The sequence below is a fragment of the Vibrio sp. OPT20 genome (genome assembly GCF_963889365.1).
GTDB classification, from domain to species: Bacteria; Pseudomonadota; Gammaproteobacteria; order Enterobacterales; family Vibrionaceae; genus Vibrio; species Vibrio splendidus.
Window position 1 is genome coordinate 611610 of sequence record NZ_CAWPOA010000058.1, and the last position, 57671, is coordinate 669280.

Consider the following 57671-nt stretch of genomic DNA (forward strand, 5'->3'; position numbering starts at 1 on the left):
AGATTTACGCGCACTAGGTGCTAAAGCCGTTCTTCTCAAAGGCGGTCATTTAGAAAAGGATGAAAACAGTAACGATCTACTGATTCTCCCAACCACGTCTGCTTTGATTAGTGCTAAGCGTTTCCCGACTAAAAACACCCACGGTACGGGCTGTACGCTTTCTTCTGCTATTGCTTCTTTCTTAGCGCAAGGCTACACGCTGTCAGAGGCTGTTGACCTAGGCAAACAATACATTTCTCGCGCGATTGCTCACGCTGATGAGTTACAAGTCGGTCAAGGTCATGGCCCTGTAAATCACTTCTTTGCTGGACACGGTAATGTCCGTTAATACGGTTGGTGTTCAGCTCAGCAATGCCTCCTTACGTTATAACGACAGTGAGCACGCAACCTTATCTGGGTTGTCGCTTAGCTTAAACGCAGGTAAGTGGACGGTATTACTAGGTCGAAGTGGCTGCGGAAAAACCACGGTATTGCGTTATCTGGCAGGCTTACTGGACGATAAGGTGGAGTGGCAGGGCACATTGGCAACGTCTGATGAATTGCCTTTAACGGATCGCATCGCATACATGGCACAGCAAGATTTGTTACTGCCATGGCTATCGGTCATCGACAATGTTTGCCTGAGTCATCGTTTTCAAAGTCCAGTCTCTGATAAAGCACTGCAAACTAATCAAGCACTAGAGTTGTTAGCTGCGGTTGGTTTGGCTGATCAGGCGTCTACTATGCCGGATCAGTTGTCTGGTGGCATGCGCCAGCGTGTTGCTTTGGCTCGCACCTTAATGCAAGACAAGCCAGTCGTGCTGATGGATGAGCCGTTCTCTGCGCTGGATGCGGTAACAAGACACAAGCTGCAAAGTTTAGCGTGTGAACTGCTAAAAGGTAAAACCGTTGTGTTGATCACCCATGATCCACAAGAAGCGGTGCGCTTGGCGGATAATTTGTATGTGTTGCAAGGCACACCTGCGAATGCTCAGTCTTTATCTGTGCCTCTCACATCAACACCACGAGTGTTAGACGGTGAATGCGCTGAGTTACAACAAGCGATCTTAGACCAGTTGGAGCGTGATTATGAATGATCTAACGCGAAGTGAAGTTGGGGCTCATTCAACTAACACACAGATCACGACTAAGCGCCCGCGTCAGATGAATCCCGTTATGCGTTTGCTGATCAGCAGTGCTGTGATTCTCGGTTTATGGCAAATGGTGGTGGTTATCTTTGAGATGCCTAGCTTCATTCTGCCAGCGCCTGCAGAAGTCTTTTTAAAACTTATTGAACGTTACGATGTGCTACTCAAACACACTTGGGTGACTGCGCAGGAGATCTTACTTGGTCTATTGCTCGGTTTATCCATGGGGCTGTTTTTCGCCCTACAGATGTTGATGTTCGAGCCGCTGAAACGTTGGTTGTTGCCTATCTTGATCGCTAGCCAAGCGATTCCTGTGTTTGCGATTGCTCCAGTATTGATGTTGTGGCTTGGCTATGGCATCGCCTCAAAAGTGGTGATGGCGGCGATCATTATATTCTTCCCTGTGACGACCTGTTGCTACGACGGCCTGCGAAATACTCCGACAGGCTATCTCGATCTTGCCAAAACGATGGGCGCATCGAAATGGCAATTGCTGCGTTATATCCAACTGCCTGCTGCGCTGCCAACATTAGCGTCTGGCATTCGTGTGGCTGTGGTGATTGCCCCAATTGGCGCGGTCGTCGGGGAGTGGGTGGGTTCGAGCGAAGGGCTGGGTTATCTAATGCTACAGGCCAACGCACGAATGATCATTGATGAGATGTTTGCGGCCTTGTTTATCTTGGCGGTGCTGTCTATCTCGCTCTACTTCGTTACAGACAAATTACTCAAAAAAGCTATCCCTTGGGAGAACCAATGATGGCTTGCTCAATAACACTTGTTTAATAAGGCTTCGCTCAACATAAGAATAATATTCAAAAGGAAAGGTTAACCGTGAAAAATACAAAATTGATAGGTGTAGTGGCACTGCTTGCTTCATTGGTTTCAGGTCATGCTCTAGCGGACTCTGAACAAAAGAAACTGACATTGATGTTGGATTGGTTTGTGAACCCGAACCACGGGCCGATTGTGATTGCTAAAGAGCGTGGCTACTTCGCTGACCAAGGCTTAGAGGTTGAAATCCAAGAACCAGCAGACCCAAGCACGCCAGCGAAACTTGTCGCAGCAGGTAAGGTCGATTTAGCGGTAACTTACCAACCAAGTTTAACCATGGATGTAGCGGTAGGTTTACCTCTGGTTCGTGCATCTACTCTTATCGCAACGCCACTGAATACGTTGATGGTTTTGGATAATGGCAAGAACGATTCGTTAGCGGATCTGAAAGGCAAAAAGATCGGTATCGCGATTGCGGGTAACGAAGAAGCGACTATCGGCACCATGCTAGCACAAGAAAATGTTGCGTTTACAGACGTGCAAACCATCAATGTCGGTTGGGCACTTTCATCTTCATTGGCATCAGGCAAGGTAGATGCAATCTGGGGTGGTCTACGTAACTTCGAAACCAACCAGTTAGCCCTTGAAGGCTTTAAAGCAAAAGCGTTCTTCCCAGAAGAGCACGGTGTGCCAGCTTACGATGAGCTGATCTTTGTTGCGAACGCAAAGCAGCACGACGATGAAGCGATCAAAGCGTTCAACAAAGCATTGGAGCAAGCAACAACTTACATCGTGAACCACCCGCAAGAGTCATGGAGTGAGTTTGTTGCGTATTCACCAGATACGTTAAACAACGAACTTAACCAGCGCGCATGGAACGACACACTGACTCGTTTTGCACTTCGCCCTTCAGCAGTTGACCTAAAACGTTACGATAACTATGCGCAGTTCATGTTCGACAAAGGCATCATCAAATCACTACCAAAAGCCGCTGACTACGTGCCGACTTTTGACTAAGGAATCTCATGAAATACCAAGACTTAATCCAAGCCTGTCAACAAGATTGGCAAGACTACACAGAGCACACTTTTGTTAAAACGCTGGCAAACGGCACTCTTGCTCAGCCGTGTTTTCTGCATTATTTGAAACAAGATTTTCTGTTCTTGAAGCAATATGCTCGCGCTTATGCGTTGGCGATTTACAAGGCGAAAACCTTGGCTGATATGCGTCGTGCACTGCCAAGTGTTCATGCTCTGCTAGATTCTGAAATCTCTCACCACGTGACTTACTGTGGTCAGTGGGGTTTAACCGAATCTGACCTAGAAAACGAACCGGAAGATTTCGGTACAGTTGCTTACACGTGCTACGTTCTGGATGCAGGCATGACGGGTGATCTTGTCGATCTTTATGCGGCACTGGCTCCGTGTTCCATTGGTTACGCTGTGATCGGTAAAGCGTTGTTAGAAAGCAGCGATACTGTTTTAGAAGGCAACCCATACGCGAGCTGGCTTCAGCTTTACGGCGGAGAAGAGTTCCAATCTGGCGTGGCAACGGGCGCAGAATACTTCAATCAGCTGCTTGCTGAAATTGATATCAACAGCGAGCGCGGTCAGAACATCGTTCATATCTTCAAAACCGCAACGCGTATGGAAGTGGCTTTCTGGCAGCAAGGGCTGAATGCACTTAATGACTCAACCTCGGCTTAAAAGCGACTTTTACGAATAAGGATTTATCCATGCTAACTGAACAAATCATCCAATCGTTGCGCGCAGTACGAGAGCAAAAGCCATTGGTTGTGAACATCACTAACTACGTCGTGATGAACAACACGGCCAATGCGTTATTAGCGATTGGCGCTTCGCCTATCATGGCGCACTCGCAGCAAGAACTGGCTGAGATGATGTCTTTCTCTGGCGCTTTGGTGATTAACATTGGCACGCTCGACAGTGTTTGGACGCCAAGAATGCGTTTCGCGGTTGAACAAGCGAATGCAAACAGCAAGGTTGTGGTGCTTGACCCTGTAGGTTGTGGCGCAAGCACGCTGCGTACCGAGACTTCTCGAGAAATCGCACGCTTAGCGGATAAGCTAATCATTCGTGGCAACGCGTCTGAGATCATTGCGCTAGCGGGTGAGCAAGCACAGAGCAAAGGCGTTGATGCGCTAGATAGCAGTGATGCTGCATTAGGCGCAGCGCAATGCTTAGTCGCTGAATACGGTGCGAATGTGGTGATTTCTGGTGAGACGGATTACGTTGTCACGAAAGACAGTGTTGTGACGTTAAACAACGGTCATCCAATGATGCCTTATGTGACAGGCATGGGTTGTACCTTAACGGCATTGACGGGCGCTTTCGCTGCAGTCGGTGATGACAGTGGCTTGGCTGCCGCAGCGGTGTTGGGTGTGGTTGGTGAAATCGCAGCTGAGAACTCACGCGGCCCGGGTAGCTTGCAGATGAACTTACTCGATGAGCTGTATCAATTAGATGAAGAGACACTGATTCAACGTTTAAAGATTCAGTAGCCTCAATCTGGCTATAAGTATTTAGCTCACTAAAAAGCCCCCAACACGAATGTGCTGGGGGCTTTCTTATTATATAAACCGTGTTCGCCATATTTTCAATAAACGAGGCTCGAAATAACAGAGACTTAAAGTCAGCTAGGTTCTAAATCGATTTACTTGGCTCTCTAGATGATGAGCAACCTCGGTTAAGTCACTCGCGGCACCAGAAATGCTGCTGACCGACTCTTGGTTGCTTTGTGCGATGGTGTTTGCACCTTGCGCGTTTTCACCCAACGACTTGGTTAAGCAATCTTGTTCGTCAACAGATACTGCGATCTGGCTGTTGGCCTGATTCAAATCTTGGATGTGTTGGTTAATCACATGCAGGTTCTGAGAGGCTTGTTGTGCCTGAGTCGAAGCATCTGAAACCGTGCTGTGACTCTCTTTGATCGACTCTAACGCATCTTTAGCGCCACGCTGTAACGAGGTGATGAGTTCGTCAATCTGGCTCGCAGAATCTTGAGTACGCTTAGCGAGCGTTCTCACTTCATCGGCTACCACGGCAAACCCACGGCCTTGCTCACCAGCACGTGCGGCTTCAATGGCAGCGTTCAATGCCAGTAGGTTGGTTTGTTCAGAAACGCCTTTAATTACTTCAAGAATGGCACCAATGTTCATCGACTCTTTGTGTAGGTCAGTCACTTTTTGGCTGCTGACCTGCATGCTTTCATCGGCGCTGCCAATTTCATGCAGTGTTTTGTCTACTTCTTTGAGTCCCATTGCCACATTCTCGGTTGCTTGGTTAGCAACTTGAGACGCGTGGTTAGCACTTGCAGCAATTTCTGAAGTGCTGGAAGCCAATTGATCAACGGCAGAAGAGATATTGATCATTTCACTGTTCAATTGTGTTGCGTTGGTCGAGCTGTTGTTTGTCACTTGATTGAGTGACTCCGACATCTCACCAATACGCACGCTAGAGCGGTTCACTTGGCCAACAATATCGCGCAGAGATTCAATCGTAATCTCCATGTTGGTCAGCAGTTCGCCAATCTCGTTTTTGCTCTCAATGTTCACTTCAACATTCAGGTTGCCCTGAGAAAGCTCATTGGTGATCTGTTTAACCTGTGCGATGCCTTTGGTAATAGAACGAGTCACCAACACAGCGCTCGTCATGCCAATCACCAAAGCCACACCCGTTAGCAAGAAGATGATTTGAACTGAACGTTTTTCACTGGCTTGCAGTTCTGGCGTTAATGCTTGTTTCTGTTGCTCTAGAATACTTTGAGCATCGGCTACCGCGATAGCCAAGCTGTCACCAATCGAGGCAAGAGTCGCAGTTCTTTGCGTGTTCTCGATCATTTGTTGATGAACTTGCTCAAAGCCTTTTGCATACGCTTCGCGCTGGTTAGAGAAATCTTCAATCAGTTCACTTTGGTAAGGGGATGATTTAAGAGATTCAATGTCGCCTTCAATACCTGGTAGCGCATATTCAAAGATATCTTTACCCGCCTCATAGGTTTTGAGGTCGTTGTTGTTTGAGTAACTCAGTACAGTGATCTTGGCTGCGAGGAAATTCTCCATCAACATGCCCGCGTATAAGCTCGCGTTTGGATCATTGTTATTGTAAGACTCATACAACAAGCTCTGAGCAGCTTTCAGTGCGTTGGTTTCTCGTTGGACCATCTTAACGTTGACCAGTTGGTCTATCAGAAGCTCACTCTGTTTCATTGAACCATAAGCCACATCAAACGCCGCCACACTGTCTTGCACTAATTGCAGGCTAGCTAGGCTATCGGTTTTGGTGTTGGATTGGATTAAGTTGTTGAGCAGTTCATCAATCGCAAGTTTGCTTGATTGATAATTCGTTTCGTACTGTTCATCCAATGACTCTAAGTAACGTTCAGAAGCTAAACGCATCTGAAGAAATTGCACTTGAATGTTGCTAGATAATGTCGCTTTTTGGCTGAGCTCACTGTATTGGCTAAAGCCGTTCGACAAGGTTTGGATACCTTTGTAACTCACAAAGCCTGAAATGACGAAAAAGAGCAAGCAGATGGCATAACCCAGCTTGATCTTGAGCGCTATAGAAAGGTGGCGCATAACTATCCCTATATTTACCTGATTCCTTCACAGCGGAGTATTTCATAAAACAGCGTTCTGGGCATGCTTGAAGTGAATACTTTGTGTAATAAGTAACGCTTTAGTTAAAAAGTTCAGGTTTTTCGGCATGCTTTCAACGAGTTGCGTATTTGATGGTTCGTGTGTAATTGAGCTAATTTAGTATTAACTTCCATGCACATGATGCGATTTGTCGGTAAAATAGTACAACGCCAATTTTAGACATCGACTCCAAAGGTACGAAATGAACCCTTATAAGCTCTATTTAGTAACGGATGACCAACAAGATTTAGAAACGCTTAAGTTTGTGGTTGAACAAGCGGTTGCGGGTGGCGTCACTATGGTTCAAGTGAGAGAAAAGCACGGAGATGTAAGAGCCTTCATTGAACGAGCACAAGCCGTAAAGTCGATTTTGGCAGGTTCTGGTGTACCGCTGATCATTAACGATCGGGTAGACGTTGCATTGGCTGTCGACGCCGATGGTTTGCACTTAGGGCAATCGGATATGCCTGCAGAGTTAGCACGCCAGTTGATAGGTCCAGATAAGATTCTTGGGTTATCAATTGAAACTGAACAGCAGTTACAAGAAGCCGATAGCTTACCGATCGATTACATTGGCCTCAGTGCGCTTTTTGCCACACCGACCAAGACGAATCTAAAGAAACATTGGGGCTATGATGGAATTAAAATGGCGTTGGAGACAACGAAGCTACCGATTGTCGGTATTGGTGGAATTAACGAATCGAACATCCCGCAGTTAGTTGAGAGCGGTATTCATGGGTTAGCACTGGTATCTGCGATATGTCACGCTGAAGATCCAAAACAAGCGACGCGGGATCTGTTGTCTCTGATGGGAGAGTGAAGGCTTTTAGACTAGAAAATAAATGAGTTTAACTGTTTGTTTTCTAGCTAAAACATAAGCACAGATATGTGCTTATGTTTATCGCTTGAGCTTTTAAGGCAATTTATTTAATACACAGTTTGGTTTACTGAGCGCATAAAGCAACAGTACCGATGATCATAAGAACGATCGCGGCATACCAGCCGTATTGTGCGGTCTTATCAGCAACAAACACCTTAATGTAGTTGAGTTCTTCATGCGCCATTGCAATGAAGTCTGTGTAGTTTATCGATAACTCGCGGCTGGCTTCTTTCAAGTCTTGCTGAAGTTTGTTGAAAGCCTCATCGATGAAGCCTTTTGTTTCTGAAACAGACGGAGTAGCAACCAAAGTTAAGCTATTCCAAACTGCCATACGCGATTCATACTCGCTTTCACTGACACAATTAAGTACGCGTAAATCATACTCTCGTTTGTTACGCTCTTTGCCCATTTTCTCAGGGCAAATATTTCTTAAAACGTTCACGACAAATTTTCCAAAAGGTTCATTTAGATATAAAAAAGCACTCGAAGAGGGCTCATAAACTGGGTGCGAATCAATATTCAAAAGTGATCTATTTGAAGCTTTCACAAGTGGTTGCAGGGCAGGGGCACTTATGTGGGAGATTTGAAGTTGGGTCAGTGGTGTTAAAGAGCGATTTGGGTTTGTCGATATCAGTTTGATAAGACAAACCCTTTGGGATCGCATACTAGTTATGTCACTTTGGGATATCAACTAGGGTGTTTTATCCACACGACAAAGAAAATTATCGGCACGAAAAGCGGAAATGAGGTAGTGCTGGAGAAAACACAACCGTCATTGACTTAGGATTCAGTTGCTGAAATAGGCTGAACTCAAGAATTGGGGGGAGATTAGTTGGCTTGCCATTGATTGTTCTCTAATGAGTGGCCTTTTAGTTTTTCAAGTAAACTTGTTAACACTGGGCCATTGATATGGCTGCGAGACACCAAACAACCCACTGGAGTAATCCAACCACCATGCTCGTGTGCCACTGGCAGTGCTGCAAGTTCGCCTTTTTGAATGCCTTCCATCACCATCATTTCAGGCACATTTGCCCAGCCAACGTTCTGTTCAACGAGATCGATGATCGTTTTGTGGTTGTTGGCATACCAAAGCATCGAGCTAATACCGTAGGTGAACCACAGTTCGCGCTGCTTTGAACTGCGATGCACACATTGGCGGTAACGCTTTAGATCTGAGTCTTGTACTACCGACATTTGGCTGAGTTCGTGGGTGGCGGAGCTAACCGTAAGAAAGCGGGCTTGGCCCAGTAAGAAGAAGTCCATATCCACTTTAAGTTCACCATCCGCATAGATGATGCCAATCTGCGCTTCGCCACGTCTCACCAGGTCTTCAACATCGAAGGTTGAGGTCGTAATAATATCGAAGTGTGTGATTGGGAACTGATCGGCCAGTGAGCTGATTATCTTAATGAAATTCTTATCTATGATGCTTTCATCAACCGCAATGATCAGTTCGTGCTCATCTTCTTGTGTGAGCGATTCTACTTTTTGGTCGAAGTACTTTTGTTGGTCGAGAATCGACTTAGCGACAGGTAATAATGCTTTACCTGTGTTGGTCAAAACGGGGATGTTTTTATCTCGGCTAAACAGCTCTTGGTCGATGGCAATTTCTAGGTTGGCGATCGACTGGCTGACTCCAGACTGAGCGCGTTTCAGTTTGCGAGCGGCGGCAGAGAAAGAGCCACTTTCACACACAGTGACGAAGACTTTTAATTGCTCAAAACTGTACATGTTATCTCTCGCTCAATACCAAAGGGGGTAATAACTCCTAGGCTATCACTATTCGTGATGGCTGTTAACTTTCTCTTATTATTTCAGGTGACATAATCTCGACCAATCCAACACGTAATAGATTATTTAGAGGAATGTATGAGTACGTTAGAAAGAGTGTTCCACTCTGTGTTATTTGAAGTATTGGCCGTCACACTATCAATTATAGGCTTAGCGATATTTACCGATCATGATGTGAATGCCTTATCAGGAACCATGATAGTTGTTGCGACCATCGCGATGATTTGGAACTACTGTTTCAACCGCATTTTTGATCGCTACTTCACGGGTGAAAAATCAAAGCGTTCACTCAAGTTACGTGTTTTTCATGTTGTGCTATTTGAGGCAGGCTTGCTGGTGGCGACGATCCCAGTGATGGCTTACTTACTTGATGTGGGGATTTGGCAGGCATTTTTAATGGATATCGGCGTGACCATTTTTATTACCATTTACGCGTTTGTGTTTAATCTGATTTATGATCATATACGAGCATTCTGGGTACGCAGAGCGGACTTAGCCGTTCAGTAATCTACCAAGTCAGTAAACACGAGTTTGGCTACTAACCGTTTGTTTATTCGTTATTTTGACGGAGACATCCGGTTAGTAGGTCTAGGTAACGCGGCGTTTGTTCTGCTATCTTAAAAAAGGTGATAATTTGAGTTCGTGAACGAATAGATAAGGGAAAGGATGCCAAATACCCCTCAGATAATGACAGTTGTCGATAAGAAAGAAGTCGAATTGTTCGCGGAACTGTTCAAACATATTGATGGTGAAATCTACACCTTACTACGCAGTGCCCAAATCCCTAATGATATTCTCACCAGTAATGACCATTACGATTATCTCCCTGAGACAACGGTTAAGAACGTGGTCAAGATTATGGGGGAATCTGCGTCGAGAGAAGAGTTTTCGCTGTTTATGTGGAGTTTTTGCAAGCAAACCTATGTGCCAAGGTTCGTCGCTAAACTGAGTCAGCAAGACTCGCTGAAAAGTGCGCTAGACCAATTTGGTGAGCAGTTGAAGCTCGTATCCAATGGTGCGAATGTCTATACCAAGCAATCCGGAGGCAAGTGGTGGTTGGTTCGCGAGAAGCCATTTACTAACGCACCTTGGTTTAAGTTCGCTGAACTGTTCTCTGTTATTTTCATCAACGAGTTACTTTCAGTATTAACGCAAGGTCGTTGGAAGCCGTCTGAGGTTGGCATTCAGAATGGCGATCTCGAATGCTTTCAATCTCTACCACAAATGGGCAGTGCTCAGTTTTATACGTATAGACCGGTCACAGCCTTTGAGATCCCTGAAGACATCATGCTTGCACCCATTGTTTTACCCAAAATTGCTCAAGTATCAGATCTCACTAAGCCTTTACCTAGCTCATTCCTGAGCGCTTTTAAGCTTGTTATTAAACCTTATCTCACGATGGGGAAACTCCCAATTAGCTTAGCTTCTGAGATTCTGAATATTCATGTCAGAACAATCCAGCGTCGGTTGGAAAGTGAAGGGGTGGTCTACAAAACCTTGATTGAAGAGATGGTTCTTGAGCAGGTCTTGGAGTTGCTAGAGCAGTCCGATCTATCGATCACGCAAGTGGGCGCGAAGATGGGGTATTCCGATTCTTCCCACTTTACCCGTGCCTTCAAACGACAGATGAACATGACGCCAAGACAGTACCGAAAAGAGCACAGCTAACGTCGGTAAGCAGCAATACCAAGCTACCAGTAAGAGCTTCGGCAATAACCGCTCCGCAGCGAAACTCTAGCCAGTAAGTAAAAATTCCAGCCAGTAAGCAGAAACCGTAGCCTGAACGCATAATTATTTATTGTCACCAAATGGCCATTTATCAACCTTGAACACTGGCAGTATCACTACTAAGTTATTGAATGTTGATGAGTTGTTTTTGCCTCGATTTTTTCCCGGAATTTTGATTAGATTTTTGTGATTATCGCGGCTAACAAAAACACCTTTGAAACCTCATGACACTCATTAGTAGTTACGGAATCGTTATGGGAAGTGGACTCCACTCATAAACGGAATCAAGGTGTATAAATGAAAAATGCAGGCTTAAAACTCTCTGTTGTTGCTCTTTCGTGTTCATTTGCTCTTTCTGCAAATGCCGCATCAACGCTATTTACTAACGTCGATGTATTCAATGGTACTGAAAACAAATTGTACGAAGACCATCATGTATTAGTCGAAGATAATCTTATCAAACAAATCTCTGCGAGCCCGCTAGAGGCAGGTGATGCTGTGGTGATCGACGGCGAAGGCAAAACGTTAATGCCAGGTTTAATCGAAGGCCACGGACACTTATTGCTTAACGGCGGTAACCTAAGCGACCACGAAAACAACCGAACGATCGAAGAGTTAGCCGCGCGAGCGACAGTGAACGCGAACGCCGCGTTTCAATCAGGTTTCACCACGTGGCGTGATGCTGGTGGCTTGAATACTGGCTTACGTAAAACAATCGATTTTGGCATGTTGCCGGGCCCACGACTTTACACATCAGGCGCATTTATTGGCCCGACGGGTTCGCATGCCGATTTCAGTAACCTAACCACGGCTAACCAACACTTCTTTGGTTCATCAACCAGTATGGCTCGAAATAGCGTGAGCTTTAATGCCGATGGTATTACAGAAATCAAAGCCGCTGCTCGTCAAAACTTCAAGCAAGGCAATACGCAAATTAAGATCATGTCTTCGGGTGGTGTGGCTTCAACATTTGACCCTTGGCAGCTGAATGCGATGTCTGCGGAAGAAATTGAAGCTGCCGTGGAAATTGCTGATGCGTATGGCTCTTACGTGATGTCGCACGCCTACAGTAAAAAAGCGATCATGCGTAACTTGGATGCGGGTGTTAAAACAATCGAACACGGTTTCATGTTCGATGGCGATATCGCTGACAAGATGGAAGATAAAGACGCTTACATCACAACTAACATGACCGCGTTTTCACCTTACCTGACGCAGATCGAAGCGATCAACTCGAACCCTGCCTCTAAGCGTAAAGCGGAGTCGGCAACCAAAGCATTCAAAGACTACATATCGAACGTCAACAAGTACCAACCTAAATGGGGTTTCCACACAGACTGTGTTGGTGACGTGGTTTCTTGTATCAAACAAACCGACCACACGATCTTCCTTGCGGGTAAAGAGTTAGGCAACTTCTTCACTTTGAAAGGGATGACATCGGTAAACGGTGAGATCGTTAAGTTATCTGGCGTGATGGACCCATACCCAGAGGGTAAGTTAGGCGTGATTGAAGCGGGCGCATACGCCGATATCATTATTGTTGAAGGCAACCCACTTGAAGACTTGTCAGTGATTGGGGCAAACGAAAAATGGTTTGATGCAGAGCCGCGCAGCCCTGAAATCGACACCATTAAAGTCATCATGAAAGATGGTAAAGTCTACAAAAACACGCTGTAACTCAGTTCGACAATTTAGTTAAAAATTAAGCTTTAATGGGTGATCTATTTGGGTAGGTCACCTCTATTCAAGGTGTTCCTTATGCAAAAAATGCTTTCTCTTATCCTGTCGGTGGTATCACTGACGGCCGTTGCTTTTCCTACTTTTGCTGAAACTGCGATGAATCTTGAGTGGCAAGATCTGAACTCAGAGTCTCACGAAATGAAAGTAGAAATGCCGGATCTCACCGATCAACAAATGCGTCTATTACAAGGTGTGATAGCAATGAGTGCATCAGAGGAAGAGCAAGCTCAACAACAGGTTCTATTATTCAAACAAACGCTAAAAGAGCAGGGCGTGGACGCAGACGAAATGATCGCACTGCGTGACGAATACATGCAAACCATGAAAGCAAACGCCGAAGCTATCACGACAGAGTTTGATGGCCAGAAAGTACGAGTTCCCGGTTTCATCGTTCCACTGGAGTTCTCAGAGGGAATGACAGCAACAGAGTTTCTGTTAGTGCCTGTGGCGGGTGCGTGTATCCACATGCCGCCACCACCTGCAAACCAGATTGTGCGCGTGTCTTTCCCTGAAGGCTTTCAGGTACAGAACGTTCAGTATCCAGTGTGGGTAGAAGGTGACTTTAGCTCCAACAAAGTGACTGAAGAGGTCTTCCTAGTCGATGGTAAAAGTAACCTCACCATGGGTTATGAAATGAAAGCTTCGATGATCGAAGACTATTATGAAAAAGAAAATTAATGGTTGTCATCAAATGACAATTTTCAATGTGAGTAATGAATAAAATAAAACTAACTTAAAAAGCACTGGTGACATGATGAACTCAAGATTCTCTAAAATAAGTATGGCAATTGTGATGGCGGCTAGTCCAATGAGCGGCGTTGTTTACGGCGCTAACTTTGAAGGCCCAGATTCTGTTGAAAATACAATTGCAGAGCAGAAAGCACAAAAGAAATCTTGGAGGGAGTCATTAGCTGAAGATGGTTTTACATTTGGTGCAGATTACTTTGCTTTGGGGCTGACCTCTGGGGATGGGGTTGGCGGCGATAGCGTTGATGCATCGTCGGGTGTGGCACGATTATACGGTTCATGGCATCTATTAGGTAAGGACACACAGAACTCAGGTAGCCTGGTTTGGAAGGTGGAACATAGGCATGCCTATGGTGATACTGCGCCAAAAGACTATTCATTCGGCCCGCTTGGCTATGTTGGTGCAATTGGCCCTGCATACAGTGACCAAGGGTTCCGTGTTACGGACTTAAATTGGAAGCAAAAAATCAACGATGGCAAAGGCACCATTGTCGTCGGTTGGCAGGATGTAACGAACTATGCGGATGTTTACGCTCTAGCAAGCCCGTGGTCTGGCTTTACTAACTTGGCATTCTCGACAGGCTCAGGTGCGATGGGCTTGCCGGATGACGGTGTATTGGCCCTTTCTGCCGGTCATATGTTGGGCGAGAATTTTTATGTGGTCGGTGGTATCGCGGACGCAAAGGGTAAATCAGATGATATGTTTGATGGCTTTGATACTGCCTTTGGTAGCGATGCTTCTTATTTCACAACACTGGAATTAGGTTGGACGGCTTCGCAAGAGCAGATCTACACCGATAACTTCCATGTGACGTTTTGGGATTTTGGTGACGATACTCGCCACAGTAATAGCCTTGCTGCGGAAGGTGGCTCGGGCGTTAACTTCTCATGGAGTCAGTTCATGACTGATCCAGTTATGCCGTTTGTACGTGGTGGTTTCTCTGAAGGGGATGTTGCCCTTTACGATAAATCGATTTCTGTTGGTATGGGTTACTTTGGATTAGGAAAACCAACCAACAATTTAGGCGTGGCACTTAATTGGGCAGAAGTGAATGGTGATTCTTTTGCAGCTGATGCGAAAGCAATAAGTGGTAATACAGAGCAATGGACGGCTGAAATTTACTACAACATGCAACTCAACGATTTCATCCAAGTGACACCTGATATTCAATACATTAAAGATCCTGCGTTCTCCAATGAAAGTAGCGCTTGGGTGTTTGGTGTTAGAGCGAGAGTCTTTATCTAACTTCTCTGCTTGTTAATCGCTGAAACGTAAAGAATAGATGTAAAAAGTGAGCCTTGATAGGCTCACTTTTTTGTTTTAGGTCTGTAGTCTTAGGTGTGTATGAAAAGCGGCTATGCTTTTTCTGTTTTGGGCGTGTCATCGAGTGCGAAGTAGATCTTTGAAACGATAATCTCTGCGACCAAAATAGTGAATACCACAGCGAAGAACGCCACCACACCATTCCATGGGCCTGTAAAGTCTACCTTGTCTCCAAACAAGATATTGATGGCTTCCAGCATCACAAACTTAGAGCCCACTAGAATCACGTAACTGGATAAACCGCGATAAATCTTAGGCGCAGTCCCCGCTTTAGATTTGAAGTAATCAGCCAGCTTATGTTCTAAACCGATAGACAATTTGAGCAATAGCTGGAGCAGAATCGCAGCTGCAAATGAGATGGTGAAAGACTCGATATTGACGAAGTCCCAGTATTCATCAAAAAAATTAAGAACGGTTAAATCGACGAGTACCGCAAGCGTGTATCCGACAAAGAGTCGTTGGGGCGTATTAAATCCATATACTTTTTCTATATTGCTCATCTACTACTTCCTGAGTAAAGGGTTATAAAAAACTTAGGAGTTAATCCTATAATTTTCAACCGCTTATTGTTTTATATGCGAAACAGGTCTTAAAGTCAGTTTGGCGCATTATGGTAAGTAAGGGTTTTAAGAATGATCCAAGATAAGACTCCAATTTAGACAGAGGCGCATATGATTATTCATTTTAGAATCCAAGACGTAGAAGAACTTTGGGGAGCCATCGATTTAGCAACGCTCTTGCAGTTGGAACTGAGAGCAGTATCAACCACACCGTTAACTCTCTGATTGAATTAGTTAAGTTACCAATTACACTTGAAGCATAAGTTTGAATGGAGTCAACTTAATGCTTTCACCCCTATCGCACTATCCCCGTTCTATTATTCTGCTCTTAATGGGCCTCAGTTCTTCCTCGGCCTATGCATCCAATGAATTGATTCAGAACCGCTTAGAGAAGATATTTTCTGTGTCAATTGCGCTGACTGACAGCGATGCCATTTCAATTGGCTTTGTGGATTTTGATCCTAATTCGTTTATCAATTTAAACGACAGTGGTTTTGGCTCAGATAAAACCATCGATACTCGAAGCCAAGTGAGTGTGGGCTCCATCCCTTACTCTTCCGTGATTAAAACGGATGACCCTGACTTTGACCTTATTTGGTCTGTGCGAGGGTCTTATGCGCTTTCTGAACAGGATATTGAGATTTCATCAGATGTGACTCCTGACCGTCGTGTTAACCCAAATGAAGACTCGGTATTGGGCCTGTATGGCTTTTTCGGAGGGCAAAACCATTTAAACCAGCATTGGTCTATCGCCTATGGCTTAGGCACTCACTTGCTCTATTACCGCAATAAATACGAATACAACAACAGCTACTCTCAAGCATTTCAATCTCAGCTAGACGGCTACGCGTTGAATACATCAGCATGGGCGCTTGTTGCAGAACCTTCAGTCAAACTTCAATACTTGCAACCAAAGGAGTGGGGTAGTTGGAATGTGTCTTCCAGAGTTCGTTACTTTTATGGAACAGGCTGGGGCGAAGCGAACGATGGCGATATCGGTAACCCAGAAGGGATGCGATTCATTAATGAACTCGAGTTTAGGCAAAATGTAGCGCTCGATGCTTGGTCGCTTAATAACCCTCAAATCCACTATAACTTAACAAGAATCGATGTCGCGGGTGATTTGACTGCTCCTTTAGATACGCACTATTACTATGAATTCGGGGCCGGATTAGTATTTGATGTGCCTTACGATTCTTACTTTTTTGACAACTTCGGGATTGGAATTAACTTCAATTATGGCAGCTCACTCAGTGGCGGTAGCTTGCTATTCTTACTCAATAATTAGCATAAGTTGTTGATCTTAATGGTACTCATATAATTTGAATTTGTATGTGTCGTAAAATGGTAAATATCTTAGTGGAAACTTAGCCATCATAGTCATTCGCCCATCACTAGAGCAGACTATGAATAAGTTAAGTTTTGACCGAAAAATGCCGCTATTCGTGGTGTCTACACTTGCCCTTAATATGGCAGTTAGCTTGTGGTTATTGAGTATGGCTTCTTCGGCAGTCATGGCTTTTTCTGTGTGCGCGTTGTTTTTGCTCAGCACCCTCATTACTGCACGCCTATATCGACATGAAATGGCTCAAAGCAAGAATAGCTTGTCTGAAGCGATCATTGATGGCGTCGCTGGTTTTATCATCCTCGATAGTCAATTGAGGGTAATACAAGTCAATCAACAGTTCTCTAGAGTTTCAGGTTATGCCTTTAATCAAGTCGAGTCTCGCCCGATTTCTGATCTCTGTTTTATGAATAACAGCAGTTTAATATCGACCATTACTCGCTCACTCAAGGAAAACCAGAGATGGAAGGGTGAGTTGAGTGGAGTCAGTCGACTTGGTGAACATTTTACTGTGAATGTGGTTGTCGAAAAGTTAGCTGAAATACTGTCGCACAATAATAAATATGTGGTGACCTTTACCGATATTAGTCGACGCAAAGTATTAGAACGTCGATTAAGAATGTTGGTGGACACAGATTCTCTCACAGGGTGCTGGAACCGTCGCCGTTTTGATAAAGATCTTAACCATTATTCAAACTTAGCGGAGCGCTATGGTTATACACATTCTTGTTTGGCGCTGATCGATTTAGATCATTTCAAGGCCATCAATGATAATCATGGTCATGACCAAGGTGATTCAGCGCTGAAAGAGGTCGCTGAACTGTTGAGAAATAACAGTCGAGACACCGACATCGTCGCGCGAGTCGGCGGCGAGGAGTTCGCTATCTTAATGCCCGAAACTAATTTGGCAGAAGCGTTTGAGGCGATGTATCGATTGAAAGAAGTGATTGCCAAAGGAACAACACTGAACCTGACTGTGAGCAGTGGCGTGTCTGAAATACAAGCGCAAGCTGAAACGACTTACCGCAGTGCGGATAAGGCACTTTATCGCGCCAAAGGTAATGGGCGAAATAGAGTGTGTAGCTCTAGCTCTAGCTCGGGCAGTGCAGCGCCCATTGTCCTTGGTTAGGCGTGTGTTGCAATTAACTAATCGGTGAGAGCGGTATTTAAGCCGAGATTGAGCGTTGGTAAATCTTCGGCGTAAGACCAGACACACGCTTAAATGCACGAGAAAAATGCGAGATGTTGGTGTAACCGAGCTGGCTAGAAATGTAGGTCAGCGTGTGGCCTTCTTCCATCAATTCGCAAGCTACCGAAAACATCAGATTCTCTTTGATTTTTCGATAAGTGGTGTTTTCGTTCTTGAGTTTGCGTTGGAACGTTCGCACCGAAAAGTTGAGTAGTTCAGCGGCTTCTTCGAGAGAGAGATCTTGTTCTTTCATGTACGGCTTTAGAAGCTCATAAACGCTATCGGTAAAGCTGGTATGCCATTCAATCAGTGTCGGTTTAGCACTGAGTTCTTTAGAGGTTAGGCGAATTGGGAGTTGTAATATTTCTTCAGGAATAAGTACAGCTGTCGACGATTGATCAACAAACAGTTGGCAGCTACTTGGCACCAGTGTTTTGACGACATCGATGTCATGTCCTTGCAGACGCACCTTATTAGGTAACCATGGGGATTGGGATAAAATGGTTATTAATTCAATGATATATGTAATCGCAAAAGCTTCTCCCCATTGAAACATAGGGGAATTGTCTTCGGGGGCGGTTCGGCAAAACCAGCTCTGACTGTGTTCTTGAATAAACTCGACTTTGCTGCCTGGGGAGTCGTAGGCAAAGATTGAATTGATCTGTTTTAGTGCATCACCAATGGTTTCGAATTCGGTAAATTGATGCAAGACATTTGGGATGATTCGACGTCGAAATGCGAGTCCAAGAATATCGGTGAACCGAGATACGCCGAGTTGTGCCGATGTAAGATAAATTAAACGCTTAATGGATTCCGATGGCACAAAATCACTTTCTGATTCGATAAGGTCGGGTGGTAAACCGGAATCTTTAAGCAACAGATGTAAATCAAGACCATAGTCAGAAAAAACCTGAACCAGAATTTTAGCGTAGTTCGTTTGAATTACCGGGACTTGGTAGTGACTAGTGGTCATTGGAATACAATCCTGTATATATTGTTGCATTATTAGACGTGCATATCATTTGCAACGTTTTGTTTACTAAATCTAACCCTATTTACTTGAGTTTTCCATCGCTGGGTTTATTTTTAAAGTATTAATTTTGTTGATGTTAGTTATCTAGAAGGGAGTCCCATGTCAGAAACCAAAGGGAATAAGCAAGAAGCCAATGAAGAAGTTGGCCAGCAAGAAAATGGAAAAGACAAAGTAAGAAAGGTCACAAACTACCTATTGTTGTTTGTTGCATTCATGTTGCTCTTCAGTGTCATTTCAGACCGCATCATCCCTATTACTGATAATGCTCGTGTAAAAGGTTATATCGTTCCAATCAAGCCTGAGGTGTCGGGTAAAGTGCTCGATATACTGGTTCAACCAAACCAACTGGTTAATCAAGGTGACAAGTTAGCTATTTTAGATGAGTCTGATTACAAAATTGCAGTACAACAAGCCGAGCAAAATTTAGAGATTGCAGGCCAAAATGTCGGTGCTCAAACCGCGAGTATTGCTTCAGCGCAAGCGAAACTCACTTCAGCGATTGTTGAAAGACAAAACACCAAGTTACAAGCCAAGCGTGTTTTAGAGATGGCTGATAAAGGTGTGGTTTCTAAATCAGATGCAGATAAAGCGAGAGCCGCATTAGCAACGTCTCGAGCGGCGGTTGTCAATGCAGAAGCTGACCTTGACCGTGCTAAGAAACAAATGGGTAAAGAAGGTCAGGAAAACAGCCAAGTGAAAGCGGCGTTGTTAGCACTTGAACAGGCACAGTTGAACCTAGAGCGCACCGTGATTACAGCACCGACACAAGGTGGCGTTTCTAACTTTAGCCTTTCTGAGGGTTTTTACGCATCAGCAGGTCAACCGATCATGACTTTTGTTTCGACGGAAGATATCTGGATTGAAGCTTATTATCGTGAAAATAGCCTTGGTAATGTAACGGTCGGTGATGAAGTTGAAGTGGCGTTAGACTTCGCACCGGGCAAAGTGGTAAAAGGGCGCGTAAGTAGCATCGATTGGGGTGTTGATTGGGGGCAAAATGATCAAGCAGGTAAGCTTGCGCAAGCTAGCCAACAAACGGGTTGGTTGCGCCAAACACAGATGCTTCCTATCACCATTGAATTTGATAATGAAGAAGTGACAGGCATGCTCCGAGTGGGTGGCCAAGCGGATGTGATTGTTTATAGCGGCGATAACTTTGTGTTCAACGCGATAGGCAAAGTATGGATTCGTCTGATTAGCGTATTGTCTTATGTCCGATAAGCCGATTCCTGACCAACAAACACAGCAACGTATCCTGCGATTTACTGTCGGGGTCACGTTGGCTGTTTTCTTGGCGGCGTGGATAAACTGGCCACTTGCGTTTGTGGCGCCAGTGTTCACTGCTAAGTTCTTAATTGATAAATCAAACCTCCATAAGGAAACGGTCTACGAATTGCTCTTGGCCGTTGTGGTGACGATGGGGTTAGGTTTATTGCTGTCGCGAGGAATTACCCATTACCCAATTCCATTGCTGATTTTGGTGGGGTTAATGATGCTGTGGGGTTACTACTTGTTTGTCGACCCTAAATGGAACCTTTTCGCCACCATATTGTTGATTGCTGTCTTGATGCTGCCTTTTATGGCGATTGATAACCCCGGAGTCTCTGTATTGTTGGCATCAGGTTTAGCGACTTCTGGTGTAGTGTCGGTGACTATTTTTGCGCTGGTTCATGTCTTCTTCCCTGAACCTAAATCGGAGTTCTCAGGCTTCGCTGCTGCGCCACTCGAAAAGAAACAGCGTTGGTATGCAGCCTTTAGGGCGATGATTATCTCCTATCCAGTGGTATGTTTTTTCTTTATCTTTCAAATATCTGAAGCTTTATTGACAATGATGTTCATTGCGCTGTTATCGTTGATGATTACGTCAGAGAAGTCGATAAAGTTGAGTGCTTTTCTAGTGATAAGTAACGGTATCGGGGGATTGCTCGCGATAGCGGCTTTTTCAATTCTTTCTATAGTACCCAACATTGTCTTCTATTCTTTGTTTATAGGACTTATTGCCATTCTCATGGCTACCAAGATCTACACGGTTCCCGAAAAAGCGCCGATTTTCGCCACTGCATTTAGTACGTTGTTAGTACTTGTCGGTAGCACTTTGATGAGCTCAGGCGACATCGATAGCAACACTCTTATACGCATATTCCAATTAGTGTTAATTGGTATATATATGATTTTGGCTTCTTTATTCCTAGAAACTCGGAATTGGAAGTTCCTACAAAATCAGCCTTAATTATGTCTTACAAGGACGTCTCATGAAGTTAACCGATGATTTTTCAAAACAGGCGATAGACGCTGCCATCAAGATCGCAGCAATTGCCATGCTCGTGTATTGGTGTTTCTCGATTTTGCGCCCATTCATTCTATTGGTTATTTGGGGGGCGATCATTGCGACTGCGCTCTATCCAGTTGCTGTCGCCATTTCAAATAAGACGGGAATGTCGAAAGGAAAAGCCAGCGCATTACTGAGCTTTATCGGAGTACTGTTACTGCTCATTCCTTTAGTTGCGCTCTCTTCCGGTATTTACACCAGTGCTTCGGACCTAATGACAGGGCTACAGGACGGAACCTTGTCTCTGCCGAAACCCAAAGAGTCCTTGCAAGATATCCCATTAGTTGGCGAAAGAGTTTATGCCGCCTTGGTCCATGCTTCTTCGAATATAGAGGGCGTGTTTATCACGTATGCAGACGAACTTAAGGTATTTGCTTCTAAAATGGCATCGATCTTAGGTTCATTGGGCGGTGGTTTTGTCCAATTTATTATCTCAACCATCATTGCAGGTGCGTTCATGAGTAACGCCGATAAATGTCAAACCGGTGTGACTCACTTAGTGGTTCGTTTAACGGATGGCAAAGGCGTAGAGCTCGTGCAGTTATCTAAATCGACTGTGCGCAGCGTTGTGCAAGGTGTGATTGGTGTTGCTGTGATTCAATCTATCATGTCGGCAATTGGTTTGGTTATCGCGGGTGTTCCAGCCGCGGCATTGTGGGCGCTAGCGGTGTTACTGGTCGCTATTATTCAGTTGCCGCCGATTCTTGCTTTGTTACCTGCCATTATTTACATGTTCAGTGTTGAATCGACACTGGCGGCGAGCTTGTTCTTAGTGTGGTGTATTTTGGTAAGCGGCAGTGACGCTATCTTGAAGCCAGTACTTCTGAGCCGTGGCTCTCACATTCCAATGTTGGTGATTTTGCTTGGTGCGTTGGGCGGAATGGCGATGTCAGGCATCGTTGGTCTGTTTGTTGGTGCTGTGATACTGAGTTTAAGCTATGAGCTGATGATGGCGTGGCTTGGGCTTGAAGAGAAAAACCAACAAGAAACTGAGAAAAAACCAGCAGAGGCAGAGGAACAATAGATGAAGCCAGTCTCTAAAGACGACAACTTCTACTTCTTATTCTATGCACTGTTGGTGTTGTTTTTTGGTTGCGCGGTGATGCAGCAGTTTTATCCGCAAGGCCAGAAAACAATCCTATTTCTCATCATCATTACTCTGGCGAGTTCAATTGTTGGCATCCATAAAGAGCGAGCTTTGTATCGCTCTTGGTATGGGCTGTTATTGATTACGGCGCTAGTGTCTGGTGTGTTTTCGTTTTTGGAAGGCTATAACCTGTCGATAGTGACGCTATCAGCGTTGGCTGTGTTCTTGTTTTCACACATTTACTCGGCGTTGAAACAGGTGATGAAAGCCAAAACGGTGACGCCCAATCACATTATTGGGTCAATCTGTATTTACTTGTTGTTGGGGTTCGCTTGGTCAACCATCTACTTGTTGATTTTAGAAATATTTCCCAACGCCTTTAATGGGTTAGAAGAGCAAATCTGGCTAACCAATTTGTTTAATGCGATGTACTTTAGCTTTATCACGTTGACTACGGTTGGCTATGGTGACATATCACCGGCATTACCTATTGCTCAGTTCTTCGTGTTTATGGAATCCATTATCGGGAGTTTTTACTTGGCTATAATGGTGGCAAGTTTGGTGAGTATTCGGCTTACACAGTCTCAATAGAGCATTTACAAATAATAGAGCACATACAAACAAGCCCGGCAATCGCCGGGTTTGTTCTATTCTACGCTTTTTAAAGTCAAACCTAGCTTTGAGATTGAACTCCCTATGGGCTACGAATCTTAAGCCTTAGTGTGAGCTACAAACCTTAAGCTTCAGTGCCTTGTATCTTCTCTAATTCAGCGATGGTCGTTTGTGACACAAGCTGACCATCCATGTAATAGCTAACGTTTTGACCCTCTTTGATACCTGTCAGAGTTGCCGTTTCACCAGAGGTATAGACGATGTCCATTTGAACCGTGTTTTCGTTAATCTTAATCATCTCACCCGTTTCAATCGTGCGATTGTTTGAAATTGGGCCTACAGGGGCTTCTTTCAGGCTTGGGTCTAGGTCGTCGTTCACTTCGAAGTGTGTATCTGTTTTTGTATCAAATACGTGTGGCGAGCCACTGATTGGGTTTTTACCTGTCCAAAATTCAAGTGAGTTGAATACGACATAGTCGGCTGCGGTTGTAATACCGTACACAGGCGCTAATAAGAAGTTTACACCTGCACGAGCATAGCGGTTATCGACAACTTCAACGTTAAATTTCATCACTTTCCCTGTTACGGCGTTGCTGCCGATACAACCAGTTAGCGCAGAAGCCAAAACCGTTAGTCCTACAATTTTAAGTGCAATCTTTTTCATTTTAGTACCTGTATAAGTTAGAAGTCTGTTTTGTTGGAACAGGTGTAGTATGGTTTTTATTCGATTCATAGTTTTACCATTTAACGCCACTGACGATAGAAAATTGGTTATGTACTTTAGGCATCACAAGCTAGATCTAGAAAAAACGGACATAGAAAAGCTGGCTACAAAAATCGGAGCATAAAAAAAGCGCGACCTAATAGGGCGCGCTTTTGAGTATTTGGATAAGTCGTAATGAAAACAACGACTCCAATACAGAATTACTTCATCACATAGGTATAAGCCGATACGACAAGCCAGCGGAAAAATCGAAATAAAAGGGTAGTGGCTTTAACGGTAAACTTGGCGATTGATACCGTTGCTTCTGCACCAACGCTAACGCACTTATGCAGATCGGATTCTTTGTATTCTGAATAGGTCATATGGTTTCTCATTTCTCGCTGTTGTCTTTCATATGTAAGTAATGACTCCTGTCTGGCGATATACCCTGAGCACGTAATGTACGAACTTTCGCAGAGATAGATTTACCATTTCATGCCATATGGATTAATAGATAGCCAAAAGAGAAAGGGTTGAGAGAATTTAACGGCATAGCTAGGTGTAACCTATCAAGTTACCGAAAAAACGAGGTTATATAGTGGTATGATCGCGGGCTCAGCACCATAAGTGATAAAGAATAGGAAACAGAATGACTCACCTTACCGATCAGCAAGAAGCTGCAATGGCGACGTTTAAGGAAAACTTACACCTTCCAAATGGTGGTTTTCATAAACTGATTATCGATCTAAGTAAGGAATATCAGCTGCCTTTTCAAAAGGTGCGCGCCGTTTTAAAGAAAGCTCAAAAAGACGTGGAGCGACAGATAAGAGAAGACTTTACCAGTGTTGATGACGCGGTACTGAGCCAAGCCAATTGGGTAAATATCATTAAGTCGAAACTTGTTGAGTTAGCGGAAGAAAACCAAACGGTTATGGATAAGCTGCAACAAAATCTGAAGTATCAAAAAGTGTTGTCGGCAACCAATGGTTCAATCGCAAGTGAAGACGAACGTGATGAGTTGATTGAAGAATTGATTCAAGCTTATGAAAAAGAGGTATTCAAACCTTTACTGGCGATGCTGCATACAACAAAGCTGTATTGGAAATTAATGCTGGTGGATGAGACATGTAAGATGAATGAGGAGAATCGTGAGAAATTCAGTGATTACCCTCAACACATGCAAGCTGCAGAACACTTATATACTCTTGATCAGAAGTTAAGGTCGATACCGTTAACTTATTAGTCCATGAATGCACTGATAATGACTCATTGGTGATTCAGAGTTTGATATAAGTTGGTTTCAATAGAAGTACGATAACCTAGCTAGCGTTAGCCGCGTGTGAAATGCAAAAAGGGCTAGGTTTCTGTTCTGTTTTACTTCTACTCTATTTTGTTCTGCTAGAGCGAATTGAGGGTGACATCTTTTACATCTTTGGGACTAAACGGTGTTTCTTTTTGTAGCCTATGGGAAATGCTATAGGAGTGTGAAATGTCCTAGGGTGTTTCCGTTGCCTGAAACAATAGTTCCGATGCTTTCTCGTTCATTAAATTCAAAATCGATGAGATAACTGTGATGTTGTAGCTTGGGCAATATGTGGCGGTGGAGTATATCGCTATTGAGCTGTCGAATCTCTGTGACCCATGAAATTTCTTCTTTGTGTAAGTCTATTTTAATCTTGAGCATTTATTACCTTTTAGTTTATTGACTGATTTGTCGCGTGATAGTTGGTACCAATGGGTTTGTCGTGTTGTTCTGCGTGACATAACTGTGCCTTGTGTTTATTACATTTATATTTAAGTGATCGATCTATTTTGACTTCGCTAGCAAAAGAGCGAATGACGATAGATCGGTAGTGAGGATCGAATTTAAAAGCTATTGAATGACTATCTAGGTGAAAGCTGACGCAGAGATGGTGTAACGAGGAAATCGAGAACTGTCTTTGAGGAACTTGGACTTACTTTAGCATTAACAGCTCTATAGATTAGAGCCAAGTGGCGCACTATACGCCTAGTTTTTTGAATTGCAACTCTATTTTTAATTAAATTTAAAAATATTTTTGAATGATTTGCCGTCGCTTGTTGAGAGTTAAATGAGCGAAGGACCGATAATTCACCATGATACCTGACCGATGTTTGGCTTTGCACCGCTTTGTGCTCTTTGTCATTAGTGGTTTTATTTGTTCAGCTAATTTAGTGATGATTAAGCCTCTGTTATATATAATCTTTACATTGTAAATTTCAATTCTTGACTCTGAGGTTGAGCGTTGTGATTCTGGAGTTTAGCGTTGTAATTTCAGGGTTTTCGAGCACTTTCCCCCATCAGTTTATTCTTCAGATTGATGATCATTTTCCTCTTCGCGTCTTTTTGTTATTTCTGATCCCTAGTATCTCTCCTGACTAAGCAAGATATGAATACTCACTTTTACATTTCTGAATAATAAAGTTGTTGTGTCGCCAGTTTAACGCAAATATAATTGATAATAGTTCTCACTTGCGTTACGGGTTTGTTATCAAAGCAATGACAGACTTTAAATTATCGTTATTTAGCCGTTGTGTACGCACCATACTCGCCTATGAGTAATGTGACTTTCATTGTCATGAGTGGTGGTTAGTATCAATGGCAAAGGAAGAAACATGAAGAAAACAATCAATTCAGTTCGCCAGTTGTTAAGCGGGCTTGCCATCGTTCTTGCATCATCATTATTGATGACCGTTCAAGCGAAAACCGTGACCATTGAACACGTAAAGGGCACGGCGCAGTTTACTGAAGTACCACAGCGCGTTGTGGTACTTGGCTTTGGTAGCTTGGATGTGCTTGATCAAATTGGTGTACAGCCAGTTGGTGCGCCTCATAGCTTGCTGCCCGATTACCTGGCTTCGTACAAAGAAACGACAGCAAATACAGGATCATTGAGTGAACCTGATTTTGAAGCTATCTACATGTTGAAGCCTGACATCATTATCGCGGAAAACCGCATGCTTAAGGTTTACGACAAGCTGGCACAAATCGCTCCAACGGTCATGTTCTCTATTGAAGGTGATAAATACTGGGCTGATGCTCAGCAAAACTGGCGCGCGCTAGGTGATATCTTTGGTAAGCAAGCTGAAGTAGAAGCGATCATCAAAGAGACTCAAGCGTCTATCACTGCGGTAAACGACAAAGTCGCGTCTGACGAAACTTCAGCAATGATGCTGATGAACAACGGCAACAACATTGCGATGTTCAATAAGGGCAGTCGCTTCTCGATCATTTTTGATGATTTTGGTTTCGAGGAGTCAAAGAGTGCGACAGTGGCTCCAATTAAAGGGACTCACGGCAACCTAATTTCGTTCGAATACATTGCTGACGCAAAACCTGAAGTGCTTTACGTTCTTGATCGCGAAAAAGCGATTGGCAAATCAGAAGGTCGCGCACAACAACTGTTTGATAACCCATTAGTTGCGGCGACACCTGCAGCGCAGCAAGGCAACATCGTTTACCTTGATTCAAGTGCTTGGTATTTGGCGGGTGGTGGCGTGACAGCGATTCACAGAATGTTGGGTGATATTGAACGAACGATTCAATAGTCACTAATCATCAGGTTTTCGGGCTTATAAGAGTGTTCTTATAAGCCCTTTTTCACTTTTCATACGGACTCAACGAGCCCTACCTTTAGTATTATTTCTATGTTGAAACCCATTGCAGCTGCTGTATTTCTTGTTGTGTTATGCGTTATGTCATTGATGATTGGAGTCGCTGAGATCAGTTTTAGCGACTTCTTCAATGGCAACCAACACGCCAACTCTATTTATGTTGTTAGTCGAATCCCTCGACTGTTCGCAATTGTGCTTGCCGGTGCGGGCTTGAGTGTCGCTGGCTTGATCATGCAACAGATCGTGCAGAACAAGTTTGCCGCACCTTCGACTATGGGCACCATTGACTGTGCGATGTTGGGCTACATAGTCGGCATTCTAGTGCTAGGCAATGCAGCGCAATGGAGCTACTTAGGTTTCATTTTCGCGTTTGCGGTTCTCGGAACCATGCTATTGGTCCGTTTTCTACAACACCTGAAGTTCAAGAATGCGGTGTTGGTGCCTTTGATTGGCATCATGTATGGCAACGTTGTTTCGTCTCTAACAACCTTTATTGCTTATAAGTACGACTTAGTACAAACCATGTCGGCATGGACAATGGCGAACTTTGCGAGTGTGTTGCAAGGCAGCTATGAAATTCTTTACCTCGCAGTGCCTGCTTGTGTGTTGGCTTACTACTTCGCGAGTCAGTTCAGTGCGGCGAGTATTGGCGAGAGCTTTGCGAAAAACATCGGCTTGAATTACCAGAAGATCGTCTTCATTGGTGTTGCATTGGTCGCTATCTGTGCCTCTTCTGTAGTGATGATCGTCGGTGTTATCCCATTCCTTGGCCTTATCGTGCCGAATATCGTGTCGCTGATGATGGGCGATAACATGAAGAAGATTCTGCCTTGGACAGCCTATTGGGGCGTGATCTTGGTATTGGCTTGTGACTTGTTAGCTCGAATCGTCATCTTCCCTTATGAGATTCCAATCTCGATGGTAATCAGCATCTTTGGTGGCTTGATTTTTATCTACCTAATCATGAGAGACAAGTCGAATGCGTGATTCAGTAAAAATTGCGATTCTGGCCATCGCGTCTTTGTGTATGGCGGCAGTATTTGTGGGGCAGGGACTTACGTGGGATAACTATGAGTTCTTCTTGTCTCTGCGACTACCTAAACTGCTGTCAATTGTGTTGGCGGCGGTGGCGATTTCTGCATCGTCATTGGTGTTCCAAACCATTACTAATAATCGAATTCTAACCCCATCCATCTTGGGCTTTGATAGCTTGTATATGCTGGTTCAAACGGTACTTCTGTTTGTGTTTGGCAGTGCTAGCTTCTGGGTGATTGATTCAATCGCAAACTTTTCGATGTCTGTAACTGTGATGATCTTGTTCTCGTTTGCTCTGTTCCATTTCTACTTTAAGAGCAAGCGAAATAACGTATTCACACTGCTTTTAATAGGCATCGTGTGTGGCAGCGTATTCTCGAGCTTAGCGAACTTCCTTGCGATGTTGATTGATCCCAATGAATTCGCGGTGCTGCAGAATGTGATGTTCGCAAGCTTCAATAACGTGAAAGGCGAACTGGTTTACCTTAGCCTTATTCCATTAGGTTTGAGCTTGCTTGGCCTGTGGTTGTTAGCGCCTAAGCTTGATGTGCTTTGGCTTGGTGTCGATAACGCAACAAGCTTAGGGGTGAACACCAAGCGACTGACTCAAATTACCTTGGTGATTGTGTCAGTGATGGTCGCGGTATCGACGGCTTTGGTTGGCCCTGTGCTGTTCTTTGGCTTGATCACCGTGAGCTTAGCTCGCCAGATATTCCGATCTTATCAGCATCGTGTGCTTATCATCGCAAGCAGTTTGTTAGCGGTAGTGCTCTTGGTTTCAGGCCAATGGTTTATCGAAAAAGTAATGGCGTTTGAAACCACAGTGAGTGTGATCATTAACTTGGTCGGTGGTTTGTATTTTATGTTCTTGTTGTTACGCACCAGAATTCAGTAAAGGTAGTAAGTAGTGATTAAATTAACAGGTTTAACTAAGAAGTATGGCAAGTCACTCGTGGTTGATGATGCCAGTGCTATGTTCCCGAAAGGAGAAGTGACTTCTATCATTGGCCCAAATGGTGCGGGTAAAAGTACACTGCTTTCTATGGCGAGTCGATTAACCGAAAGTGATGCGGGCGAGGTCGTTATCGGCGATAAATTACTGGCTGAATGGGATACCAAAGAGCTAGCCAAGCATCTTGCCGTGTTAAGACAATCAAACAACATCAATATGCGATTTACGATTCGTGAGTTGGTCTGTTTTGGTCGTTTCCCACATTCTCAAGGTCGCTTGAAAGACGAAGATCATAAGATCGTAGATACAGCGCTAGAGCACCTTGGCATTACCGACATTCAAAACAAATACCTTGATGAGTTGAGTGGTGGTCAGCGTCAAATGGCGTTTATCGCGATGGTTGTGGCGCAAGATACGGATTATGTGTTTTTAGATGAACCTCTGAATAACCTTGATATTAAACACTCGGTTGAAATCATGCAGACGCTGCGTCGCTTGGCGCATGAGTTTAATAAAGCGGTGGTTATCGTAATTCACGACATCAACTTCGCTTCTTGCTACTCAGATAACATTGTCGCGATGAAGAAGGGCCAAGTGGTTAAGTCGGGTAAGGTCTCTGAAGTGGTTGAAAAGTTAGTGATGGAATCGATCTACGAGATCCCATTTGAGATTCGTGAGTTCGATGGTGTTCGAATCTGTATGTATTATTCTGGTCGTTAGATTACTGAATAACTGGGTTGTTTTGTTTTCTAGCCGTTGTATAAAAGAGCTCCCATATGAGGAGCTCTTTTCGTATGGTTCATATGTCCAAGAAAGCATATTCCCTCTTGTGTTATACGCTAATCTCTGCCGTATTTTTGACATCAAACCGTTAGTTTGATGTCACTCGAAGATCGACTCTTCATTTTTAACAATCATTTGTCATTTTCATGTTGAGAGGTACGAAAACCCATCTACACTATGTTGATAACTGTTTGATTTTTATACGAGGTGTCAATGAGTCGTAAACCTATAGTGTTAGTCGTGGATGACACCCCAAGTAACTTAGATGTGTTAACGGCAATCCTCAAAGATACCTATCAAGTTAAGGTCGCGATTAACGGTACTATCGGTATCAAAATAGCGAAGATGGTGCCGCAGCCAGATCTTATTCTCCTTGATATTATGATGCCTGACATCGATGGCTACGAAGTGTGTCGTCAATTAAAAGCTCAGCCAAATACTGCGCATATCCCCATTATATTCGTTACCGCGAAGATTGGCCCTGAAGCCGAAGTAAAAGGCTTGTCCTTAGGTGCTGTTGATTATTTAACGAAGCCAATTACACCTGAAATTGCACTACAACGTGTAAAAACCCATATTGCTCTTTATGACCAGCAACGAGCGTTGTTTAGTCAGGTGAAAGAGAAAACCCAAGAGATCAATCTCGGCAAACTGGAAACGCTCAACATATTGGGTAGAGCGGCTGAATTTAAAGATAACGAGACGGGCATGCACGTTATGCGCATGAGCCATTATTGCGAGATATTAGCCAAAGCCTTGGGCATGACAGACGAAGATGCCGAGACCTTGCGTGATGCCGCGCCAATGCATGATATTGGCAAGATTGGCATTCCTGACAGTGTGTTACTGAAGCCAGGTAAATTGGATGCCGATGAATGGACTACCATGCAGAAACACGTCGAGTTCGGTGTTGAAATCCTTGGTAGGCAGGGCGATTCCAAACTGATGCGTATGGCCATTCAAGTCGCGCAGTATCACCATGAAAAGTGGGATGGCAGTGGTTACCCAAACCAGATAGCCGGCGAAGATATTCCATTGGTTGGACGAATTGCGGCCGTTGCTGACGTATTTGATGCCCTGACAGCAGAGCGTCCTTATAAGAAAGCTTGGAGTGTCGATGAGGCACTGAGCTTGTTTGAAGAACAGAAAGGCAAGCATTTTGACCCGACTATCGTCGATATGTTTTTTCTAAAGTTACCTGAGATTCTAGCAATTAAAGAGAAATTTAGAGATGAGTGATGGCTTGATGTTGTCGCTAAATCGTTTTTTATTATCTCTTGTCATTGGCTTATTGGTGTGGCCACTGACAATTCGCAGTGCAAACGCCGGCGAAGTGACCGATGCAACGTTAAATCAGTGGTTAGAAAACCAACCAACGATTACCTTTGTTACCCTTACCGACCATTACCCATACTCATTTATCGATGATGAAGGAAAGGTCTCTGGGATCATAAAAGACTGGGCATTAGATCTTGAAAATCGATTTGGTGTTCATACTCGATTTATCAGCGTGGACTCACGTGTTAAGGCCAAAGATGCTTTGTTAGATGGGCGAGGCGACGTGTTCCCATTCCAACAGTTCGACCCAAGTGAAGGTGGACGTTTTCTTGCAAGTGATCCCTATATTCCTTATCAGGTGGCTGTGATAGTCCCTGTCGACAAAAAACTCGATGTAAATCTAGATCAAAATAATAAACGCCGCATTGCTATGGTTAATGAAAACATAGACTTACAAAGAGCTGGCGTCCAGTTGAGCTCTATTGAACGAGTGGACTTTGACAACGTTATTGATGCAGTGCGTGCGTTAGGGGCTGGTGATGTTGAAGGCATGGTCGGTGAACCTATCACCACTATGGATCTTGCGAAAAAGATTGGCGTTCATGATCTAGCGGTCAACTATGTTTTGGAGCATTGGAAAAAGTTAGAGGCGTCGATGGTGATTCGAAATGACGAACCAGAGCTACTGACGCTAATCAACAAACAAATTGAAACCTTTGACGTTGCTAATAAGAACCAGATTTTATCAAAGTGGCTAGATACTTCTCCTTATCGAGTTCCACTAAAAGGCGTATTTGGCTTTGGTAACCCTCCGTATATGTATCCAGACAGCACCGCGGTCGGGCTAGAACACGACATTATTCAACGTGCTCTTAATGATATGGGGTATAAGCTGGGTGACGTTGTCACTCTCCCTCCTAGTGCCGCTAGAAAGGCCATCGATAACAATAATTCTATTGCCTTTGTTTCTGGCGTTCAGTTTGATGACCCTAATGCACATTTCCTAAGTGATAAAGTTCTTAATGTTGAGTTTGTTCCTGTTTCTCTGACTCGCCGCAAGCTCAAACTTCAATCTCAGAACGACCTATCACTAGGGGCGTTATTGTTCGACGAGACCTCACCAATTAAAAATTCAGTTGAAGTACTGAAGGGTAAGTTAGACATTGGTCGTGTCGAAGATTACGAAGGTCTTGAATCAGCATTCTCACAGTTGAGGGCTCAAAATGTTGACCTGTTAATGGTTGAACGAAGAGTTCTGGAGTGGTTTATCACCAATACTCGTTTTATTGAAATGGCAGAGCTAATGTTACATGACGAGTATAAAGTTGAGTATCCGATCTATGTTGACTTTAAGAGTGAGGAAATCAGAGACAGCTTCAATGCCGCGATTAACAAACTTAAACAGGCCGATGATGGTTTAAGTCAAATTATCGAGATGCAGGTTCAGAATGATCTAAGCCAAGTGCTTAAAAAGGCGAATATCATAGCGCAAATATCCGCGTATTTTATCGTCAATGACCGCTTTGAAGAGTTAACCGAAGTTTTTGAAATTTTCGACACGGACAGGTCGTTTCAGGTGATCACGGCACAAGCAGATAACAATAATCGCCCGATCAAATCTTGGTATATCGGTAACCTAGTTGATGAATATGGAGAGACGAAAAACACCTCTCATTTTTCGTCGGTCACCAAGGTGGCAAATTATCGAACCAAAGGAGGGAGCACCAATTCTGGTTCGATGACTTTCTACTTTGATGTTCAGACGTTAGAGCGAAACCATGTTTATTTTCCATCGGTCGAACAATTTAGTTCATTTGGAGATGCGGCGAAACGCTATATTGCGGATGTTTATCAAGCGAGTAACTTGACTGGAGAGATCTTAAATCTAAGCCAAAAAGAGAGGAAGTGGATCAAAGAAAATCCAGAGGTTCGGATAGGTATCGATCCGAACTCGTTGCCTTATGAGGCTGTATCCAATACCGGTGAATACATCGGTATGATTGACGATTATCTAACGCTCATTGAGCAGAAAACAGGGTTAAGTATCAACCATGTAGACGTTGCAAGTTGGTCAGAGACCCGTAGCTTGGTTGATCATCATGAAGTAGAACTGGTCTCCGCAGCTCAAGAGAACCGTTCGTTAGGAGACAACGTTAAAGCAGTCAAGAGCCTGTTTTCAAGCCGTTTAGCTATTGCATCGAGACGAGACATAAGTAGCTTGGTGCTTGAAGAAGCTGAAGGATGGAAAATCGGTATTTTGAAGAACGCAGCAAATACCGACGCGATTGTCGAGAAATACCCGAATATTGAATGGGTGAAAGTAGAATCCACAGAAGATGGGCTTAACCGACTGGATGATGAAACCCTAGATGGCATGATCGATACTATCGAAGTCCTAAACTATCTCATTGATTCATTTGGTCATCGTGAGGTCGGAATTATCGGACGACTTGATTTTTTCCTTTCTCCAACTTTACATGTCATTAAGTCTGAACCTTTGCTCTATTCCATTGTGAATAAGGCAATTGAGAGCATTTCTGCTGAAGAACGTCAAAAGATATCGGCGAAGTGGGCAGCACCAAAAGCGATAGAAAGAGTCGACTATGAATTGGTTTATACCATTTCAAGTTTTGCTTTGGTGATCGTTTTACTTATCGTTTTCTGGAATCGAAAACTCTCGAAGCAGATAAGCATTGCTAATGATGCAACAGAGGCGCTTAAGAAGGCTCAGGAACAGCTCTACAATATGCTCAATAGTTCTCCAATTGCCGCTAGTGTTGTGTTAGAAGAGAAGGTTCGCTATGCCAACGATACTGCGAAACGCCTGTTTGGGGTTGAAGATCTGGATCTTGACTCTATCGATGCGGCTGCTATTCATGATTCCTTAGCCGTTCGGGACGATGTACATAAGGAGCTTAAACTCAACGGAAAGGTGGTAAACAGAGAGTTGGTGCTAAGAAAATCTGACGGAACCCGTTTCGTCGCGCTCGTCAGCTATTATTTGTTTGAGCTAGATGGCGAGATAGCCACACTATTTTGGGCGTTCGATATTTCAGAAATGAAACGCCTAAACGAACAACTTGAAGAAGAGAAACAGAGAGCAGATCTGGCAAGCCAAGCTAAATCGGAATTCTTAGCCAATATGAGCCATGAAATTAGAACGCCAATGAACGCAATAATTGGTTTGTCTTATCTGGCCATTGGCGAAATATCTAATCCTGTTGCTCGAAATTATATTGAGAAAGTGCACCGTTCGGGGCATTCACTGTTAAGCATTATTAATGACATCCTCGACTTCTCTAAGATAGAGGCGGGACAGCTTGTCATTGATAGCATCCCATTTGATCCCGTGACGATATTCCAAGATGTCATTGAGTTGATGGAATCGAAAGCGGATGAGAAGCAACTTAAGTTGTCTATGTCGATAGATCCAGAGCTAGATACTCCGTTGATTGGCGACCCGTTAAGACTATTCCAAGTCATTCTTAACCTGATTGGTAACGCAATCAAATTTACATCGCATGGGAACGTGACTTTGAATGTTACTCATCTCGAATCCAATGATCGCAGCGTGAGTATAAAGGTGGTTGTTTCCGATACAGGGATTGGCATTTCTGAAGAAAATAGGCACAAGCTCTTTCAAGCATTCAGTCAGGCAGATAGTACTACCACGAGAAAGTTTGGAGGTACTGGCTTAGGGCTAAATATCAGTCAAAAGCTCGTGCAAGCCATGGGCAGTAAAATTTCAGTCGCAAGCGTTTTGGGTAAGGGCAGTGAGTTCTCTTTCGTTCTCACTTTGCCTAGGTCAGATTCAGAAGAACTGGCGCACTTTAAATCACAAGAGCTCAAGTTGGATTATCACATCGAGTTCAAAGGGCAAAAGGTATTACTGGTTGAAGATAATGAATTAAACCAAGACCTAGCCTTGGCATTTTTAAAGCGTTCGAAGTTGAATGCTGACTTGGCCGAGGACGGAAAAGAGGCGGTATCACTAGCCAAAAATAATGACTATGAAATGATTCTTATGGATCTTCAAATGCCCGTGATGGATGGCTTTGAAGCGACGCGTCAGATCCGTGAGTTTGATACTCAGGTTCCTATTATCGCGATGTCCGCCAATGTGTTTGCTGATGCGAAGCAAAGAGCAAGAGACGCAGGTGTAACGGACTTCTTAGACAAGCCGATTATCATCGATAAAGCGACTTCTTTGATCATCAAATACATCGTGCCGGAGGTGATGGTAGAAGGGAAGGCAGCGTCGTTAGATGGGCAGGAAGAACAACTCGAAGGTCTAACAAGTCAACCTAACAGCATTGATGTGATCAGTGTGTTTTCTCAGCAACGATTTGAACAGCTCACTCATCATGATTCGGAACTACAAAATAAACTGGTTGGGAAGTTCCATAGCAGTGCGCCAAGTATGATGGTTGATGCGTTTGATAATTTGGCACAAGACGATTGGATTACGCTTGAAAGAAACCTGCATACTTTGAAAAGCATGGCAGCGTCGATTGGTGGCCTTCAGTTAGCTGATTTGATGGGGGAGTTAGAAGATAAAGCTCACAATCGTTTGTGTGATGATCAAGCCCTCAGAGAAGGTGAGGCGAGGTTAGTTGAGTTTATTACAGCAACGGAAAGCCTGATTGTGAAGCCACATGCAGAGGGGATGAGTGAAGCGAGTGCGATGGGGACCGTGGTCAAAGAAGACCAAAGGGTTAAGCTGCTCTCGCTGCTGGAAGCTTATGATAACGATGCAACGCAATACGTGGCCGAGCTACTTACAGAGTATCCAAATTCTGTTGCGCTTAACGATGTGCAAAGTGCGTTAGATAATTATGACTTCGAGCGAGCGTGTGAGGTTCTCAACACCTTGGAATAAGCCGCTTTGCTTCGTCGGCATATAACAGTTGCTGTCTTATCGCTATTACTGTCTGAATAACAAGTACTTCAGTATTAAAGCCTTTAACCTTTTGGGTTAAAGGCTTTAAATTTAATCAACTAATCAACTAATCAACTAATCAACGCTTCTAACCACTCACGTTTTGTTTGATCAGATCGATAACTGTATCGTATCGGTGCGGCAGTTTTCTGTTTCGTTTTTGAACCAGATACAGTATTTCCTCAACCTCTACTTTGGGTGGCACAACGTGCAACTTGTCTCTTTCTGGGAAGTGCTCAACTGCGCCAGCCGGTAAGACGGTAAAGCCTAACCCTTTCGATACTGGCAGCAAGATCTGGTGAAGCTGATTGATGTAGCCAGATCTTGGTATTTCATTAACGTTAATGTTCGCGAGATCCTTGTCTCCACACAGGTCGAAATACAAAGACAGGTAGTGAGCAGAATCTGGATGCGCAATAAGGCCAATGTCGTGCAGTACTTGTGGTGTTATCTCTAAGTGAGCCAGACTGCTGTGAACGATGAGGCAGAGTGCTTCTTTACCAATGACTTGGCTCTGATAGTAACTGTCGTTTGGGGAGTGCCTAACAATGCCGATATCGGTTGTGCCTTGGATCAGGTCGTTCAATATCTTTTTGTTTGGAGCTGCTTCTAAGTTAATGCTCAGATCTTGGTGTTGCTGCTGAAGTTCAAGAAGCTTGGGATACAGACGTAAAGAGAGTGAACCCGAACAGGATAGATGACATTGCCCAGCATAAGGATTATCAAAACTCAGAGACTCAAAAAGATCTTCTTGGTCTTTTTCTAGCTTGAGCGCATAGCGATACATGATCCGACCTTGTTCAGTCAGCTCGAAGCTCTTATTTTCTCGAGAGAGCAGGTCACAATTGCAAGCTTGTTCAAGCTTCTTGATGTGCTGGCTCACTCCTGGTTGTGTCATGTACAACTTTTCAGCCGTTTGGGTGAAATGTCCAACTTCAACCAGAGTCTTAAATGTATTGAGCCAAAGTGGATTGATCATACTCACCTTCAAATGCTAAAGCCTATAAATAACAGAAAATTATTATTATCTTAAGTAATGATAATTTCAACTCTAGCGTCTTAAGTAACGCTAATCAAAGTCAATGTGGTGGTAACTATTTATATTGGTCGACTTGTAGAGTTGCTATGAGTAACAAAGTGTTGCGACTTTGTTGATTATTTGGTCTATTGACCAACTGTGCTCATATTTAGGAACGAAGATGAATAGAAATGTTTGGCTGCTCTCACTGTGTCAGGCCTTGTTGATGACGGGTAACATATTACTGATCTCTGTGATTGGCTTGATCGGCAAGCAGATTGCGCCCAGTGTGAGCATGATTACCTTGCCGGTTGCACTGCAGTTTTTGGGTTTAATGGCAGCCACTATTCCTGCGTCTCTAATTTCAGGTAAGTTAGGGAGAAAGCGAGGATTTAGCATTGGTAATGTGGTTGGCATTACAGGGGCTAGCCTTGCCACTTACGCACTGTCTCAGCAAAATTTCTATCTGTTTTGTTTCGCCACGTTCTTACTTGGGATAGGCATAGGTTTTGGCACGCTTTATCGCTTTGCTGCAATCGAGGTGTGTGATGAAAATGCCCGTCATCGAGCGATATCTATATCGATGGCTGGTGGCGTTTTAGCAGCAGTATTGGGGCCAAACTTGGCGATTATGTCTCAACAATGGTCAGCAGATGGCTTGTACATTGGTGCTTTTGCTTCTTTGATTGGGTTGAACATTCTTGCGTTACTCATTTTACAAACCATTCAGTTTCCTAAAGTCTCTTTTAATAGTCAGGCTCCCAAAGCCGATCCTTTAGGTGTGATCGTTAAAGCGCCGAACTTTATTGGTGCGGTCTTTGCAGCCATGGTTGCTTACGCCGTAATGAACATTTTGATGACTGCAACGCCATTGGCAATGATTGGCTGTGGTTTTGACTTTACTAAAGCTGCTGGCGTGATTGAGTGGCACGTGTTGGGGATGTTTGTACCTGCATTTTTTACCGGATCACTTATCGAGAAGTTTGGCTCAAGAATGATGATCTTGGCGGGCGGGATTCTGTTCGTCGTCTGTATCGCGATTAACATTCATGGCGAATCTATCTGGCACTTCAGAGCTGCTCTAGTTGTGCTTGGTGTGGGTTGGAACTTCATGTTTATCGCGGCAACAGGTTTGTTTAGTCAGTCCTACCAATCGCAGAATAAAGCTAAGGCACAAGCGTTTAATGAATTTATTGTCTTTGGCTGTGTGACTATTACAGCGATGCTCTCTGGCTGGCTAGAATCGACAGCAGGGTGGCAGAACCTCAATATCTACGTATTACCATTCGTGTTAGCTGTTATCTTGCTGTTCGCATTTAGTGCTCGTAAATCGCGTATTCAAAAGCAGCCTGTGTGATGGCTCATCGAATGGTGGTTCAGTAAATTCGTTACTGTGATTAGAACCCTAGTATCTCGAACTACGACAAATAAAAAGCCCTACCAAATCGGTAGGGCTTTTGCTTACGGCTTAAATAATAACGTTTCCTTAAAACTGCTGTCTTGGCTCATGCTCGAAGACAACAGTGCTTAAGCTTGCTTGTAAGTACGCGTGATAGAGCCGCGTACTTATTTTGATGGTCTATCGTTTAAGACCTAAGACCTAAGACCTAAGACCCAAGATGAGCTACAGGTCGACCAAAATTGTCTTAGTCGTAATCCCACCTTGGTCATCGATTATCTTCAGTGTCACCTCGTGCTCTCCGTATGAAGGGAAGATTGAAGTGAATGTGCGACCTCGTTTCACCTTTCCGTTTGGAAGTGTCCACTCGGTATCAACAATACGACCATCGCTGTCTGAACTTGTAGACCACATGGTTACCCAACGACCCAAGTGAATGTACTTCGCGCTCGCTTCTGGAAGGGCGTTTGGAGATTCAACACTCACCACAGAGCTAAATGAATCGGTAGCGCCTTTGTCGTCAACAACAGTCAAGTTCACCGTGTATTCACCGGCTTGCTCGTAAGACCAAGTTGGTGCCACTTCGTTACTTGTTGTGCCGTTGCCAAAGTCCCATAGATAACTGACGATCTCACCGTCTTGATCAGAACTGAAGTTACGTGCAGAAACGTTCAGGCCAGTGACATTGAGCTCGAAGTTCGCAGTAGGGGCGACATTGTGTTGGCTTACTTTAGATAAGCGAACCACGCCGTATTCGTTGTTGTCACTCTGATTCACAATATCAACGGCTAAGCCAAATTCCGTTAGGATACGTCCTGAATCAGGCGCTTGTGGAGTGGTGTAATCTTGGTCGTCAGAGAAGCTAGCATTGCCAACCAAACTGGTATCTTCAAGTACATCATCGTCGCTGTTCACAAGACGCATTGGGGTATGATCTTTGAGTGAAAACGCAGCATCACGAACTTGGTAACGAGTTTGAGCGACTTCACCGGATTTTTCCCAAGTCATGGCATTCTGGTCTGCATCGACCACGCCTAACCAACCTTCACCTGGGTGTTTGCCTACCCAGTTATCAGTCAGCGACTCGTCTACGTACCAAATGATCAAACCTGGATCGAATGAGATGAGTTGGCCCATGCGTTTGATGTTGGCTAGACCTTCATCAACGTCCATGTGGCTACGCCATTGCAGTAGGTAGTAGTGTTGCGCTTGGTGGAATCCATTACTTAGCTTGTAGCCATTTAGGGCGAAGGTTGAGTTGCTTTCTCCATCGTCTATTGAGGTTACTTCACCATCCACGACCACACTGAGGTTATCCAGATAGAAGCCTTCCATCGCCAAGCCACCATCGGTGATGTACTCAAACGAAAGCTCTACTTCTTGGCCTACCCATTGTGAAACGTCAAACTCAGCGTCAATCCACCCGCTAGATTCGCCGCCAATAGCAGGAACGAGGCCAGTATTGTATGGGTCATCCATTGAGGTGATGTTGCCAGCTATTGCTTGTCCGTTGATTAGCACGCGAGCGAAGTCGTAGTCTTTCTCAATTTCATACCACGTTTTGAACGAAAGCAATGCAGAATCACCCGCTGGAATCACCAACTTGCGAGTCATGCTATTTTTCAGATCATCGCCTTTTTGAGAGTGGAATGAATACTCTCCCTCAAAGGGTTTCAGACCTTCAATTTGCTTTTCAGGAAGATCGACCTTAATCATGTTCGGACGGCTGTTATCCGTGGTTTGGAACAGTGTATAAACTTGTGGGTTGTCTTCTAGGTCATCAATCGAGATTTGATCATCGTTAACCCAGCGGCCACCAATCGATTTTTGTAGGAAGTGTTTTGCCCAAGAGCTGAATGCCGTTGGTTGTGTGCCACCAATTTTGCCAGCCCAGCTGCCTGAAGACATGATTGACCAGTAAGATACTGGTTCACCCTTGCCTGTGTATTGCGTGTCGTACTCGTCTGGTAAGCCTAAATCATGGCCATACTCGTGAGCACAGACACCAGCTGCTGCATCAATCGGTTGAATGGTGTAATCAAATGCCGCGTATTGGCCACCAAAGCGGTCGGGAAGCGAGCTAGAGGTACCTTCAAGCACATGTGTGCGACCAAGGTTGAATCGGTGCGACCAGATAGCGTCAGGGCCCAATACACCACCACCGGCTTCTTCGCCTACCGATGCGTGGAATACCATTAGGTGATCAATCACACCATCGGGTTCACGGAAGTTTCCGTCACCGTCGTAATCGTAACGATCTTCGATGTCGTAATCGGCTAGGTTGATACTCGGATCTTGAGCCAATTGATTCAGTGCTTCACGAACCAGTTCCTGTGCGTTTAAGTCGTTGTCGGTGGTAGGGGAGTTGCCACCATAGAATGACGCAGGCTTAGAGGCGCGATACCAACCTGCCGCTTGACCTGCAACGCTGTAACTATCACCTGATTCGCTTTGGTAATATTGGCGCATCGAGATTAGGTTCTCGCCGTTGGGCCCTGTGTAGCCAGAATTTGAGAACAACAGCTCTTGATAATGCTCTGGGTTGTAGCTCTCATAGAGCATCTGCGTGTGCTCTTCGGTCAGCTTGTTATTATCCCAGTTCAAATCAGGGAAATCGACTAACAGAGCGAGTACTTTATCGGTACGCTTGGTGCCGACTTCTAAAGCAAAGACACTCGCTTTTTTAACACCGGATCCTTTTTCGATGGCTTTGAGTATTTTCGCTCGTTGCTCAAGTGCTTTTTTACCGAATTGAGCGTCGCCTTTAAAACCGGAATTGATCTTATTTTTTAAGTAACGGTCAAGTGCGTCGTGTTTTGCCACATCGGTTGCATTTTGGTCGACTAAGCCTTGTCTAACTAGCATTTCAATAAGTTTGTCTTCATTAACAACGCCTAAATCAATAGGTGTTTTTGCATAACTACTGACGCTAAATAGAGTAAGCATTGCTGAAGCCAACAATGTTTTTCTCATCATTTTCATTATATTTCCTTTTTATATTTCCATGTCGATATCAGTATCAACTGCCTTATTCGAATCAGTTGTCCGAGTCTGGCCTAATACACTCTTGTGGTGTCTTATTTAACTGACGTGTGTTTGCTGTATGTTTCGTACTTTCTATCTCTTTTATATTTTCTATTTCTTTTGTATTAGTTGTCTCTTTTCTAGTTTTTGAATCAAACTGAGTGCTCTTTACTTTTTTAGCGTTGAGATAGATACGCAAAGCTTCTTGATTGCCCTCATAGGTTAAGCCTGGACAGATAACGCCTCGTTCAATCAATGACTTCAGCAATAGTTCGTCGTTCTCAATAGTGGAAGCCTGTGACAGTGAGGAAAAAATGAGAACCATTAAAGCCATTGTTTTTCTAGGTATTTTTGTAAGAGTCTTAGTTGTATGAGTCTCAGTTGTAACAGGCGCTGCTATAAGGAACATATTCATAAGAGCCATCAGTTTTGATTATGTAACAAAATATATTTATAAAATTGACCAATCAAATGGATAATTATTACAAGTAATTGTTCGTTCCGATTTCAACATTTAAAGTTAATATCAAATAAGGGGTGTTATTTATTTTATTATCAGCTATTTAGTGGATTTTGTTGAATGAATAGTTGATAGTTTGGATTTTTAACAACATTGGTTGGGAAGTGGTTATTATCTTGAGAGCGCTTTATACAAGGTATGGAGTGATAATAATAATATATGTGTTTTATTATCTGTGTTTAGAAAAATGAATTTAATAATTGAGTGTTTAGTAAATACTCATACTGAAATTATTTTCACTCGAAATATCAATAATTGGGGTGTTGAGAATGATTTTCAGTGTTTCAAGGGCGTGAAATTTAACAATAGCGAAGGTGATAGGAGCCCCAAGTCGTAAAAAAGAGCCCGTATTTGAGCTCTTTTCCTTTTATTCTCGTTGGCGATTTACTTATGACTGAGAGACATCACGATAAAAATAACGTTCACAAGTACGTGGATTCATGCGCTTAATGACGTTTGATATTAAGGCGATAACCAGCACTGAGAATACTAACCTTCCCCAAAATATGGTGTAAAAATCAGCCCCAATTAACATGATCAAAAGTGTATCTTCAATCAAACTGTGGAGTAGATTGAGCAGCATGATTGCGGTGAAAACATCCCTCGCCGAGATATGTCCCTTTTTAGCTTCATTGATCAATAAGCCGCCGCCAAACGAAAGACCAAGCGTGATTCCGATTATCGTTAAGTTGGTTGCGTCCTTGCTAATTCCTAGCAGTCTCAAGAATGGTCTTAACAATATTGCCATGAGCTTTTCAACGCCTAGAATCTTTAAAATCTTGAGTAGCAGTAATAGTGCTGAAATCACGATGAAGATAACGGCAAAGCTCTTTAGCTGCTCAATAGCCCATCCAAGATAGCTCGAGTCTCCAGATACTTCAGGCTGCCAAAGCACGGTTGCTGGGTAGTTGAGCAAATCCCCGTATTGATAACTGAGATTGAGTAACCATGCCAGCACCAAGCTACCACCGACTCTCACTGATAGGGTAGCCAGCCAACTCACGCCTGCCTTTTTAGCTATTGCACCCTCAATCGGTAATGAATGCGCTAGTAGCATCATGCTGCCTAAAACCGAGGCTTGAGCAACTGTTAAGGGAGCATCTGAATTAATAAGAATAATCAGTCCCGCATAGATGTTAGTAAGTATCGTTGTTGCCCATACCAAGCCCATTTCTTTCGGTAATCCGACGCTTTCCATTATTGGGCTTAGCCATTCGCTAAGAATCACGACGCCGCCAAGTTCTTCAACGACCTTTATCACGATGATGATTGGAATCATGATTCGGAAAAGAGTCGAGGTGACATCGAAAATCTCTCTGAGGAGTTCTTTAAAAAATTGATAGATTGATTTCATAGTTACGACCATGGTTCGATTGTTTGGAATGAGAAGATCTTACCCTGATTATTGTGATGGTTATTTCAAAATCCACACCAATATTCGACTCAAATTTTTTATTTGTCGTAATATTTGAAATTATCAGTCACAAAAATAGAGTTTTGAGAAATTATGGAAATTGATCGTATAGATAGAAATATTCTCGTTGAACTGCAGAAGAACAACCGAATCCCAAACCTAACATTGGCTGAGATGGTTGGGTTATCACCTCCGGCTTGCCTAAAGCGAGTGAAACGGCTGAGAGAAGAGGGTGTGATAGTCGGTGATGTTTCTATCATCAACCCAGAACTGACCGGCAGTAAGATGACTTTGATTGTATCCGTGGAAATGGAGCGTGATCGAGGGGATATTTACCAAATCTTTCGCCATTCTATTTCAAAGGCAGAAGAGGTCACGCAGTGCTATCAGATATCGGGCAGTTTTGACTTCATGTTGATTGTGACGGTCAAAGACATTCAAGCCTACGAAGATTTTGTTGAACGAGTACTGCGCAAAGATTTAAACATTCGCAAGTTCCATACCTCTGTTTCAATGAGAACCGTGAAATTTACCACTGCAGTGAACTTAGATGAGTCATGACCGTGAATTTGAGAAGAGAAAAGAAAAGGAGTGAAGCTTTGAGCTTTGTGAGGTGTCAGGCGTATTTTTGTATAAATAGCAGGCATTTACATAAAATGTGACGTTCACATTTTGTCATAACTTTAATAATTGTATATATTCCTCGCCTAAAACAATAATTAACAAAAGTTAATATAAATGACTGTCAGTTCATCTTCTCAATCTCGTGAAACGCTTCTAAGCGAAAACGAACAACTTGTCTCGACTACCGACCTTAAAGGTGTGATTACTTACAGTAATGATGCTTTTTGTCGTATCGCAGAATACAGCCAACAAGAGTTGCTAGGGCAACACCACAATATCGTGAGGCATAATGATATGCCGAAAGCGGCTTTTGCCGATATGTGGGTTAACCTAAAGCAAGGTAAAGCATGGCGCGGTATCGTAAAAAATAAAACCCAATCTGGTGGTTACTACTGGGTTGATGCTTACGTTACCCCTATTTATGATGGCGGGAAGGTGAGTGGCTACCAATCGGTTCGTGTTAAGCCTAAAAACGAATGGGTACAAGTCGCGGATAAGGCTTACCAAAGCTTATTGAAGGCAGAGATATCGGGTCGTCAATGGTCGTTACAGATCAGTGACAGTGTTCGTTACGCAGTGTTACTAGGTTCTTTAGCAGCCCCTTTGATTTCAAACCTGATCGAAGTAGGGCAAGTATCGCAATGGTTGTTGAGCTTACTTCCTGTTTCCGCATTAGCATTGCTTTTCCGACAAGAGCTCATTGATACTCCATTGCAGTTAAAAAAGCTGCAATCTAAATTCGATAGTGTCAGTCGCCTTGTCTATTCAGGTAATAGTCAGTTCTCTATTGCCGATTTTCACTTAAAACTATTGTCTGCACGAATCCGCACCGTGTTAGGTCGTATGACAGACTCTGCCAAGCCACTACAGGATTTGGCGGACAACCTGAATGCCACGTCATTTGAAGTATCTGAAGCTTTAGATCAACAAACAAAAGACATTCTTCAAGTGCGAGAGGCGACTGAAGAGGTTGAAGTCACCGCGAATGAGGTCTCTTCTCGTACAGAAGAAGCGCACCAGATTGTTGATGTGACTTTGCAAACCTGTGCTGGTGCTAAAGAGAGCATTAATCAAACCCATCGAAATTTAGAAAGCTTAGCTTCACAGGCTGAAAAGGCGACCCAAACGACTTACCAATTGAGCGATCAAGCGCAGAGCGTAAGCAAGATAATGGAAGAGATTGGTGGAATCGCCGAACAAACCAATTTGTTGGCACTAAATGCAGCAATTGAAGCGGCTAGAGCGGGCGAGCAAGGACGAGGCTTTGCCGTTGTTGCCGACGAAGTACGTGCGCTATCGGGTCGTACGTCAAAGGCGACGGTTCAGATCAAAGAGAGTATCGACACCATGCTAGCGACGATTGAAGGTTGGCAAAAGGATATTCTGGCGAACCGAGAGCAAACGGACGCGTGTGGCGATGTTGCGAAGGTGAGTGCAGATCGCTTGTCTGAAGTCGAAACTTTAATGCAATCGATGAACGATTTAATGCAGTCGGTTGAAAGCTCCGCGCATAAACAGCGTCAGCTATCGAGTGATGTAAACCTACATATGCAGTCTATCGCGTCTACTGCAGAGCAAAATTTAGTGGCAACGCATTCCGTGAAAGACCACTCCACTGAGCTAAAAGAGCAAGTGAATGAGTTCTATCACTTGGCGAAGCGCTTCGAAGAGAAATAGCTGCCAAATTCAAACCCGAATGAGAAATTAAGAAACAAGAAAGAGCCTTGCGAAGCTAGCAGGGCTTTTTTGTGAGCCAAAAGAACAGATAACAGATTAACAGGCAACAGATACAAAAAAGCCCTACTCAAAAGAGTAGGGCTTTCTATTATGTGCTTAGAAATCAGCTAACGGATTAACAGACTAAGCAAGAATCTCTTTCGCTGTGTTTACTACGTTTTCAGTAGTGAAACCGAACATCTTGAATAGCTCGCCTGCTGGTGCAGATTCGCCGAACGTTGTCATGCCGATGATCTTGCCACCGAAGCCAACGTACTTGTACCAGAAGTCAGCGATGCCAGCTTCTACTGCGATACGTGCTGTAACGTCTGACGGAAGTACAGACTCACGGTATTCAGCGTCTTGCTTGTCGAATGCATCAGTTGCAGGCATAGATACTACGCGTACCGCTTTACCTTCAGCTGTTAGTTCAGCAGCAGCGCTAACCGCTAGCTCAACTTCAGAACCCGTTGCAATGATGATTAGCTCTGGCTTGCCAGCACAATCTTTCAGGATGTAACCACCCTTCGCGATGTTTGCCACTTGCTCAGCGTCACGATCTTGCTGTGCAAGGTTTTGACGAGAGAAGATAAGTGCAGAAGGACCATCTTTACGCTCGATTGCCAGTTTCCAAGCAACAGCAGACTCAACTTGGTCACATGGACGCCATGTGCTCATGTTTGGAGTCAGACGTAGAGAAGCGATCTGTTCAACCGGTTGGTGAGTAGGACCATCTTCGCCTAGGCCGATAGAATCGTGCGTGTAAACTTGGATGTTCTGAGTTTTCATCAGAGCAGCCATACGCATAGCGTTACGAGCGTATTCCATGAACATTAGGAACGTTGCGCCGTATGGTACGAAACCACCGTGCAGAGCGATACCGTTCATGATAGCCGTCATACCGAATTCACGTACACCGTAGTGGATGTAGTTACCAGAGAAGTCATTTGCTTCAAGAGACTTAGAACCAGACCACATAGTCAGGTTAGAAGGCGCAAGGTCAGCAGAACCGCCCATGAATTCAGGTAGCATAGCACCGAACGCTTCTAGTGCATTTTGAGATGCTTTACGTGATGCGATGTTTGCTGGGTTAGCTTGAAGATCAGCGATGATTGCCGATGCTTTCTCTTCCCATTCAGCAGGAAGATCACCGTTTACGCGGCGTTTGAATTCAGCTGCCAGCTCAGGGTATGCTGCTTCATAAGCTGCAAGTTTCTCGTTCCACGCTGCTTCCTTAGCTGCGCCTGCTTCTTTCGCATCCCACTCTGAGTAAACTTCCGACGGAATTTCAAAAGGACCGTGCTCCCAACCTAGTTGCTTACGAGTTGCTGCGATTTCATCAGCGCCTAATGGTGCACCGTGACAGTCGTGCGTACCTGCTTTGTTTGGAGAACCAAAGCCGATTACAGTTTTAGTACAGATTAGAGTCGGACGAGGATCCGCTTTAGCTGCTTCGATAGCCGCGTTGATAGCGTCAGCATCGTGACCATCAACTGCTGGGATTACGTGCCAGCCGTAAGCTTCAAAACGCTTAGGAGTATCGTCAGAGAACCAACCTTCCACTTCGCCATCGATAGAGATGCCGTTGTCATCCCAGAAAGCAACCAGCTTACCAAGACCTAGCGTACCTGCTAGAGAACATGCTTCGTGAGAGATACCTTCCATCAGACAGCCATCACCCATGAATGCATAAGTGTAGTGGTCTACGATGTCGTGGCCTTCTTTGTTGAACTGTGCCGCAAGAGCTTTTTCAGCCATCGCCATACCAACAGCGTTGGTGATGCCTTGACCTAGAGGACCCGTCGTTGTTTCGATACCTGGTGCGTAGCCGTACTCTGGGTGACCTGGAGTCTTAGAGTGCAGTTGACGGAAGTTCTTAAGGTCTTCAATTGAAAGCTCGTAACCTGCTAGATGAAGCAGAGAGTAAATCAGCATAGAGCCGTGGCCGTTAGACAGGATAAAACGGTCGCGGTCAGCCCACTCTGGGTTTGACGGGTTGTGGTTTAGGTGAGAGCGCCAAAGTACTTCAGCGATGTCAGCCATGCCCATAGGTGCGCCAGGGTGACCAGAGTTTGCTTGTTGTACGCCGTCCATGCTTAGAGCACGGATCGCGTTAGCTAGATGTTTGCGGTTCATAATTGCTTCCAAAATTGATTCGAAATTAAAAATTCGTGGATAGATGTAAAAGAGGAACGAAATTCGTTCCTCTTATTTATTCGGTAGTGATTACAGCTTAGCTGCGATCATGTCTTCTAGTTTGCCTTGGTCTACGGCGAAGTTGCGGATGCCTTCAGCTAGCTTCTCTACAGCCATTGGGTCTTGGTTGTGATCCCATAGGAACTCAGCGTGAGTCATTGCAGCAGGACGCTCTTTAGTACCGTTAGAGTCGATTAGCTTCTCTACTACTTCGCCTTCAGCTGCTTCTAGGTCAGCTAGAAGTTGAGGAGCGATAGTTAGACGGTCACAGCCAGCAAGTTCAAGGATCTCGCCGATGTTACGGAAGCTTGCGCCCATAACAACAGTCTTGTAACCGTGCTCTTTGTAGTAGTTGTAGATGTCTGAAACAGAGATTACGCCTGGATCTTCTGAAGCTTCGAAATCACGACCTTCTTTCGCTTTGTACCAGTCCATGATGCGACCAACGAAAGGAGAGATAAGGAATACACCCGCTTCAGCACAAGCACGAGCTTGAGCGAAAGAGAATAGAAGCGTTAGGTTACAGTTGATGCCTTCTTTCTCTAGGATTTCAGCAGCACGGATGCCTTCCCAAGTAGAAGCCAGCTTGATAAGGATGCGGTCGTTAGTGATGCCAGCGTCGTTGTACATTTTGATAAGTTGACGAGCTTTAGCAACGCTGCCTTCCATGTCGTAAGAAAGACGAGCATCTACTTCAGTAGAGATACGGCCAGGTACAACGTTAAGGATTTCTTTACCGATGTTCACGTTAAGCATGTCACAAGTGTCTTGAACTTGTTGTGCTTTATCAGCGCTTTGCGCTTTAGCGTATTCGATAGAAGCATCGATTAGAGGTGCGTACTCAGCAATTTGAGCGGCTTTAAGAATTAGAGATGGGTTAGTTGTTGCATCTTCCGGAGTGTACTTGCTGATAGCTTCGATATCGCCAGTGTCAGCTACAACAGTTGTTAGTTTACGAAGTTGCTCTAATTTATTGCTCATTTTGATCATCCTATGTATCGCAGAACACCCCTTTAATGGGAGAGGTGTGGGCATTTGCAAGCGAACTAATGAAGTTCCTCATGGTTGTACCAGTGAGCCTAACTTACATTAATTTAAATTTTTCTCCGAACGAACATTTGCACAGAACATTTGTTCGCTCGATGAGTAAATGATGTAGCCATATTTATCCGATCTAGCCCCAAAGTCAACGGTAAATAGTGCCGTATGGTGACTTCAGTCAAATATATTTCGCTCTAGTAATCATGGGGTATGCAAGCAAACGTTTAACAGACAAAGTGAGGTGAATTAATCAACAATGAAACTATGGTTATGATGCTGAGCAAATGTTCCTTGTTGTTACATATGTTCAGGGTGTAAGCTTGTGCATCACTTACTGAGCTCTCCTATATTAGGAAGTACAGCAGGTAAAATAATTGTTAAATATTGGTTGAGTGGTATATGAGTAAGAATATCCAAGATGTTTCCGAAGAAAACACTGATCTCCTCACTGAAGTCGCCGTTGCTTACTATCAAGATGGCGCTACACAAGAAGAGATCTCTAAAAAGTTCTCTATCTCTCGTGCAAAGGTTGGTCGAATGCTCAAACAAGCCCGAGACGAAGGGATTGTAGAGATTACCGTGAAATATCACCCTGTCTTCAGTGCCAAAATTGAACAACGTCTCATCGAAAGGTTTGGTGTTAAGCGTGCACTGGTTGCATTAGACCAACCGAATGAAGAGAAGCAACGACTGCAAGTGGCTGGTTTAGTCTCTAACTATCTGACTAGCACCTTGAAAAACGGTATGGTAGTCACGGTTGGCCAAGGTCGAAACGTATCGTCGGTTGCTCACCATACTGGCGTAATTACCCCACGTGATTGTAAATTCGTATGTGGTATCGGCGGCATTCACCCAAGAGGCGGTATGTTTAACGCCGACCATATATGCAGACAACTAGCGAAAAAGTACGGCGGATCTTCTGAAACCTTGTACGCGCCTGCTTATGCTGAAAACAAAGCACAAAAATCCGCGTTCATGGAAAACAGTACTGTTAAGCAAACACTCGATCTAGCTCGTAAAGCGGATGTCGCATTAGTGGGTATCGGTGATATGAGTGAAAACAGCTATATGGTCGACTTAGGCTGGTTTACCGCGGGTGAGGTCGTTCAATCTCGTTTACTACAAGGTGTCGTCGGTGACTTTGCGGGTTATGACTTTTTCGACGTTCACGGTAAAGCGGCGAATACAGTCATGAGTGACCGTGTGATTGGCTTGGCCTTGGAAGAGTTCCGCCCTATCGCTGATGTAATCGCCATCGCTGCCGAGAACAGTAAGCCATTAGCTTTATTAGGTGCGTTAAGAACTGGCGTAGTTGATGTGATTGCGACTAGTGTAAGTAATGCTTTAACGGTACTTAACTTAGATGAGCAGATGAAACAAGCATCTCAATAGTTTTTTTAAAAAGATCTATTATTTAAATAGGTGGGCGGATTAATTAAAAGTTACACGAATAAAAGATAGAGTTATCTATTACCTATCTTTTATTTTTATAATAAATTTATGTGCCTATAAGTAAAGTTTATATTCTTAAGGTTATAAAAATTACTTATAGGTTTAGTTAGAAAGTTAATTGGTTAATATAATGCCTCATTGATAAGGTCTCGTTTCATTTAATAAATGAATTATCTCTTTCTGAGAAATTCGACTAACGAGATTATCCTAATGAGGACAACATTAATTTGTACATTTATTACAGCGCTCATCGCTGTTTACTCTGTACAAGCGACTACTTTACCTGCGCCGACCTGGCACACGATGACCTTTATTGATGGCAGTACAAAAGAACTGCGATTAATGGGCTCCCAGCATATGTTTTGGTACCAAGACCATGAGGGGCACATATATGTTCAGGATACTGATAATCAATGGTATTTTGCCAAGTATGAAACAACTAATGACGGGGCTGGCAGAGTTATTTCTACTGGGGTTTTGGCTTCGAGTGAAGCTGAAGTGCCAATAGAATCAAACATAAAAAATCTGAAAATTGATCCAATACACATCAATGAATCTTTTGACTCACCTGCTGCAAACCTTAAAAGATTTACCCCAATAGAAAATCAACGCTCACTTCTAAAAAGTCGTTCGAAAAAAAGAATCACTGAGCAAGCTTTGTTGGTAGTACAAGTTAGCTTTTCAAACGAACAGATAGAAAATGACTTTCAGTCGACGATATTTGGTGAAAACCAACAAAGTGTTCAAGATTATTTCCTTAAAAATAGTTATGGGAATTATAAAGTTGTTCCGGCCAAAGAAAATGAAGGAACAAAAAATGATGGCGTTATTAATGTCACGTTGGATATAGATCATCCAAATTGTCACTCTAAGTCTGAAAGTAATTGCCAAAGTAAACTTAATAATGTGTTCACCAAGGCGTATGAAGCGTTAGATGTTGACTTTAATCTTTCTCAATATGACTACAACAATGACGATAGTATCTCCCCACAAGAACTGTCCGTGATGTTTGTGTTTGCTGGCAATGACAAATCTAGTGGTACACGTAAAACGCCCACTATTTGGCCGCACAAGTTTGCTCACCGAACTGTTGAGATAGATGGCAAGCGTATTAGCGCGTACTGCCTATTCGCAGATTATCAAGATGACCACCAATCAACCATGGGTGTTATTGCTCATGAACTTGGACACCTGATGTTAGGGCTGCCGGATCTATATTCATATAAGCATGATGGTTCGATTGGACATTGGGGGCTAATGGGAGGTGGTAGTTGGGGCAGTAAACCTAGTGACCAGTATGCTGGTGAAACGCCGGTTAACATGTTGGCGTGGAGCAAAGAGGCGTCAGGATTTTTAAAGCCAAAAGTACTCTCTAATAACGGTAGTGTCGACATAGACACAATCAAGGGCGAAAGCGTTATTCACCTCGATCCTTACCTCAAGCAATTTGGGCCTCGTGCTTACATTGAAAATAGACGTAAAAATAACTACGACCAAGCGCTTCGTGGAGAGGGTTTGTTAGTAACGGCAGTGAATATAGATAACCAATTCAACAGCTCCGGCCCAATGCAAGTGCAGGTATTCCAAGCTGATGGGCAGGGATTGCTTGAGAGTGGATTTTCGTCTGGGGATGATGGTGACGTCTTCCCGGGTAGAGAATCGGTTACTAACCTCTCAGATGACTCTGAACCTTCCTTAACGGCGATTACTGCAGGAAGAAAGACGGATATATCGATAACCAATATTGTCAGCAATGATACCAAAGCGAGTTTTTCTTTATTGGTGCCTAATTCAAACAATAAATCGTCTTGGGTAACCTCATTCGGAAGAACTTACCCACGTTACAACGTGGATAGTAATGTTTTAGGTTTTTCTATTGATGTGGTTAACGGCCAACAAGACATAGCAGGGATTCATTTTTACGCGAAAGCAACAAGCATAGCGATGCCTATGTTCTATCGTTTGGTGGAATACCCATATCAATCAAGATTCGGCAATGCAGTTATTGACGAGAACGCAGCTCGATTGTTACACCGAGGTGTTGCTCAGCAAGGTGGCGGACAAATCATTTTTGACGAGAAAATTAAGCTTGGTTTAGGCTCTAAGTTAATTGTCCTAGAGATTGAAAATGGTACTCCTGAATACTCAACACAGTTTTTAGATGCGTATTTAGGAGACGGACAAAGAAAAAGACAGTTTTCGGGGGCCATTTCTGATTACAAAACTCGAGGTTTGAGCCGTGGGTTTGGTCAGAATTTTCCTTTTGCAGTACTTTTTGAACTACCGGCGCAAGACAAACCTATTGTTGTTGACGATAGGATATCGACCGATGAAGACATCCCTTTTATGCTCAATCTGTTGGCGAATGATATCAATCTACCGAAGCCTAATAATTATGTTGTAGAACTAGGGAAGAAGCCGACTAAAGGGGTGATTAAAGATGGAACTTACTTTCCGCTGTCTGACCAGTTTGGTCGTGACAATTTTACATACCGTTTGGTAGGTCGACTTGGGGATAAGACGGACTTTGCTCATGTCGAAGTTGATATTAACCCAGTGAATGACGCCCCGCAATTTACTCTAGATCGGCTAAACGCAAAGTCTGAGCCTAGTGAAACCGTAATATTCACAGTAACTAATATTATTGATGTCGATTCTTCGGAGCATCAAATCACGTGGTCTCAAGTACAAGGACCAAGATTGTTGTTAGGTGGCGCACAATCTAAAGCCCTTAAAGTGACGATACCTAGAGATGCTTTGGAAGGTGAGCAATACAAATTTTCTATTCTGGTGAAGGACTCGTCCGGAGGGTATACAAAACAGTCTGTAGTGGTTGATGTGCGAAGAAAGCAAGCATCACTCTTGGGTACTAAATCTCTGCAAGTAAAATATGGAGATGAAATCAATTTGGTTCCTAATATTAACGGCGGTGTTCACTCGTTGTATATATTGGAATCTCCACGTAATGGAATTGCAAAAATTGTCGATGGTAAGATTATTTATAATGCGCCTACTCAACGTAAGTTAGCGTTATATGACACTATTAAATATAAGGCTTTATCGGCCGACGGTGGTGAATGGGTTGGTTCGTTTGATATAGAAGTTTTACCAAATGTTTCAAATGAACCCTCTGTGCCAATAACACAGAGCGATTCATCAGGAGGAAGCTCTTCATTGCCAGTTCTTATTATACTCTGTTTACTCTTCCGATTGAGAGCAAAGCGATAGAATAAAATGACAAAAGAGAGCTATATTGATTAGCTCTCTTTTTTACCTGTTTCTAAATTTTAACTCAAAAAATGAAGTTATCTGTCGCATTTCTGCATCAAGAGCTACATCTATAGGTGTTTAGTTTCATTTGTGCGTAATCTTGATCACAGAAACGAACAATGCTCAGTTTGAGTGACTTTTGAACTTTAGCCTTATAAATGTCGATTATTTACATAAATTTCAAAGCTTTTACGTACCGTTAAGGTGGTGGGTGCATAAGTTTTGGTTATAATTGTGTTGATTGTCATTTGTCTGGAGAGTGTGTTGTGTAAGGACTCTGGAACACGAATGACAAGTGAAATATGTTGTTTGTAAAAGCACATAGGGATTTGTGAATCAGTTGTTGGTGCGGAAAATTTATTTGTTTATTTAGATGGATATAAACATTATTTATGACTATATAAATAATGTTTTTTTGTATCTGAATGACACTATTGTTACTTTTACGCTGATTTTTAATAAGAATAATTAATAAAATAACGCAACATCGGGGTAGTTTGCACCATGAAAAACGTCAACAGGTCTATCGACGTCAAATATTTAAGAACATTTTCACACGTTGCTAAACACAAAAGTTTTACAGCTGCAGCTGAGTCTCTATTTATGACACAGCCTGCGGTTTCTCAACATATTAAAAAGATAGAGAATACGATTGGGGCCAGTATTTTTGATAGAAAAGAAGGATTTTTACTCACCAAACACGGAAAAGTATTACTCGATTACGCAGATCAAACAATGTCTATGTACGAAAGGTTGTTTGAAGATCTAGAAAAAGTGGAGTTACGAGATCAATTCAATATAGCGATTGCTGAATCTTTTTGCTTCGATATGGTGGAACGAGTAATCAATGAATTTAGAATGTTGAACAATATAGACTTGTCCATAAATAGTTTTACTAAGTCTTCTCTACTGGACTCGTCTCGCTACGACTTAATATTCACGATGGATAGAATTTCACAAGATAATGGAAAATCTTATCAGTTAAAAACCGTGAATTATGTTATCGCACATTCTAATTCACTTGACCCACACGAGTGTTACCCACAGAGAGTTGTTTATTGTAGTTCTCTGCCTAAATCTTATGTTCAAGAATTGCTTAATGACTATAATATTGATTCTTCACATGTATCAAGTTGGGTAAAAACAAGCTCATGTCAGTTCTTAAAAAATGAATTGGAAACAAATGGTACTATTCTTATTTTTCCTGAGTGGTCAATATGTAATAATAATTGTAAAACAATACCATTACGTCAAAAAGTGAACATGTATGTTTGGTGTAGTGATGAGATTTCACAAGAATTAGAGACATTAGGAATTAAAGATAAGATTCAACAGCTATTTCAAATTAGTGATATTTCGACACCTGTATTGAATCATAATATTATGTGATTAGTTAGACAATATTGATACTGTGCTAAAAATAAAACAACTTAAAGCAATAGGTATCCCGTAAGGGATGCCTTTTTTATAGCTATCAAACCCTACCACTTTTCCTATTATGTACATAATTGAAACGACCACACCACCAAGAAACCCTATAAAAATCAATGTTGATGTAACTAATTCGGGTTGTATTCCAATGATTAAGGCACAAAGTAACTTCACATCTCCAGCGCCTATCACTTTTAGGTACCAAAATATCAAGAGCACCACGAAGCAGAGAACTGCAATGGGTAAAGATGACATCAAGTGACCGTTATGCAACGCGACAAAAATGCTAAATATTAAAGCAGTCTTACTGAGATTGTTTGGTATCTTTCTATGCTTTCCATCGAAAAAACACACGCATACTAATATTAAAAAGTTTACAAAAATTAAAGTGGCATAAAGTAATAAATCTATATTCATAAATATAGGGTATCGGTAATCGTCATCTATATCAATATAAACCATACTGTGAATTATTATAGATCCATAAAAAACACTTATGTTGGCTGTAATAAGTTTATGTTATGCGATCATAATAAATATTAATTAGATCTATGTATTTGTATCGGGTAAATTTTACTCGCAATTTCAATTAGACCAATGGTCAATATAATTTTTATAGGATTATTATGTATTACAAAACTTTAGCAAAGCTAGCTGAACTAAAAATGAAGTTCGAAGATGATGTACGCGGTGTTACCGCTGTGGAATATGCAATTATTGCTGTTGTGATGTCGGCTTTAGTACTTGCGGCATTTAATACACCAGCACTAGAAAAAGCTATTAAAGGTGCGCTTACAGCTGTGACAAATAATTTGACTTCGGTGACTCCGACTGCCACGCCTTAAAGTTAATTAATAGAATTTAAATTTATTTTTAGGGGCTGTAGCCCCTGTTTTAGGCTTAATATGAACAGAATTATTATTCTATTTCTCGTTGCGTTGTCTATTTTTTCAACACTGATTTATATCAATACTAATTATATTTCAACTGACGAAGAACCACAGGAAGTACAGGAGCAAGAAGAACCTAAGGTCAGTATTTTAGTCACTCAGAAAGCGATAAAGCGTTCTCAACCGCTAACTCCTAATTTTTATGACAAGAAGTTTGTCCATATATCTGATTTAGATGGTTACTACTATACGTTAGAAGATGACCTTATTGTTAAACCTGGTGCTCTCTTTAAGGAGGACATCTCTGAAGGTACTTACTTAACACAAGATATGATCTCTAACCCTGGAGATCGAGACTATATGTACCTGTCATTAAATGACGGTGAATTACCTTATTTTTATGAAGTAACCGGTATTGGAGTAGTACAGACCGCAACCCTTACCCCCGGAGATAAAGTGAGCTTCGTTTCCACAACTTCCTCTAAGTCAAATCTCGTTGAGAACGGATATGGTGATATCGGTGATCTCGTTAGCCGAGTGATTATTAGCGGAGCTCGCGTGCTGCAGGTAATAATAGGCAGTGAAGATACTGATTCTGAAGATGCCGAAGATAAAAAATACAGTCTAGTCATTGCATTAAATATGCGCAGTGTTTTGAAGCTCGAAATGGCTCAAAAAATCGGTGATGTGAATATCATTCCATCAGAAATCGAGAATCGCTATTTATCTATCCGCAGTAGTGACCTTTTAGAAACTCAGTTTGGTGTCAGAGAATTACGTGGTAAGGAATAACATGACTTTAAAGAAGAAAAATATAGCCTTGCTATTGTGCGGGATTCTTTCATGTCCATTGCTCGCATCAGAATTAATGAACTTGGATCAAGGTGCTGCGAAAACCATTAATTTGAAGCGACAGATATCAACGGTATTTGTGGCGAATCAAGAAATCGCTGACTACAAAATTATCGATGAAAACAAGGTTGTGGTTTACGGCGTTGGCCAAGGCACGACCTCGGTGATTGTTTACGATCGCGGTGGAAACGAAATCTATAACGCAGAATTGGTAGTTAACCAAAGTTTAAGGTTACTGAAGCAAACGCTCATTGCTCGATTCCCTGATGAAAATGTTGTGGTGTCAAATGTAGGTGACCAAGTTGTGTTGGATGGCATTGTTGGTAGTGAAGAGATCAAACAAAAGATTAATCGTCTCGTCGGGGAAATGCTGAAGAAAGATCGTCGCCGTGCAGCTTATGAATTAAAGGATGCAGACGGTGAGGCTGTAGACGAGCTAGAGTACACGGCAAAGTACAATTATGACCAGGTAATTAATAACTTAAAAGTTCTCACCACTGAACAAATTAACGTTAAGCTGACGGTTGCTGAAGTCTCGAGTTCTTTTCTTACTGAGTTAGGTGTTACCTATAGTGATA

At 43.2% G+C, this 57671-nt stretch carries 48 protein-coding genes and 1 pseudogene (1 of these 49 only partly in view); 34 read left to right on the forward strand and 15 right to left on the reverse strand.

Annotation, left to right across the window (positions count from 1 at the left end):
• The 6 genes and pseudogenes from AACR09_RS14805 to thiM all read left to right on the forward strand — a co-directional run.
• The coding region (locus AACR09_RS14805; RefSeq protein WP_228010645.1) for a bifunctional hydroxymethylpyrimidine kinase/phosphomethylpyrimidine kinase at positions 1–328 on the forward strand (328 nt) is incomplete at its 5' end.
• Entirely contained in the window at positions 318–1076 is a 759-nt protein-coding gene (locus tag AACR09_RS14810) for an ABC transporter ATP-binding protein (RefSeq protein ID WP_193835281.1), read from the forward strand. The genes AACR09_RS14805 and AACR09_RS14810, both read left to right, overlap by 11 nt.
• A 73-nt stretch (positions 1077–1149) precedes the next feature.
• Positions 1150–1884, forward strand: a pseudogene (locus AACR09_RS14815) (ABC transporter permease); the annotation flags it as partial.
• Positions 1885–1958: 74 nt separating this feature from the next.
• The gene (locus AACR09_RS14820; protein ID WP_193835283.1) at positions 1959–2915 is read left to right on the forward strand and encodes an ABC transporter substrate-binding protein; all 957 of its coding nucleotides are present in this window, start codon (positions 1959–1961) and stop codon (positions 2913–2915) included.
• A gap of 8 nt (positions 2916–2923) precedes the next feature.
• Positions 2924–3604, forward strand: coding sequence for a thiaminase II (gene tenA, locus AACR09_RS14825; RefSeq protein ID WP_193835284.1), 681 nt, complete (start codon positions 2924–2926; stop codon positions 3602–3604).
• A gap of 29 nt (positions 3605–3633) precedes the next feature.
• Complete coding sequence (gene thiM, locus AACR09_RS14830) at positions 3634–4419, forward strand: hydroxyethylthiazole kinase (RefSeq protein ID WP_102456569.1); 786 nt, start codon at positions 3634–3636, stop codon at positions 4417–4419.
• Between the two features lie 135 nt (positions 4420–4554).
• Here thiM and AACR09_RS14835 read toward each other — a convergent pair whose 3' ends face one another.
• On the reverse strand, positions 4555–6498 hold the full coding sequence (locus AACR09_RS14835) for a methyl-accepting chemotaxis protein (protein WP_193835285.1): 1944 nt from the start codon (positions 6496–6498) through the stop codon (positions 4555–4557).
• A gap of 262 nt (positions 6499–6760) precedes the next feature.
• Here AACR09_RS14835 and thiE point away from each other — a divergent pair, with 262 nt between their 5' ends.
• Positions 6761–7378, forward strand: coding sequence for a thiamine phosphate synthase (thiE, locus tag AACR09_RS14840; RefSeq protein ID WP_102308488.1), 618 nt, complete (start codon positions 6761–6763; stop codon positions 7376–7378).
• 124 nt (positions 7379–7502) lie between these two features.
• Here thiE and AACR09_RS14845 read toward each other — a convergent pair whose 3' ends face one another.
• Positions 7503–7847: a hypothetical protein gene (locus AACR09_RS14845; RefSeq protein ID WP_009844840.1), complete on the reverse strand. Its 345-nt coding sequence runs from the start codon at positions 7845–7847 to the stop codon at positions 7503–7505.
• 419 nt (positions 7848–8266) lie between these two features.
• Positions 8267–9169 carry a LysR family transcriptional regulator gene (locus tag AACR09_RS14850; protein ID WP_193835286.1) on the reverse strand — a complete coding sequence of 301 codons (903 nt, stop codon included), beginning with the start codon at positions 9167–9169 and terminating at the stop codon, positions 8267–8269.
• Positions 9170–9307: 138 nt separating this feature from the next.
• Between AACR09_RS14850 and AACR09_RS14855 the strand changes: the two genes are divergently transcribed.
• From AACR09_RS14855 to AACR09_RS14875, 5 genes are all read left to right on the forward strand, one after another.
• Positions 9308–9736, forward strand: a complete 429-nt coding sequence (locus tag AACR09_RS14855; protein WP_017077482.1) for a PACE efflux transporter — start codon at positions 9308–9310, stop codon at positions 9734–9736.
• A 180-nt stretch (positions 9737–9916) separates the two neighbouring features.
• Positions 9917–10897 (forward strand): helix-turn-helix domain-containing protein, encoded by a 981-nt coding sequence (locus tag AACR09_RS14860; protein ID WP_193835375.1) that lies wholly within the window; start codon positions 9917–9919, stop codon positions 10895–10897.
• Positions 10898–11254: 357 nt separating this feature from the next.
• Positions 11255–12634, forward strand: a complete 1380-nt coding sequence (locus AACR09_RS14865) for a metal-dependent hydrolase family protein (RefSeq protein WP_193835287.1) — start codon at positions 11255–11257, stop codon at positions 12632–12634.
• An 81-nt stretch (positions 12635–12715) separates the two neighbouring features.
• Positions 12716–13375, forward strand: coding sequence for a DUF3299 domain-containing protein (locus tag AACR09_RS14870; protein ID WP_193835288.1), 660 nt, complete (start codon positions 12716–12718; stop codon positions 13373–13375).
• 115 nt (positions 13376–13490) lie between these two features.
• Positions 13491–14690 (forward strand): carbohydrate porin, encoded by a 1200-nt coding sequence (locus AACR09_RS14875; protein WP_193835376.1) that lies wholly within the window; start codon positions 13491–13493, stop codon positions 14688–14690.
• A gap of 110 nt (positions 14691–14800) precedes the next feature.
• On the opposite strand, the gene AACR09_RS14880 is transcribed toward AACR09_RS14875, so the two are convergent.
• Positions 14801–15268, reverse strand: a complete 468-nt coding sequence (locus AACR09_RS14880) for a hypothetical protein (RefSeq protein WP_193835289.1) — start codon at positions 15266–15268, stop codon at positions 14801–14803.
• Between the two features lie 343 nt (positions 15269–15611).
• Between AACR09_RS14880 and AACR09_RS14885 the strand changes: the two genes are divergently transcribed.
• Together AACR09_RS14885 and AACR09_RS14890 are read left to right on the forward strand one after the other, a co-directional pair.
• Positions 15612–16616 carry a Solitary outer membrane autotransporter beta-barrel domain gene (locus AACR09_RS14885; RefSeq protein WP_054545669.1) on the forward strand — a complete coding sequence of 335 codons (1005 nt, stop codon included), beginning with the start codon at positions 15612–15614 and terminating at the stop codon, positions 16614–16616.
• Between the two features lie 118 nt (positions 16617–16734).
• Positions 16735–17802, forward strand: coding sequence for a sensor domain-containing diguanylate cyclase (locus tag AACR09_RS14890; protein ID WP_193835290.1), 1068 nt, complete (start codon positions 16735–16737; stop codon positions 17800–17802).
• A gap of 37 nt (positions 17803–17839) precedes the next feature.
• On the opposite strand, the gene AACR09_RS14895 is transcribed toward AACR09_RS14890, so the two are convergent.
• On the reverse strand, positions 17840–18835 hold the full coding sequence (locus tag AACR09_RS14895; RefSeq protein WP_193835291.1) for an AraC family transcriptional regulator: 996 nt from the start codon (positions 18833–18835) through the stop codon (positions 17840–17842).
• Between the two features lie 159 nt (positions 18836–18994).
• Here AACR09_RS14895 and AACR09_RS14900 point away from each other — a divergent pair, with 159 nt between their 5' ends.
• Genes AACR09_RS14900 through AACR09_RS14915 form a run of 4 tightly spaced genes read left to right on the forward strand, consistent with a single transcriptional unit; the run spans position 18995 to position 22902 of the window.
• Positions 18995–20116 (forward strand): HlyD family secretion protein, encoded by a 1122-nt coding sequence (locus AACR09_RS14900; protein ID WP_193835292.1) that lies wholly within the window; start codon positions 18995–18997, stop codon positions 20114–20116.
• The gene (locus AACR09_RS14905) at positions 20106–21125 is read left to right on the forward strand and encodes a DUF2955 domain-containing protein (protein WP_193835293.1); all 1020 of its coding nucleotides are present in this window, start codon (positions 20106–20108) and stop codon (positions 21123–21125) included. Before AACR09_RS14900 ends, AACR09_RS14905 begins: the two co-directional genes overlap by 11 nt.
• Positions 21126–21147: 22 nt before the next feature.
• Positions 21148–22248, forward strand: coding sequence for an AI-2E family transporter (locus AACR09_RS14910; protein ID WP_193835294.1), 1101 nt, complete (start codon positions 21148–21150; stop codon positions 22246–22248).
• Positions 22249–22902: a potassium channel family protein gene (locus AACR09_RS14915; protein ID WP_065681714.1), complete on the forward strand. Its 654-nt coding sequence runs from the start codon at positions 22249–22251 to the stop codon at positions 22900–22902. It begins immediately after the preceding gene.
• A 145-nt stretch (positions 22903–23047) separates the two neighbouring features.
• Here the strand turns inward: AACR09_RS14915 and AACR09_RS14920 are convergent, their stop codons facing one another.
• Both AACR09_RS14920 and AACR09_RS14925 read right to left on the reverse strand, forming a co-directional pair.
• Positions 23048–23587, reverse strand: a complete 540-nt coding sequence (locus tag AACR09_RS14920) for a DUF3332 family protein (protein WP_102451224.1) — start codon at positions 23585–23587, stop codon at positions 23048–23050.
• Between the two features lie 260 nt (positions 23588–23847).
• Complete coding sequence (locus AACR09_RS14925; protein ID WP_017077492.1) at positions 23848–24009, reverse strand: hypothetical protein; 162 nt, start codon at positions 24007–24009, stop codon at positions 23848–23850.
• 266 nt (positions 24010–24275) lie between these two features.
• On the opposite strand from AACR09_RS14925, the gene AACR09_RS14930 reads away from it, so the two are divergent.
• Positions 24276–24869 (forward strand): hypothetical protein, encoded by a 594-nt coding sequence (locus AACR09_RS14930; RefSeq protein ID WP_102454493.1) that lies wholly within the window; start codon positions 24276–24278, stop codon positions 24867–24869.
• 231 nt (positions 24870–25100) lie between these two features.
• Here AACR09_RS14930 and AACR09_RS14935 read toward each other — a convergent pair whose 3' ends face one another.
• Complete coding sequence (locus tag AACR09_RS14935) at positions 25101–25310, reverse strand: hypothetical protein (protein WP_004731601.1); 210 nt, start codon at positions 25308–25310, stop codon at positions 25101–25103.
• Positions 25311–26260: 950 nt separating this feature from the next.
• Here AACR09_RS14935 and AACR09_RS14940 point away from each other — a divergent pair.
• The 6 genes from AACR09_RS14940 (at position 26261) to AACR09_RS14965 (ending at position 36186) form a co-directional block, all read left to right on the forward strand.
• On the forward strand, positions 26261–27193 hold the full coding sequence (locus tag AACR09_RS14940; RefSeq protein ID WP_065605455.1) for a siderophore ABC transporter substrate-binding protein: 933 nt from the start codon (positions 26261–26263) through the stop codon (positions 27191–27193).
• A gap of 99 nt (positions 27194–27292) precedes the next feature.
• Complete coding sequence (locus AACR09_RS14945) at positions 27293–28246, forward strand: ABC transporter permease (protein ID WP_102444261.1); 954 nt, start codon at positions 27293–27295, stop codon at positions 28244–28246.
• Positions 28239–29189, forward strand: a complete 951-nt coding sequence (locus tag AACR09_RS14950; RefSeq protein WP_102502693.1) for an iron chelate uptake ABC transporter family permease subunit — start codon at positions 28239–28241, stop codon at positions 29187–29189. The genes AACR09_RS14945 and AACR09_RS14950 overlap by 8 nt, the downstream gene beginning before the upstream one ends.
• 12 nt (positions 29190–29201) lie before the next feature.
• Positions 29202–29966, forward strand: a complete 765-nt coding sequence (locus AACR09_RS14955) for an iron ABC transporter ATP-binding protein (protein WP_102393611.1) — start codon at positions 29202–29204, stop codon at positions 29964–29966.
• Between the two features lie 276 nt (positions 29967–30242).
• Complete coding sequence (locus AACR09_RS14960) at positions 30243–31268, forward strand: HD-GYP domain-containing protein (protein ID WP_004731591.1); 1026 nt, start codon at positions 30243–30245, stop codon at positions 31266–31268.
• On the forward strand, positions 31261–36186 hold the full coding sequence (locus tag AACR09_RS14965) for an ATP-binding protein (RefSeq protein ID WP_193835295.1): 4926 nt from the start codon (positions 31261–31263) through the stop codon (positions 36184–36186). The genes AACR09_RS14960 and AACR09_RS14965 overlap by 8 nt, the downstream gene beginning before the upstream one ends.
• 148 nt (positions 36187–36334) lie before the next feature.
• Here the strand turns inward: AACR09_RS14965 and AACR09_RS14970 are convergent, their stop codons facing one another.
• A complete protein-coding gene (locus AACR09_RS14970) occupies positions 36335–37225 on the reverse strand; it encodes a LysR family transcriptional regulator (RefSeq protein WP_017082005.1) in 891 nt (296 codons plus the stop codon).
• Positions 37226–37445: 220 nt separating this feature from the next.
• Here AACR09_RS14970 and AACR09_RS14975 point away from each other — a divergent pair, with 220 nt between their 5' ends.
• Positions 37446–38621 carry an MFS transporter gene (locus AACR09_RS14975; protein WP_029405203.1) on the forward strand — a complete coding sequence of 392 codons (1176 nt, stop codon included), beginning with the start codon at positions 37446–37448 and terminating at the stop codon, positions 38619–38621.
• Positions 38622–38888: 267 nt separating this feature from the next.
• On the opposite strand, the gene AACR09_RS14980 is transcribed toward AACR09_RS14975, so the two are convergent.
• The 3 genes from AACR09_RS14980 to AACR09_RS14990 all read right to left on the reverse strand — a co-directional run bounded on the left by AACR09_RS14980 (position 38889) and on the right by AACR09_RS14990 (position 43561).
• Entirely contained in the window at positions 38889–41645 is a 2757-nt protein-coding gene (locus tag AACR09_RS14980; protein ID WP_193835296.1) for an immune inhibitor A domain-containing protein, read from the reverse strand.
• A 55-nt stretch (positions 41646–41700) separates the two neighbouring features.
• A complete protein-coding gene (locus AACR09_RS14985; RefSeq protein ID WP_193835377.1) occupies positions 41701–42036 on the reverse strand; it encodes a hypothetical protein in 336 nt (111 codons plus the stop codon).
• Positions 42037–42595: 559 nt separating this feature from the next.
• Positions 42596–43561, reverse strand: a complete 966-nt coding sequence (locus AACR09_RS14990) for a hypothetical protein (RefSeq protein WP_019350636.1) — start codon at positions 43559–43561, stop codon at positions 42596–42598.
• A 153-nt stretch (positions 43562–43714) separates the two neighbouring features.
• Between AACR09_RS14990 and AACR09_RS14995 the strand changes: the two genes are divergently transcribed.
• Entirely contained in the window at positions 43715–44182 is a 468-nt protein-coding gene (locus AACR09_RS14995) for an Lrp/AsnC family transcriptional regulator (protein ID WP_004731576.1), read from the forward strand.
• A gap of 177 nt (positions 44183–44359) precedes the next feature.
• The gene (locus AACR09_RS15000; protein ID WP_102502697.1) at positions 44360–45922 is read left to right on the forward strand and encodes a methyl-accepting chemotaxis protein; all 1563 of its coding nucleotides are present in this window, start codon (positions 44360–44362) and stop codon (positions 45920–45922) included.
• Between the two features lie 183 nt (positions 45923–46105).
• Here the strand turns inward: AACR09_RS15000 and tkt are convergent, their stop codons facing one another.
• Both tkt and tal read right to left on the reverse strand, forming a co-directional pair.
• Entirely contained in the window at positions 46106–48097 is a 1992-nt protein-coding gene (gene tkt / locus AACR09_RS15005; RefSeq protein WP_004731573.1) for a transketolase, read from the reverse strand.
• A 90-nt stretch (positions 48098–48187) separates the two neighbouring features.
• On the reverse strand, positions 48188–49138 hold the full coding sequence (tal, locus tag AACR09_RS15010; protein ID WP_029224345.1) for a transaldolase: 951 nt from the start codon (positions 49136–49138) through the stop codon (positions 48188–48190).
• A 459-nt stretch (positions 49139–49597) separates the two neighbouring features.
• On the opposite strand from tal, the gene AACR09_RS15015 reads away from it, so the two are divergent.
• From AACR09_RS15015 to AACR09_RS15025, 3 genes are all read left to right on the forward strand, one after another.
• Positions 49598–50590, forward strand: coding sequence for a sugar-binding transcriptional regulator (locus AACR09_RS15015; protein ID WP_017077507.1), 993 nt, complete (start codon positions 49598–49600; stop codon positions 50588–50590).
• Between the two features lie 270 nt (positions 50591–50860).
• Complete coding sequence (locus AACR09_RS15020) at positions 50861–53878, forward strand: M6 family metalloprotease domain-containing protein (protein ID WP_193835297.1); 3018 nt, start codon at positions 50861–50863, stop codon at positions 53876–53878.
• A gap of 546 nt (positions 53879–54424) precedes the next feature.
• Positions 54425–55309 (forward strand): LysR family transcriptional regulator, encoded by an 885-nt coding sequence (locus tag AACR09_RS15025; RefSeq protein ID WP_017077509.1) that lies wholly within the window; start codon positions 54425–54427, stop codon positions 55307–55309.
• On the opposite strand, the gene AACR09_RS15030 is transcribed toward AACR09_RS15025, so the two are convergent.
• Entirely contained in the window at positions 55310–55813 is a 504-nt protein-coding gene (locus AACR09_RS15030; protein WP_322621711.1) for an A24 family peptidase, read from the reverse strand.
• A gap of 164 nt (positions 55814–55977) precedes the next feature.
• Here AACR09_RS15030 and AACR09_RS15035 point away from each other — a divergent pair, with 164 nt between their 5' ends.
• The 3 genes in view from AACR09_RS15035 to AACR09_RS15045 are tightly spaced (at most 60 nt apart) and all read left to right on the forward strand, a layout consistent with a single transcriptional unit that may run on beyond the window.
• Positions 55978–56196 carry a Flp family type IVb pilin gene (locus tag AACR09_RS15035; protein WP_193835299.1) on the forward strand — a complete coding sequence of 73 codons (219 nt, stop codon included), beginning with the start codon at positions 55978–55980 and terminating at the stop codon, positions 56194–56196.
• Between the two features lie 60 nt (positions 56197–56256).
• Entirely contained in the window at positions 56257–57033 is a 777-nt protein-coding gene (locus tag AACR09_RS15040; protein WP_193835300.1) for a pilus assembly protein CpaB, read from the forward strand.
• Position 57034: 1 nt separating this feature from the next.
• Positions 57035–57671 carry the beginning of a type II and III secretion system protein family protein gene (locus AACR09_RS15045; RefSeq protein WP_193835301.1) on the forward strand. 689 nt of this gene lie beyond the right edge of the window, so only the first 637 of its 1326 coding nucleotides appear in the window; the start codon lies at positions 57035–57037; its stop codon lies off the right edge, out of view.

Excerpts from the sequence above, each read along its gene's own strand:
- AACR09_RS14810 (WP_193835281.1), top strand. The coding sequence starts at position 318 with ATGTCCGTTAATACGGTTGGTGTTCAGCTCAGCAATGCCTCCTTACGT.
- tenA (WP_193835284.1), top strand. The coding sequence starts at position 2,924 with ATGAAATACCAAGACTTAATCCAAGCCTGTCAACAAGATTGGCAAGAC.
- thiM (WP_102456569.1), top strand. The coding sequence starts at position 3,634 with ATGCTAACTGAACAAATCATCCAATCGTTGCGCGCAGTACGAGAGCAA.
- AACR09_RS14835 (WP_193835285.1), bottom strand. The coding sequence starts at position 6,498 with ATGCGCCACCTTTCTATAGCGCTCAAGATCAAGCTGGGTTATGCCATC.
- thiE (WP_102308488.1), top strand. The coding sequence starts at position 6,761 with ATGAACCCTTATAAGCTCTATTTAGTAACGGATGACCAACAAGATTTA.
- AACR09_RS14845 (WP_009844840.1), bottom strand. The coding sequence starts at position 7,847 with ATGGGCAAAGAGCGTAACAAACGAGAGTATGATTTACGCGTACTTAAT.
- AACR09_RS14850 (WP_193835286.1), bottom strand. The coding sequence starts at position 9,169 with ATGTACAGTTTTGAGCAATTAAAAGTCTTCGTCACTGTGTGTGAAAGT.
- AACR09_RS14855 (WP_017077482.1), top strand. The coding sequence starts at position 9,308 with ATGAGTACGTTAGAAAGAGTGTTCCACTCTGTGTTATTTGAAGTATTG.
- AACR09_RS14860 (WP_193835375.1), top strand. The coding sequence starts at position 9,917 with ATGACAGTTGTCGATAAGAAAGAAGTCGAATTGTTCGCGGAACTGTTC.
- AACR09_RS14865 (WP_193835287.1), top strand. The coding sequence starts at position 11,255 with ATGAAAAATGCAGGCTTAAAACTCTCTGTTGTTGCTCTTTCGTGTTCA.
- AACR09_RS14870 (WP_193835288.1), top strand. The coding sequence starts at position 12,716 with ATGCAAAAAATGCTTTCTCTTATCCTGTCGGTGGTATCACTGACGGCC.
- AACR09_RS14875 (WP_193835376.1), top strand. The coding sequence starts at position 13,491 with ATGGCGGCTAGTCCAATGAGCGGCGTTGTTTACGGCGCTAACTTTGAA.
- AACR09_RS14880 (WP_193835289.1), bottom strand. The coding sequence starts at position 15,268 with ATGAGCAATATAGAAAAAGTATATGGATTTAATACGCCCCAACGACTC.
- AACR09_RS14885 (WP_054545669.1), top strand. The coding sequence starts at position 15,612 with ATGCTTTCACCCCTATCGCACTATCCCCGTTCTATTATTCTGCTCTTA.
- AACR09_RS14890 (WP_193835290.1), top strand. The coding sequence starts at position 16,735 with ATGAATAAGTTAAGTTTTGACCGAAAAATGCCGCTATTCGTGGTGTCT.
- AACR09_RS14895 (WP_193835291.1), bottom strand. The coding sequence starts at position 18,835 with ATGACCACTAGTCACTACCAAGTCCCGGTAATTCAAACGAACTACGCT.
- AACR09_RS14900 (WP_193835292.1), top strand. The coding sequence starts at position 18,995 with ATGTCAGAAACCAAAGGGAATAAGCAAGAAGCCAATGAAGAAGTTGGC.
- AACR09_RS14905 (WP_193835293.1), top strand. The coding sequence starts at position 20,106 with ATGTCCGATAAGCCGATTCCTGACCAACAAACACAGCAACGTATCCTG.
- AACR09_RS14910 (WP_193835294.1), top strand. The coding sequence starts at position 21,148 with ATGAAGTTAACCGATGATTTTTCAAAACAGGCGATAGACGCTGCCATC.
- AACR09_RS14915 (WP_065681714.1), top strand. The coding sequence starts at position 22,249 with ATGAAGCCAGTCTCTAAAGACGACAACTTCTACTTCTTATTCTATGCA.
- AACR09_RS14920 (WP_102451224.1), bottom strand. The coding sequence starts at position 23,587 with ATGAAAAAGATTGCACTTAAAATTGTAGGACTAACGGTTTTGGCTTCT.
- AACR09_RS14925 (WP_017077492.1), bottom strand. The coding sequence starts at position 24,009 with ATGACCTATTCAGAATACAAAGAATCCGATCTGCATAAGTGCGTTAGC.
- AACR09_RS14930 (WP_102454493.1), top strand. The coding sequence starts at position 24,276 with ATGACTCACCTTACCGATCAGCAAGAAGCTGCAATGGCGACGTTTAAG.
- AACR09_RS14935 (WP_004731601.1), bottom strand. The coding sequence starts at position 25,310 with ATGCTCAAGATTAAAATAGACTTACACAAAGAAGAAATTTCATGGGTC.
- AACR09_RS14940 (WP_065605455.1), top strand. The coding sequence starts at position 26,261 with ATGAAGAAAACAATCAATTCAGTTCGCCAGTTGTTAAGCGGGCTTGCC.
- AACR09_RS14945 (WP_102444261.1), top strand. The coding sequence starts at position 27,293 with ATGTTGAAACCCATTGCAGCTGCTGTATTTCTTGTTGTGTTATGCGTT.
- AACR09_RS14950 (WP_102502693.1), top strand. The coding sequence starts at position 28,239 with ATGCGTGATTCAGTAAAAATTGCGATTCTGGCCATCGCGTCTTTGTGT.
- AACR09_RS14960 (WP_004731591.1), top strand. The coding sequence starts at position 30,243 with ATGAGTCGTAAACCTATAGTGTTAGTCGTGGATGACACCCCAAGTAAC.
- AACR09_RS14965 (WP_193835295.1), top strand. The coding sequence starts at position 31,261 with ATGAGTGATGGCTTGATGTTGTCGCTAAATCGTTTTTTATTATCTCTT.
- AACR09_RS14970 (WP_017082005.1), bottom strand. The coding sequence starts at position 37,225 with ATGATCAATCCACTTTGGCTCAATACATTTAAGACTCTGGTTGAAGTT.
- AACR09_RS14975 (WP_029405203.1), top strand. The coding sequence starts at position 37,446 with ATGAATAGAAATGTTTGGCTGCTCTCACTGTGTCAGGCCTTGTTGATG.
- AACR09_RS14980 (WP_193835296.1), bottom strand. The coding sequence starts at position 41,645 with ATGAAAATGATGAGAAAAACATTGTTGGCTTCAGCAATGCTTACTCTA.
- AACR09_RS14990 (WP_019350636.1), bottom strand. The coding sequence starts at position 43,561 with ATGAAATCAATCTATCAATTTTTTAAAGAACTCCTCAGAGAGATTTTC.
- AACR09_RS14995 (WP_004731576.1), top strand. The coding sequence starts at position 43,715 with ATGGAAATTGATCGTATAGATAGAAATATTCTCGTTGAACTGCAGAAG.
- AACR09_RS15000 (WP_102502697.1), top strand. The coding sequence starts at position 44,360 with ATGACTGTCAGTTCATCTTCTCAATCTCGTGAAACGCTTCTAAGCGAA.
- tkt (WP_004731573.1), bottom strand. The coding sequence starts at position 48,097 with ATGAACCGCAAACATCTAGCTAACGCGATCCGTGCTCTAAGCATGGAC.
- tal (WP_029224345.1), bottom strand. The coding sequence starts at position 49,138 with ATGAGCAATAAATTAGAGCAACTTCGTAAACTAACAACTGTTGTAGCT.
- AACR09_RS15015 (WP_017077507.1), top strand. The coding sequence starts at position 49,598 with ATGAGTAAGAATATCCAAGATGTTTCCGAAGAAAACACTGATCTCCTC.
- AACR09_RS15020 (WP_193835297.1), top strand. The coding sequence starts at position 50,861 with ATGAGGACAACATTAATTTGTACATTTATTACAGCGCTCATCGCTGTT.
- AACR09_RS15025 (WP_017077509.1), top strand. The coding sequence starts at position 54,425 with ATGAAAAACGTCAACAGGTCTATCGACGTCAAATATTTAAGAACATTT.
- AACR09_RS15030 (WP_322621711.1), bottom strand. The coding sequence starts at position 55,813 with ATGGTTTATATTGATATAGATGACGATTACCGATACCCTATATTTATG.
- AACR09_RS15035 (WP_193835299.1), top strand. The coding sequence starts at position 55,978 with ATGTATTACAAAACTTTAGCAAAGCTAGCTGAACTAAAAATGAAGTTC.
- AACR09_RS15040 (WP_193835300.1), top strand. The coding sequence starts at position 56,257 with ATGAACAGAATTATTATTCTATTTCTCGTTGCGTTGTCTATTTTTTCA.